This window comes from Labrys sp. KB_33_2, from assembly GCF_052114505.1.
GTDB lineage: Bacteria > Pseudomonadota > Alphaproteobacteria > Rhizobiales > Labraceae > Labrys.
The window spans coordinates 56,344-113,419 of the sequence record NZ_JBFREW010000018.1 but is presented as its reverse complement, the minus strand read 5'-3'; the positions used below and the strand labels follow the sequence as shown (position 1 = coordinate 113,419).

The following is a 57,076-nucleotide window of genomic DNA, read 5'->3' as shown; positions in this document are numbered from 1 at the left end:
GCTCAATGTCAACGATTGCTGGATCGACAAGACGCTGTTCGACGCCCAGTTCGAATTCGCCGTGCGGAGCTGGGCCCTCGAATCGCCGGACATCCTCGCCGAAGTGCAAACTGCCGACCAGATACGCCTCGACGCCCTTGCGCAAATGTTCACGCGTTTTGGCTATACCGCGATCACAGCCGATGTGCGGGCTAGGACGACCTACCTCACCCAGATCGGTTATATCTCGATGCAGACGCAGGAAGACGTTGCCCTTCGCATGAAGCGCATTCCCGAATATGTCGAGATCTTCACCGGCGTAAGGCCGGAACAGCGTGAGCTCGACCGTTTCCATGCAAGGCATGGCTTCAAGTGAGAGCCTTGTTGCAAGGCCTGATCGACCCGGAGAGTCCTCAGGACTCCCTATCGGCCCGGAGCGCCCAGAAGGCGAATAGCGGCGTTGCGAGCGAGCGCATTGCATGCCGGATGCCGGGCCTGTTGTAGAACGAGCCGCCGATACCCGGCGAAAACCAGTCTCCCTCCCCCTGGCGGAACTCGCCGTCGGACAGCACCAGATAGACCTCTTCGGGAGCATGGTCATGGTCGGGATAGCGCACCTTCGGCGCCATCAGCGATACGCCGAGCCAGACATCGCTACGCTCCTCCAGGCCTCCGGGGCCCAGAAGCATCGCATTGGCGTGGCTGTCGTCGAAATTGCCGCTGGCGGTGCTGTCATTGTTCGGACGCCGGCGCCATTGGAGGTTGGGCTCGACCTCCCTGAAACGCTGCAGCAGCTTGTCGAGCGTGGGGTGGCCCGTTTCGACACCAAGGGCAACATCGAGCTGTTCGCAAACCGGCAGACGCCCGCCGGGGCCGGACCGTGCCCTGCCCGGTTCTTCCAGCGCTGCAAAGATATCGCCGATGGACCTGCGCGCATGCGATTCCTGTGCGAATTGGCCGAAAGCTGCCTTGGCCGCCTCGACGAAGTGCTGAAGAGCCGCGCTGCGCTGTGTCATTGAAAGCCTCTCCCAGTCCGGCAAGCATCGAAAGTCGTGGCACCGAGCTCAAAGATCCTTGGCCAGCCTAAGGGCATCATAGATGGCCGCATGGGTATTGCGAGCCGCAACCGCGTCCCCGATGCGGAACAGCTGAAACCTGCCGTTCTCGTTGCGAACCACGGATTGGGGTTCCCCGACGATCAGTTGATCATAAGACATCTCGCCGAGATTGCTCGAGGACGGCTTCAATTCGAAATAGAGATCGTCGAGCGGAATCGTTCCGTGATTGACGACGATCTGATCAAAGCTGCGCTGCCTGACAATGCCGCCATAGTCGCTGCCGATATGGGCAACCAGCAGGTTCCCGGATTTTTCGACGGCATGGAGGCGGTAGGTGACGGTGAAGGCGACATCCAGCTTCTGCAAGCTGCGCATATAGGGCACGAGGTTCATTGCCATGACTTCCGGCGCGAAGGAACGGTCGGGCGTCATGATCTCCACCTTCGCCCCGGCCTGCGCCAGCATCTCCGCCGCCTGCAATCCAGCGTGATCGCCGGCATCGTCGAAGATGAGCACGTTGGAGCCGGGCTTGACGTCGCCGGAGATGATGTCCCAGGCCGAGACGACGAGGTCGTTGCCCTTGGACAGCACCTCGGTGTGCGGCAGCCCGCCCGTGGCGACAACAATCACGTCCGGATTCTCGGCTTCGATCCTGTCGGCGTCCGCCCAGCTATCGAAATGGAAGGTCACGCCCAGCTTCTCGCACTGGCTCATGCGCCATTCGATGATGCTGATCATTTCCTTGCGCCGCGGGCTTTGGGCGGTGAGCCTGACCTGCCCGCCCGGCTTGCCTGCCGCCTCGAAGACAACGACCCGATGCCCCCGCTCGCCGGCGACGCGTGCCGCCTCCAGGCCTGCCGGGCCTGCGCCGATGACGACCACGGTCTTGCGGACCTTGGCTTGTTGCAGGGCATGCGGCATGGTCAGCTCGCGGCCGGTGGCCGGATTGTGGATGCAATAGGCGGCCCCGCCCTGATAGATGCGGTCGAGGCAGTAATTGGCGCCCACGCAGGGCCGGATGTCGTCCTCGCGCTTTTCGATGATCTTGCGCACCAAATGCGGGTCCGTCATGTGGGCGCGCGTCATCCCGATCATGTCGACCTTGCCGGCGGCGATGGCGTGGCGTGCCGTGGCGACATCCGGAATCTTCGCGGCATGGAAGGTCGGGAATTGCGTCGCTGCGCGGATCTCGCCGGCGAAGTCCAGATGGGGCGAATTGGCCATGCCCTGGATCGGGATGACGTCGGTCAGCCCGGCATCGGTGTCGATATGGCCGCGGATGACGTTGAGAAAATCGATCAGGCCGCTCTCCTTGAGGCGGCGTGAAATCTCCAGGCCCTCTTCCTTGGTCGTACCGCCCTCGAGCTGTTCGTCGGCAGTATAGCGCACGCCGACGATGAAGTCGGGGCCGACGCGCTCGCGGATGGCCTTCAGCACGTCGAAGCCGAAGCGCAGGCGATTTTCCAGCGAACCGCCATAGGGGCCTTCCAGCTCGTTGGTGAGCGGCGACCAGAACTGGTCGATGAGATGGCCATAGGCTTCCAGCTCGATGCCGTCCATGCCGCCGGCCTTCATGCGCTCGGCCGCATCGGCAAAGTCCTTGATGATCCGCTCGATGTCCCAGTCTTCCAGCTTCTTGGGAAAGGCGCGATGCGAGGCTTCCCTCTGATGGGAAGGCGCCACGACAGGCAGCCAGTCGCCCTTGTCCCAGCGCGTGCGGCGGCCGAGATGCGTGAGCTGGATCATGACAGCCGCGCCGTGCTCGTGAACCGCGTCGGTCAGGTCCTTGAGCCAGGGCACGATCTCGTCCTTGTAGGCGAGCAGATTGTTGAAGACCGGCGGGCTGTCCTTTGAAATGGCAGCGGACCCCGCCGTCATGGTCATGGCAACCCCGCCCTTCGCCCGCTCCACGTGATAGGCCCGATAGCGTTCCTTCGGCATGCCGTCCTCGGGATAGGCCGGCTCATGAGAGGTCACGATGATGCGGTTGCGCAGCTTGAGATGCTTGAGCTGAAAGGGCTGCAGGAGGGGGTCGTTCGACATGGCTCGGGATCCAGCGTTGCATGTGCCTCAAAAGGCTAGGCAGAATGTACACTGGTGTCAATCGACCTCTAACGGCCTAGTCATGTTTTTTGACAATGGTGTACATTTTTATTGCTTCTAAACGCGTGGCTATGGCAGCATGGGTTTCGTCCATGAGCGGCGACGCTTTCCGATAGGGGAGTTTGTGGTCGTTTCATTGCCAGGCATGGTTTCCGGCTGACCACATGAGCGGTTCACGATGAGCAGGCCCCTGAAAATCGGTGTGATCGGTGCAAATGGCTGGCTCGGCGGCGCCATCGTCCAGGCCCTGCTGGACGCCGGCCTGACATCGCCCGAGCATCTGGTCCTCTCCCTGCGCAGTGGGGAACCCGCGCGCTTTCCCACTGCGCGCTGGACCCGGGACAATCAGGATCTCGCCGACAGCGTCGATCTCATCATCGTCAGCGTGCGCCCGGCGGACTGGCCGGCGCTGAACGTCAAGGCTGCGGGTAAACTTATCATCTCCGTCATGGCCGGTATTTGCCTGGAACAGCTAATCTCGGGCCTCGGTTCTGAGCGCGCGGTGCGTTCGCTGCCCAACGCGGCAGCCGAAGTGCGGGCATCCTTCACGCCCTGGATCGCGTCCCCGGCGGTATCAGCCGAGGAGCGCCGCCTCGTCGGCCGGATTTTCGAGGCGTGCGGCAGGAGCGCCGAACTTGGGAGCGAGCGCGAGTTGGACTACCTGACCGGTCTTGCAGGCTCAGGCCCTGCCTTTCCGGCGCTGCTGGCGACGGCGATGATGCGCCATGCCACCGCCCACGGCATCGAAGCCGCAGTGGCCCGCCAGGCGGTGACCGCTCTTCTCGTCGGCACGGGACGGCTGTTCGAAAAGAACGGCGATGACCCAGAGAGCACCGTCGAGGTCTTTCTCGATTACCGAGGTACGACAGCCGCCGCCATCGAGGCGATGAAGGCGGGCGGCTTCGACCAGGCTGTCGGGGCTGGCCTCGCTGCGGCATTCCAGAAATCCATCAGCATGGGCCTGCCAGCCTAGCTGCAAGGGGCACGGTGACGGCGGCGCACCGACAGCCTGACAAAGCCGCCTGAAGCAGAGGGAAATGACCGTGAAGAAACTATTGTTGACGAGCTGCCTTGCTCTCGGCCTGGTCGGGCCGATGTCGCTGGCTCAGGCGGCCGAATGCGGCTCGGTATCCATTGCCAGCATGAACTGGCAGAGCGCCGAAGTGCTGTCCAACATCGACAAGTTCATCCTCAACAACGGCTATGGCTGCACCGCCGAGATCACGGTGGGTGACACGGTGCCGACGATCACCTCCATGGCCGAGAAGGGCCAGCCCGACATCGCGCCGGAAGCCTGGATCGATCTGCTGCCTGACGTGGTCAAGCGCGGCATGGACGATGGCAAGCTGGTGACGGCAGCGACCTCCCTGCCCGATGGCGGCGTGCAGGGCTGGTGGATTCCCAAATATCTCGCCGATGCCCATCCCGACATCAAGACGATCGGCGACGCCCTCAAGCATCCCGAGCTCTTCCCCGATCCCGAGGACTCCAGCAAGGGCGCCATCTACAACGGTCCGCAAGGCTGGGGCGGCACCGTGGTGACCGCGCAGCTCTACAAGGCCATCAATGCCGAGAAGTCCAATTTCAGGCTGGTCGATACCGGTTCGGCGGCCGGCCTCGATGGCTCGATCGCCAAGGCTTACGAACGCAAGAAGGGCTGGCTTGGCTATTACTGGGCCCCGACCGCCTTGCTCGGCAAATATGAGATGGTGCGCCTCGACCCCGGCTATCCGCGCGACGAGGCGGAGTGGAAGCGCTGCAACACCGTAGCCGATTGTGCCGATCCCAAGCCCAATTCCTGGGTTCCCGACAAGGTCTATACGCTGGTCGCCAAGAAGTTCTCCGAACGTGTCGCTCCCGATGTCATGGACTACCTGAAGAAGCGCGCCTGGCACAACGACACCGTCAACAAGGTGATGGCCTGGATGACCGACAACCAGGCCAATGGCGAGGACGGCGCCAGGCACTTCCTGAAGGAAAATCCCGACATCTGGACCCAGTGGGTGTCGCCGGCCGCCGCGGACAAGATCAAGGCCGCGCTCTGATAGCAAAAAGGCGGCGCGCGTCCGGCGCGCCGCTTTCGTGACGCCCATAGCAAAAACAACAGGGGCGCCGTCGCGGCGAAGAGGGGTTATCGATGGAATGGTTCTACAAGTTTCCCCATATGAACGATGACAGCCTTCGCGACTTGAAGAAGGCGATCGACGAGGGGTTTCGCACGTTCACCCGCACCTATGGCGATGCCATCGAGAGCTTCTTCTCGCCGCTTCAGTATTTCCTGATGCAGGCCGAGCGCTTCATGACGCAGACGCCTTGGCCGATCATCACTTTGATCATCCTGGCCATCGCCTGGTTCGCCAGCCGCAGCTGGAAGGTGGTGGTCGCCTGCCTCCTCACCTTGCTGGCGATCGGCTATTTCGGCATGTGGGATGACACCATGCGCACGATCTCGATGATCTTCGTGGCGACGGTGCTTTCCATCGTGATCGGCATTCCCATCGGAATTCTAATGGCGCTCAATGACCGCCTCCAGAAGACGCTCAATCCGCTGCTCGACGTCATGCAGACCATGCCGAGCTTCGTCTATCTCATCCCCGTGGTCATGCTGCTGGGCATCGGCCGCGTGCCCGGCCTTATCGCCGTGGTCATCTACGCCATTCCACCCATCATCCGCCTAACCAATCTCGGCATCCGCCTGGTCGACAAGGATGTCCTCGAGGCGGCCGATGCCTTCGGATCCTCCGGCTGGCAGAAGCTCAAGAACGTCCAGCTCCCCCTCGCCTTGCCCACTATCATGGCCGGCATCAACCAGACGATCATGATGGCGCTCGCCATGGTCGTCGTCGCCTCGATGATCGGCGTCCAGGGGCTCGGCCAGCCCGTGCTGAAGGCCATCGCCAACCAGTATTTCACCCTCGGCATCTTCAACGGGCTGGCGATCGTCGGCATCGCCGTCATCTTCGACCGGGTCAGCCAGGCCTATGGCCGCCGCCTCCAGAAGCATCGGGAGACGGTCCATGGTTGAGGGTACGAAGCAGTACGGCATCGAAATCCGCAACCTTTCAAAGATCTTCGGCCCGAATGCCAAGGCGATGGTAGAGCTTGTCCGGCAGGGAGCGACCAAGGCCGAGCTCAACGAGCGGCATCGCCACGTCCTCGGCCTGCGCAACATCAACATCAGCATGCCGGTCGGTGGCATCCAGGTGATCATGGGCCTGTCCGGCTCGGGCAAATCGACCCTCATCCGGCACATCAACCGCCTGGTCGATCCGACCGACGGCGAAGTATTGGTGGGCGGCGAGGACGTCGTGAAGATGAACCAGCGCGAGTTGCGCGAGTTCCGCCGCCACAAGACGGCGATGGTCTTCCAGAAATTCGCGCTGCTGCCGCATCGCACCATTCTGGAGAATACTGTCTACGGCCTCGAAATTCAGGGTGTGCCGCGCGCCCGGCAGGTCGAGGAGGCGATGCGCTGGATCGAACGGGTCGGTCTCGGCGGGTTTGAAAGCCGCTACCCGAACCAGCTCTCAGGCGGCATGCAGCAACGCGTCGGCCTCGCCCGCGCGCTCACCAACGACGCCCCGATCCTGCTGATGGACGAAGCCTTTTCCGCGCTCGATCCCCTCATCCGCATGGACATGCAATCCGTGCTTCTCGATCTGCAGCAGGAGATCAAGAAGACGATCGTGTTCATCACGCACGATCTCGACGAGGCGTTGCGGCTGGGTGACCGCATCGCCATCCTGCGCGATGGCGAGGTGATCCAGCAGGGTACCAGCCAGGACATCGTGCTCAATCCCGCCGACGACTACATCGAGAACTTCGTCAAGGAAGTGAACCGCGGACGCGTCATCCAGGTGGATGCGATCATGTCACCCCTCGTCGAGGGCTATGAGACGAAGGGCATGACGGTCTTGTCGGGCTCCACCCTGGAGGGCGCCATCCGGCTGCTCGCCCACCAGCCGCATGACGACGTCGCCGTCCTCGACCCGGCGGGCAAGCCCATCGGCGTGGTAAATCTCAGGCAGCTCGCGGCCGCCGTCGTGCCCTCGCACTGACGACCAGCACCAAAGCTATGCATCCAAGGGACACAGGCAAAAGCCCGTGTCCCTCGATCGCCCCTCCCAATCCATCGGATGGCCATGGTGTCGAAGCAGTTTCCCCGCTTGTTCTCATCTATCGCAATCGGCAAGCACGAGCTCAGGAACAGGATCGTTTTCGGCGCCCACACCGCGAACATGGCGGTGAACGGGCTGCCGACGGAGCGCCATGCTGCCTATTATGCCGAGCGCGCCAAGGGCGGCGCCGGCATGATCGTGGTGGAGCCGATGCCGGTCCACCCCGCCGCCATTCTCACACGCGGCAATTTTCGCGTTTGTGACGACAGCGTCATTCCCGCCTTCCGGAAAGTCGTCAGCGCCATCAAGGACAACGGCGCCGTCGCCATCCAGCAGCTCTATCACATCGGCGCCCATGGCGATTCCGACAATTCATTCCATCCGCACTGGTCTCCCTCCGGGCTGCCGAGCTACCACGACAGCGACGGTTCCCATGCGATGAGCGAGGCCGAGATCCAGGAGACGATAGACGGCTTCGTGGAGGCTGCACGCCGATGCCGGGCCGCCGGTTTCGACGGCGTGGAGGTCTGGGCCGCCTATCTCGGCCTGGTCGACCAGTTCTGGACGCCCTGGACCAATCGCCGCGAGGACCAATGGGGTGGCACGCTGGAGAACCGCACGCGCCTGTCGAAGGAAATCCTTAGCCGCATTCGCAAGTCATGCGGTGAGGACTTCATCATCGGATTGGCCATCAGCGACGAGCCCGACTACAGCGTTGCGCTCAGCCGCGACGAACTGGCCGAAATCGTGAGCCTTCACGACCGGCAGGGCCTGATCGACTATGTCACCTGCGGTTCCGGCGGCTATCTCGACTTTCACAAGCTGATGCCGACCTTTCTCTATCCGGAAAAACTCGGCGCTGATCTGGCTGCCAGGATCAAGGCCGTCACGACGCATGCACTCGTCATTGCCGAAAGCCATATCCGCACGCCCGAAAATGCTGAGACTGTCCTGAGCGAAGGCTCTGCAGATCTTGTTTCCATCGTGCGCGGCCAGATCGCCGACCCGCATCTGGCCAGAAAGGCCAGCGAAGACCGGGCCGACGACATCAGGGGCTGCATTTCCTGCAACCAGATGTGCTGGGGACGCCGCTCGCGCGACTATTGGATCAGCTGTCTGATCAACCCTTCCGTCGGGCGTGAGTTCATGTGGGGCGGCGATCGTTTCGAGCCGGCGGCTGCAGCAAAGCACGTCCTCGTGGTGGGTGGCGGCCCGGCAGGCCTGGAGGCCGCTCGCGTCGCCGCCGAACGCGGGCACAAGGTGACGCTGGCCGAGGCCGCCAGCCGGCTGGGCGGCAATTTCCTGCTGGCCGGCCTGCAGCCCCGCCGTGCCCAGATCCTCGATCTTCTCGCCTGGTATGAGCGCCAGTTGCTTAAGCGCGGCGTCGATGTCCGCTTGAACTGCTACATGGAGGCCGAGGACGTGACGGCGGTGGCTCCGGATGTCGTCATCCTGGCCACAGGCTCCCTTCCGCCCGACACCGGCTTTCAGAAAGCCATTCCGGCGGTCGAAACGCTGCCCGGCATCGACAAGGGCAATGTCTTTTCGATCGAGGCCGTCATGAGCCGCCAGGCCCGTCTCGGCAAGCGCGTGCTGCTGCTCGACGAAGGCGGCGGCTGGCGCGGATGCGGAACGGCCTGGAAGCTGGCGGAAGAAGGCCACGAGGTCACCATCCTCACGCCGGATGCCTTTGTCGGCAAGGAATTGCAGCGCACCACCGCCGATGTTCCCTTGCGCCGGACACTCAAGAAGCTCGGCGTTACCTGGCAGGTCGAGGTCAGCATTGCCGAGTGGCACGGCCGGGGCGCCACGATCATCGACCACAACAGCGGCGAAAGATCGTTCCTTGCAGCCGACAGCCTGGTGCTGGCCATGACCAATATCCCGGCAAACTGGCTCGCCACGGACCTTGCGGCCCAAGGCGTTCCCTATGTCGAGATCGGCGATTGCGCCGCGCCCCGCCAGGCACCCTATGCCTTTTTCGACGGCCGAAAAGTCGCCCTCGGCCTTTGACCGGCTGCTGAAAAGCAAGGCGTAGCGCGCCGGCAGTCTTCTCGCCATCACCCCGCCCTTTCCCGAAGGCACCCGTACCCGGCCTTGCCAAGCCATTCAGACTCGTATATTGGCCTTGTTTAACGATAAACAAGGAGCGTGCTTTGCCCAAAACCCATACCGGCTTTCATGGGGTCTACCCGATGATCTATGCCTATTTCGACGCTGAGGGTGGACTGATCGAAGCCCCCGTGAAGGCTTCGGTCGAAGCGATGATCCGCCATGGTGTCCACGGCCTGGCCGTCCTCGGCCTCGCCTCCGAGGTCAACAAATTGTCTCGTGCCAGTCGGCTGCAGCTTCTCGATTGGGTCAGCGAGGCGAATGCCGGGCGCGTACCGCTCAGCGTTACCGTGGCCGAGAACAATGTCACCGGTCAGGTCGAGTTCGCCAGGCTGGCCAAGGAGCGCGGCGCCAACTGGCTGGTGCTGCAGCCTCCGCCCGTCTCGCCGATCGACGAGTCCGAGCTTCTCGCCTTCTTCAGCGCCGTGATCGACAAGGTCGACCTGCCCGTCGGCATCCAGAATGCGCCGCAATATCTGGGCATCGGCCTCTCCAATGCCGGCCTCAGGGAACTCGCCCGCCGCCACGCCAATTTCCGCCTGGCCAAGACCGAAGGCAGTGCCGTTGCAATCGCCCGACTGGTCGAAGAAACCGAGGGCATGTTCGACGTGTTCAACGGCCGCGGCGGCTTCGAGCTGCCCGATATACTGCGCGCGGGTGCTGCCGGTGTGATCCCGGGGGGCGAGAGCTTCGATGTCTTCGTCAAGGTGTATGACGCCATGCGGGCCGGTCACGCGGAAGAAGCAGAAAGGCTCTATCGCGAAGTTTTGCCGCTCATCGTCTTCCTAGAGGAGAGCATCGACCATCTGGTGACTTACGGCAAACAGGTCGCTGCCTTGCGCCTCAACGCGGACGCCGGCAAACCGGCTTTGCCCTCGACGGTGTGCACGCCCTTCGGCCTGGCGGCAATCCGCCGCTTCGCGGACGCCCTCGGCAAACTCTAAGCGTCTTGCGATTTGGCGGAATCGCCAGGGAGCGTTCCTGCTCCGGAGCATCAAGCCTTCCAGGCCGCGCAGAAGTGCGGCCCGGCCATAACAATCAAGCCATCAGACAGAACCAGAAGGGAAAGAGACATGACCGTTCGGATGACCCGCCGCCATTTTGCCGCCGCTCTCGCGGGCATGGCTGGCGCAGGCCTTATCGCCCCAACCATCGCCCGTGCAGAGACCGAGGATCTGCTCGCCCAGATCAAGAAGCGCGGCTTCCTGCGCGTTGGCACCTTCAGCATTCCGCCCGAGACCTGGATCGACATCGGCAGCGGTGAATGGAAGGGCATCGATGCCGATTTCACCAGGGCGATCGCCAAGTCGATCGGTGTCGAGGTCGATCCGGTCGTTCTCGTCCACGGTGCCCTTGCACCGGCCCTGGAGGCGGGTCGCGTCGACGTCATCGCCGGCCTCTACCGCACCGCCGAGCGCGAGAAGGTGATGGCTTACAACAAGGTGCCTTTCTGGTACGGCATCGACGTGCTCGTCACCCGCAAGGAAGGCGGTATCGATAAGGTGGAGGATCTCAAGGGCAAGGTCATCGGCACGGTACGCGGCTCGGCCCAGGAGCTGGAAGCGGAAGAATTGAAGAAGCGCTTCGGCGCCCAGGACATCCGCAAGTTCGATGCCGCCGACCCCATGCTGCTCGATCTCAAGGCCGGCCGCCTCGATGCAGCGATCTGGTGGGGCTATACCTTCGACTATGCCGTCCAGAAAAACCCATCCTATGACTTCAAAGTGGTGGAATATCTCCCGCCCGAATATCTGGGCAGCGAAAAACTGCCGGCGACGCATTACGTCTTTGCGCGCAAGGGCACGCAAACTCTGGTCGAGGCCTTCGATGCCGAGATCCGCCGCTTGCAATCGGCCGGCGAGGACAAGAAAATCATGGAAAATTACGGCCTGAGCAACCCAGCCTATATCACCGGCGTGCTGAAGTGATGCCCACGGGAACGCGACGCGATCTGCATATGGCGTCGTGTTCCCTGTCCCTGGATCAAAGTGCGGTTTCTTCGGACCGAACCTTGCTCTCCACCTCCTTGTTTCAATGCATTTTCTTGATCAAGAAGTCTGCCGGCTTCTTTGGAAAATGCTTTGGCGACTGACCTTTTGTCCGGAGTCCCCCGCTCATGGCGGATTTTCTCGACCTCGCCCAGCGCTACTTTCCCTATATCCTGCGCGGCGCGGTGGTGACCCTCGAACTGACCGTGTTGTCCCTGGTCGGCAGCATCATTCTCGGCCTGGCTCTCGCTTTGGCGCGTATGAGCCCGATGCGCTGGCTGAAGGTCATTGCAGGCATCTATATCGAACTCGTCCGGGCCACGCCGGCCCTGCTGCAGCTCTTCATCATCTATTTCGGCCTGACCAGCTTCGATATCCGCCTGGGTCCCTTCGCCGCGGCGGCGCTCACCCTCGGCCTGATCGGCGGCGCCTATGCGGCCGAGGTGTTCAGGGCCGGCATCGAAGCGGTCGATCGCGGCCAGTACGAAGCCGCGCGCAGCCTCGGCATGCCCACGCCGCTCGCCATGCGGCGCATCATCCTGCCCCAGGCCGCCGTACTGATCCTGCCGCCGTTCACAAATTTCGTCATCGCCATGATCAAGGATACCTCGCTGGCGCTGACGATCGCCGTGCCTGAGATCATGTACCGCTCCTATGACGCGGCCAGCCAATCCTTCCGCAGCCTGGAAATCTACGTCATGGCCGGCGTCATCTATGTCGCGATCTGCCTGCCGCTGTCGCAGCTGGCCAAAGCGCTCGAACGGCGAAAGGCCCCCCGATGACCGAGATCCTGACGCTTCAGGGCCTGCGCATGGCCTTCGGCAGCCATGAGGTGCTGCGCGGCATCGACCTATCGGTCGCCGAAGGCGAAAGCATCGCCATCATCGGGCCGAGCGGTTCGGGCAAGAGCACGCTGCTGCGCTGCCTCAACCGGCTGGAACAGCCGACTGGTGGACGAATGACCTTCGAGGGCCGAGAATTCACGCCGGCCTCCGACGTCAATGCCTTGCGCATGCGCATGGGCATGGTGTTCCAGCACTTCAATTTGTTTCCGCACATGACAGCGCTCGGCAACGTCATCGAAGCGCCGGTTCATGTCCGCAAATTGCCGCGTGAGACCGCGATCTCGCAGGCAAAGGCGCTGCTGGCCAGGGTGGGTCTCGCCGACAAGGCCGACGCCTATCCCTCGCAACTGTCGGGAGGGCAGAAGCAGCGGGTTGCCATTGCTCGCTGCCTGGCGATGGAACCACGCCTGCTGCTCCTCGACGAGGCAACGTCGGCGCTCGATCCGGAACTGGTCGGCGAGGTGCTGGCGGTGATCCGCGACCTCGCCCGGCAGGGCATGACCATGCTGATCGTCACCCATGAAATGGGCTTTGCCCGCGACGTCGCAGATCGGGTCATCTTCATGGATGGCGGTGTGATCATCGAGCAGGGTCCACCTGCGCAGATCTTCGGCGCACCGCGCAACGAAAGGCTGCGGCGCTTCCTGCACGCGGTGCTCGAACGCGACGCCCCCTGAGCCACCCGGCGACAGTTTGAACATCGTACCGAAAAATCGGCGCCATGTTCAGAAAATTATGCAACAACAATGAGTTAAATAGAAATTCGTTCACAGAGAAACGTTTTATTTCTATAACTCATTGTTTTAGAAGTATTTTTGCGATCCAGCCGTTGCGGTGAAAGCGCTGCACACTTTGGCTATCCCATTTGACAAGGAATGGACATGTCGACCAGCTTCAGGCCCGATTACCACGTCGCAATCACCGGTGCCGCGAGCGGGCTGGGGGCTGCCGCGGCCCGCCATCTCGCCGCGCTCGGTGCGACGGTGGCCTGTCTCGACATCGACGAGGCAGGCGCCGCAAAGCTGGCAGCCGAAATCACCGCCAGCGGCGGCAAGTCACTGGCGGCCCGCCTCGACGTCAACGATCCCGCCGGCGTGGAAGAAATCTTCGCCAGGCTCGACCAGCACCTGCCCACTTTGGAGGCCCTGGTCAATTGCGCCGGCATCACCGGCACCACCAACATCAAGGCGCATGAGGTGGACCTGGCCGATTTCGACCGGGTGCATGCCGTCAATTTGCGCGGTGCCCTGATCATTTCGCAGGCGGCCCTGCGGCGGATGCTGCCAAAGGCCTATGGCCGCATTCTCCACGTCGCATCGATTGCCGGCAAGGACGGCAATGCCGGCATGACCGCCTATTCGGCGACCAAGGCCGGACTGATCGGCCTGGTGAAGTCGATGGGGAAGGACTATGCCACGGCCGGCATCACCGTGAACGCGCTCGCGCCCGCCGTCATCCGCACGCCGCTGGTGGAGGCCCTGCCCCAGGCAACGATCGACTACATGACCGCCAAGATCCCGATGGCGCGCTGCGGCGAACTCTCCGAAGCCGCCGAGATGATCGCCTGGATCGTCTCACCAGCCTGCAGCTTCACCACGGGCTTCACCTTCGACCTCAGCGGCGGTCGCGCGACCTATTGAGATGCGACCTGCCTGCTTCACGCCGCCTGCGCAAATCGCCTCTCGCCCTCCCCGACCAAGTCCCTGTCGAGCTCGAAGCCAAGGCCCGGGCGCTGGAGGGCCTCGATCCAGCCCTGCTTCGGATCGAGGTCGGGCGAGGTCACGATATCCTTTTGCACCAGTTGCCACATGATCTGGTTGCCGTCATCGAGATTGGGGATGGCGAGCGCGATATGATGCTCGGCACAGGTGGTGATGCCGGTGGTGAAGGAACTGTGGATGCAGATCTTCAGACCTGCCGCCTCGGCGACCGCCGCCGCCTTCAGCATCGGCTGGATGCCGCCGATCTCGCGTGGCCCGATACAGATCATGTCGGCGGCGCGCTGGCGGCAGATCTCATAGACATCGTAAAGCGTGAAGGCCGCCTGGTCGGCGACGATCGGAATGCCGACGGCTGCGCGCACATGCGCCATCGCCGGAATGCTCCAGCTTGCCGTCGGCTGCTCGATGAACTCGATCTCGAACCTCTCGAGCTTGCGGCACATGTTGATCGCCTCGTGCACGCCCCAGCCTTCATTGGCATCGAGCCGCAGGCGCGCATCGCCAATCTCCCGGCGCACCGCCGCGGTAATTTCCAGGTCGAGCTTCTCGCCTCGGCCGACCTTCAGATAGAAGACGCGCTCCCCACGTTGGCGGCCCGCGGCAGCGTCCCGCGCCAGCTCCTCGGCAGTCTCTCCCTGCAGGAAATAGAAATAGCCGACGGCCTTGCTATGGGCCCCACCCAGGAGCCGATGCACCGGCAGTCCCGCAAGTTTGCCTTGCAGGTCCCACATCGCCATATCTACACCCGAGAACATCTGGTTGGCGGCGCGCATGATATTGGCGCCGTGACCGAGATATTCCTGGTGGAAGATGCGCGCTATCAAGGGCGCGACGTCATAGGGGAACTGCCCGACCAGATGGCTCGCCAGCCGCCTGAGGATCGCCGCCGTTCCCGCCTGATCCGGCGCCACCGTGCATTCGCCAATGCCGACCATGCCATTGTCGGCCTCGATCTCGATCAGATTGACGGCGAAATTCTCCCTGATGCCGTAGGACCAGTGATAGGGCTGCTTGAGGGGCAGCACCAGCGGCCTGACGCGCACCTGCGAGACCTTGACCATATTGCTCGTTCCTTCCTGATATCGATGCGGGTGGCGTTGCCGATACGGGGCTTATCCTCGTCCTTCGGCAGCAAGCGTCGAGAGAGCCCGGGTTATGCGCTCCATCGCGGCCCTCGCGCGCAATGCCGTGTTGCGGGCTCGCAGGAAACTGTGCGGCAGGCCTTCCTCCTCATGCCAGGAGGCGGGGACGCCCTCGGCACGCAACCGGTTGCAATAGATCTCGCCATCGGAGGAAAGCGGATCACATTGGGCCGTGAAGACGTAGGTCGGGGGCAGATGCCCGAAGCTAGAGCCCGCCAGCGGCGTGAAGCGCGGATCGGCGCTGCAATCGATGCCGCCGGTACGCATGCCGCGATAATAGATGACGTCGCGGGTCGTCAGCAGCGGTGCGTGGGCATGGGTCAGATAGGAACCCTTGTCGAAATCGGCTCCCAGCAGGGGATAGATCAGCACCTGCCCGATCGGCCGCCGCCCCTCTTTCCCCTCATGATCCGCCAGGCAGGCGGCCAGATTGCCACCGGCGGAGTCACCCGCCAGCACAACCGGGTGCCCGAGGCCGGCCGTCACCCAGCCATAGGCGGCAATGGCATCCTCCAGCGCTGCCGTTCCCTTATGTTCCGGAGCCAGGCGATAGTCGACCGAGACGACCGTCAATCCGGTCGTCGCGCAGAACTCGGCGCAGACGTCGTCATGGCTGTCGAGACCGCCGAGGACGAAACCGCCACCGTGAAAATAGAGGATCGTCGCACGACCATTGCCTCCCTCCGCCGAATAGATCCGGATCGGAATGGCATGGCTCGGTGTCTCCACAGCCGTGGTTTCGACGGCGATGCCGGGCGGCCGGCCGGCATGAAAGGCCTGGGCCATCCGGTCGTAGACTTCCCGGTTGCGTTCGATCGACCAGTCGACGGCTTCAGGCGGATAGAAGCTGTTCGTCCGGTTGATGAAATCCCAGGTTTCGGCATCTATGAGGCGGGTGTAGTCAGGCGTCATCATCGGGTACCGCAAGCAGAAAAAATTCGATTTTCAGCAATAATCCGGCTGTCATTGGGAACTCAATCGATCCGCAGGATTGGCATCGCAATGACAGTCATTCATCGTTCAAGTCCAAGAGCCATCAGAATTAAAGCAACCCCGCCTGCTTGAGATAGGCCTTGGCGACATCCTCGATCGCCTTCTTGTGGACGTCGACCTCGCCATTCAGAGCCTGCATGGTGGCGTCGTCCAGCTTGGCCGATAGCGCTTCGAGCGTGTCTTTCAGGTCCGGATGCGCCTCGAGCGTGGCCTGCCTGACGACTGGGGCGAGCGCGTAGTTCGGGAAGAAGCCCTTGTCGTCCTTGAGCAGGGTCAGCTTCATGGCGGCGATGCGCCCATCGGTGGCGCCGACCGTGGCGACGTCGATATCGCCGCTGGCGAGGGCATTGTAGACCAGCCCGATCTCCATCGGCCGAAGATTGGCACGCCCCGCCTTGAAGCCGTATTTTTTCTCCAGGCCGATCAGGCCGTCCTCGCGTTTGGGAAACTCCGCCGTGGCCCCAAGCAGGACCGGCTTGCCATCCTTATAGGCGGCGGCGAGATCAGAGAAGGTGACGAGGCCGTCCGTCTTGGCATTATCAGGCCGGATCGCCAGCGCATAGGTGTTGTTGGCCTTGGACGGCGCCAGCCATACCAGCCCCTTGGCCCCATCGAGCGTCTTCACCCTGGCATAGGTTTCCTGTGGCGACAGCGGCTCCGTCACCTTGTTGAAGGTCACCAGCGAGGTGCCCGTATATTCCCAATAGAGATCGACCTGCCCGTTCTCCAGGGCTGATCGCACGATGTTGGTGCCCATGCCGTCTTTCTTGTTGACGGTATAACCCTTGCTTTCCAAGAGCTGCCTGGTCATTTCGGCGAGCAGGAACTGCTCGGTGAAATCCTTGCCGCCGACGGTGAGCGTGGCGGCAAAGGCGGTCGTGGACAACACGAAGGAGGCCGCGACGCACAAGGCGGCGATCGCGCGCTTGCGCAGAATGCTGATCATGGTCTGGTTCCTTTGGCTCCATCAGCAAGTGACCGTCATCCCCGGCACGGCCGAAGGCCGTGGTATCCTCACGAGCCTTGCTTGTGAGTGAGGACGACAGGGCAGCTCACTTCAAGCCGTTCTGCTTGAGGAAATCGGCTGCGACGACTTCGACCGTCTTCTTGTCGACATCGACCTCGCCGTTCAGCTTCTGCATGGTGGCATCGTCCAGCTTGGCCGAAAGCGCCTCGAGGGTCGGCTTCAGGTCGGGATGGGCGTCGAGCACGGTCTTGCGCACCACCGGCGTGAGGGCATAGTTGGGAAAGAAACCCTTGTCGTCGGCGAGCACGCGCAGCCCCAGCGCCGCGATCTGGCCGTCTGTCGCCTGGGCGGAGATGACGTCGAGATCCTTGTTGGCCAAAGCCCTGTAGGCAAGGCCGAGATCCATCGGCTTGACGTTGGCCCGGCCGGCCTCGAAGTCATAGGTCTTCTGCAGGCCGAGCAAGCCGTCCTGGCGCTTGGGAAACTCGGCCGTGGTGCCCATCATCAGCGCCGTTCCGGCCTTGTAGGCGGCCGCCATGTCGGAGACCGTTTTCAAGGCGTCGGTCTTCGGATTGTCCTTGCGTACCACCATGGCATAGGTGTTGTTGGCCTTGGACGGCGCCAGCCAGACCAGTCCCTTCTCGCCATCGAGTTGCTTGACCCGATCATAGGTCGCCTGCGGCGAGAGCTTGTCCGTCACCTTGTTGAAGGTGACGAGGGAAGTGCCGGTATATTCCCAGTAGAGATCGACTTCGCCATTCTCCAGGGCGGCGCGGACGATCTTGGTGCCCATGCCGTTCTTCTTGTCGATCGTGTAGCCCTTGCTGGTCAAAAGCTGCGTCGTCATCTCGGCGATGATCTGCTGCTCGGTGAAATCCTTCCCGCCGACCGTGAGATTGGCCGCCGGGGCCGCGCTGCCGGTCGTGGCCAGAACGATCGCCGAAAACACCCCCGAAAACACGCACTTGCCCAGTTCCGTAAGCATTGTCATCGTCTTTCCCTCTGTTGCTTGTTGCCGCTGTTCAGCGCAGCGGATTGATGCCTCGCGGGACGAGGTAATATTGCAGCCGGCCCACCAGGAAATCGGTCATGACAGCCAGGATCGCGGTGGGGATGGCGCCGGCGAGCATCATCGGCAGTTCGTCGAGGGCGATGCCGGTGAAGATCAGTTCGCCAAGGCTGCCGGCCCCGATCAGGAAGGCGAGCGGGGCCGAGCCGACGCAGATCGCCAGAGCGGTGCGGATGCCGCCGAAGATGACGAACAGTGCATTGGGCAATTCCACCCGCCACAAGGTCTGCAGCGGTGTCATGCCCATACCGCGCGCGGCTTCCAGGAGATGGGGCTGAACCGCGCGCAGCCCTGCATAGGTATTGCGCACGATCGGCAGCAATGTCGCCGCCCACAGCCCGAACACGGATGGCAGTATGCCGATGCCGAGCCAGGTCATCGACAAGGCGAGGATGGCGAGCGTCGGGATGGTGCTGCCCAGATTGAAGATCTGCATCGCGAATTCGGAAAAACGTCTGAGGGCCGGCCGCGACAGCAGGATACCCACGGGAACGGCGGTGAGGATGGCGAGCCCGCCCGCCCAGGCGACCAGTTCGATATGCTGCAGGCTCAGATAGGTGATGTCGTCCCAGTAGGCGAGGATCTCGCCCGCCATGCCGCTGAGCCACAGCCACAGGCAAACCGCAAGCAGCACCGCCCACATGCCAAGCGGCACCCAAAACTGCGAGCGCCGCCTGTTCTGCCTGGTCGCTATTGCCGCCGCTGGTCCGCTCATCCGGCTCCTCCGGCATGGCTGAGGCTGGCGACGATCGAGCGATAGGTCAAAACGCCCTTGAGCTGCCCCGCCTCGTCCACGCAGGGCAAAACGGGCATGTCCTGCGCAAACATGGAGGCCACCGCATTGCGCAGATCCGAATTGAGCGCGGCCGTGGTCTCGATCGGGCGCGCGTGGTCACCGACCATCCCCGTCGCAGTCCTGGCATGGTCGAGCGCCACCAGGCCCTCCGGTCGGCCATCGGCGGAGACCATGATGATGGCGTGCTGGCCGGAGGCCTGCATTTTCTCAAGGGCCAGAGCGATCGGATCCTGGCGTCCCACCGTATCGAACTGAGCGGTCATCGCCTCCCCGGCCGTCACCAGGCGCAGACGCTTGAGGGCCCGGTCGGAACCGAGGAAATTCTCGATGAAGGCATTGGCCGGCCTGGCCAGCAGCGCGTCGGGGCTGGCATATTGTTCCAGGCGCCCACTGCGGAAAATGGCGATCTTGTCCGCCATCTTCACCGCCTCGTCGAGGTCGTGCGAGACGAAGATGATGGTCTTGCGGATCGCCCGCTGCATCTTCAGGAACTCGTCCTGGATCACCTCGCGGTTGATCGGGTCGATGGCGCCGAAGGGCTCGTCCATCAGCATGACCGGCGGATCGGCGGCGAGTGCGCGCAGCACGCCAACGCGCTGCTGCTGGCCGCCGGACAATTCGCGCGGATATCGGCTGAGGAACAGGTCCGGCTGCATGCCCACCAGTTCGAGCAGTTCGGCCGCCCGCGAGCGCGACTTCCTGCGGTCCCAGCCCAGCAGATCGGGCACCACGCAGATGTTCTCGCAGATAGTCTTGTTGGGAAACAGCCCGATCTGCTGGATGACATAGCCGATCGAGCGGCGCAGCTGGATCGGATCGGTCGCGCTGGTATCCTTGCCGTCGATATAGACCTTGCCGCCGGTCGGCTGGATCAGGCGGTTGATCATCTTCATGGTCGTCGTCTTGCCGCAGCCCGACGGCCCCAGCAGCACGCAGATCTCTCCCGCCGGCAGGTCGAGATTGATGTCGTCGACGGCGACGAAGGGCTTGCCCGCCGTTTCGAAAGTCTTGGTGAGATGTTCGAGACGGATCATCGGCTCGCTCCGCCCTTGATGCCCTTGGAAGTCAGCAGCCACTGCACCAAAGCGAGGAACAGGTCTGCCGCGATCGCCAGGAGGGACACGGCCAGAGCGCCCGTGATCAACTGCCGGGGATCGGATTGGCTGATGCCGCGCGAGATGAAGGTGCCGAGCCCGCCTGCGCCGATATAGGCTGCAATGGCGGTCACCCCGATATTCATCACCACGGCGGTGCGCACCCCCGCCATGATCACAGGCACGGCCAGCGGAATCTCGACCTGGCGCAGCCGCTGGCCCATGCTCATGCCCATGCCTGTAGCCGCCTCACGCAAGGCCGGGTCGACATTGGCGATGGCGGTATAGGTGTTGCGGATGATCGGCAGCTGCGAATAGAGGATCACGGCGATCACCGCGGGCACATAGCCGATGCCGTGACCGAAGGGCGATAGCAGCGGGATCATCAGCCCGAACAGAGCGATCGACGGCACGGTGATCATGATCGAGGCGAGATAAAGCACAGCGTCGGCGGCAGTTTTGGACTGGGTGATCGCAATGCCGATCGGCACTGCCGTGGCAAGGGCAATGCTCACCGCCACGAAGACGATGGAAATGTGTTCGAGTGCCCTGGCACCGATCACATGGAGATTATCGGAGATAAAGGTCAGGATTTCCATCATGCCGCTGTGCCGCAATCCTCGTTTTGTCGCCGTCGTTCGAACCCGCAAACGCTCCTCAAAGTTCTGCATAGAGATCGGAGGCATCCTCATAGGTAAAGCGCAGGGGCACCGAGCCTCGGACCTGCCAGGCCTCGACTGGCTCGCCTGCGATCAGGCGGCATGCCTGGTCGGTGCCTACCACGGCACCGCCATAGAGCCGATTTGCCAGGTTGAGGATGGCAGTCTGATGCATGGCCGTGCTGGCCGTGCCGCAGGCATCCTTGACCAGGAGCACGTGGAAGCCGAGGGCTATCGCGTCCTTGACCGTCGCATCGACGCAGGCCTCGGTCCACACCCCCGCGATGGCCAGCCATTCGATGCCGTTGCGCCGCAATTCCTCCGCCGGCGAGCTGGCGCCGAACAGGCTCGGCTCCGATTTGAAGATGACTGCCTCCTCCGCGGCCGGCGCGACTTCGGCGCAGATGGCGATGCGCGGATCGTCCTTGTCGCTGAAAGCCGAACGTCCGTCGGCCTGCATGGGATGGAAGGGACGGCCGGGCTTCGCCGGATCCACGACATAGGCGGCGTGATAGAGCGGCACGCCGTGTCGGCGTGCCATATCCTGCAGACGGCGTGCCTCCGCCAGCACGCCGGCATAGCCTTCGACCAGATAGCGCGGATCGGCCCGATGCTCCTCCTGGAGATCGATGAAGATGGCGGCCATCCGGTTGCGGTCGATATGCAGCGTCCGTTTCACGTCAGATCTGTCCTTCCAGGAACTCGTCCTCATAAGGGAAGCGCGACAGCAATTCCGTGCCGGTCTCGGTGATGAGGACCTCGTCTTCGAGCTTGACCCCTTCGCGACCGCCCTTCTCGCCGATATAGCTTTCCACCGAAACGACCATGCCCGGCACCAGATGGCCGTCGCGGCCATAGGTTTCGTAATCCATCGAATGGGCGATGAACGGCGTTTCCCCATGCATGCCCACGCCGTGCATCACCGAGGTGTAGCGCTGGTCGACGAAACGCTCGGGGATCTTCCAGGCTTTCTCGGCAATCTCGCGGAAGGCCATGCCCGGCTTCACGATGCCGATATTGTGCTGCACCTGGTCGTAGGACATCCGGTACAGCATCTTCTGATAGGTCGTCGGCTTGCCCGGCCCACAGCGGAATGTGCGGGAGAAATCGGAATAATAGCCGTAGCAGCCAATGGTGTCGGTATCGAGGGCCACCAATTCGCCCGGGCGGATCTTGCGCCCGCTCGCCTCGTTGAACCAGGGATTGGTGCGCTGGCCCGAGCTCAGCAGGCGTGTCTCGATGAATTCGCCGCCCTGCCGGATCACCTCGTGATACATGATGGCGAAGAGCTCGTTTTCCGAAACGCCCGGCTTGATCGCCTCCCGGACCGAGGCAACGGCCGCTTCGGCGCCGGCCATCGAAACCTGAAGGCACTTGACCTCCTCCGGCGTCTTGATGGCGCGCACCGCCAGGATCTCGCCCTGGCAATCCCTGACGTCGCAGCCGCGCTTTTGCAGCGCCACTGCCTGCAGATGGCTGCAGCGGTCGAGGCCGAGCTTCATCGATCCGCCGCCATGGGTCTTGAGGAGTTCGGTGATCTCGTCGGCGAAGGGACCGGCCGTCTCGTCGTCCCGGCCCGACACCGATGACCACACGAGCTTGGAAGGCCGGGCCTCGTCGATCGTGTCGAGCACCATCGAGACATGGTAGCTCTGCGGATATTCGAACAGGACGATCGGCCCCTCGGTGGGGATGAAGAAATAGCGCGTGGAGTTGCGCAGGAAGTAGCCGAACATATTGCGCGAGCCGGTGGCGTAGCGCTGATTATAAGGGTCGAACAGCACGACCGCCCCATAGCCGGCCGCGGCCATCCATTGGCGCAGCCGGGCAAGGCGACCCTTGCGCAGGGCATCGGCATCGATGAAGGAAGGCTCGGTATCGGAAAGCCACATGCCGCCGGCCGGATCCGCAGCCGCCGGATGGCGCATGCGATCCTTGAAGTCGACATCCTCGACACGATCCGGATCGAAAACCACAATGCTCATGAATAGTCTCCTGTCCATGAACAGTGACCAACCGGCGCGCGCATTGTTTGGCTGCTTTCCGCGAAAACTATGCGCGATTCCGCAAGGCCGCCCGCCGTGACCATTCTCGTCATGCCGGGTCTTGTCATATCCTGGGCGCCTCCCCCGAGATCGACTTGCGCTGGCGCACGCCCCTCGGCGCGTAGCCGAAGCTATCGCGGAAGGCCCGGGAGAAATTGGCCGCATTGTTGAAGCCGCAGGCCAGCGCCACCTCGCCGACCCGCAGGCTCGAATGGGTGAGCAGATCGGCTGCCCGCCTCAGGCGCAGGCTACGGTAGTAATGGTTCGGCGTGACGCCGAGCTCGGAGCGGAAGGAACGCTCGAGCTTGTCGGCGGAGACGCCGAGGCGCCGCGCCAGCGCATCCATGCGAAGAAGGTCCTCGACGCAGTCCTCCATGATCGCCACGGCGGCCAGCACGAGTTCGTCGCCGATGCCGGTACGCAGGCGCAGCGGCATCAGCCGCCTGTCCACGCTCGACCGCAGCGGACTGTGCACAAACCATTCGGCGACGCCGGCCGAGAGCTCGCTGCCATAATCACGGCCGATCATGTCCAGCATCATGTCGAGGCTGCCCACCCCGCCTGCCGCCGTGAAGCGTCGCCGGTCGATGACATAGAGGTCTCGCTGCATGTCGAGGCCCGGAAAGGCCTCGCGAAAAGCCGGCTGGCTGGTCCAGTGCAGGGTGCAGGCATAGCCGTCGAGCAGACCGGCGCGGGCCAGCAGGAAAGCCGCATCGGCGACCGAGCCGAGATGTGCGCCAGCCCTGAGGTTGCGGCGGATCCAGGCCATGGCATCCTCGGCAACCAGATGATCGGCGTCGCCGCCCGAACACACCACGATGCGATCAACGGACGGCGCGTCCCGAACGCCGAAATCCGGCTCGATGTCGATGCCGTTGGAGGCCCGGACCTTCGATCCATCAGGGCCGACCGTGATCCAGGCGTAGCAGCGCTTGCCAGACAGCGTGTTGGCGGCACGCAGCGGCTCGATCACCGAACTGAATGCCATCAGGGGAAAGCCCGGGAACATCAGCACGGCAAAGCGGATCGCCTCACTGGCCTGCCTTTCGCTCAGCCTGATCTCCATGGCATCGATCCCTTCAAGGTTCCCCGGCGCCGATCTCCGTGCGCCGGCGCACGACATAGGCCTCGAGCTCCTCGCGAACGGCTTCGTCCAGGGCCGGCTCCTGATATTCCCGCAAAGCGTGCTGCCAGAGGCCCGTCGCCCGGTCGAGTGCGTCATGCGCTCCGGCCTCCTGCCAGCTGCCGTAATTCTGCCAGTTGGAGAGCATGGGCTGATAAAATGCGGTTTCGTAGCGCGACATCGTGTGTTCGCTGCCGAAGAAATGCCCGCCGGCAGGCACGGCCTTGATGGCCTCGAAGCCCAGATCGTCCTCCTCGAAAGGCAGGGGACGCAGGAACTCCATCATGTTCTGGAGGATCTCGACGTCGAGGACGAGCTTTTCATAGGACGCCGTGAGGCCGCCCTCCAGCCAGCCGGCGGCGTGATAGATCAGATTGGCGCCGCCGAGGACGGCGCCCCAGGTCGCCATCTCCGTTTCATAGGCCGCCTGCAGGTCGACCGCATTGGAAGCATTGGCATTGGAGGTGCGATAGGGAAGGCCATAGCGCCGCGCAAGCTGGCCAGCGATGATGTTGGCCTTGGTGTTCTCCGGCGTGCCGAAGGCCGGCGCGCCCGAGCGCATGTCGACATTGGAGGTGAAGGCTCCGTACATCACCGGCGTGCCCGGATTGACGAGCTGCGTCAGCACGACACCGAACAGGGCCTCGGCGTTCTGCTGGCACAGGGCCGCCGCCAGGGTCACCGGCGTCATCGCGCCCATCAGCGTGAAGGGGGTGACCGTTACCGGCTGTCCATGTTCGGCCATGGCCATGAGGCCGTCCGCCATGGCGTCGTCGAAGAGCCGCGGCGAGTTGACGGAAATGATGGTGATGACGCCGGGCGAAGCGCACATCTCCTCCAGGGTGATGCCCCGCGCGATCGCCATCATGGCGATAGCGTCCATGGCGCGGCCGCGCCCGATGGCGCTGCAGTGGAAGCTCAGATCGCTGAGAGACAGATTGGCTTTGTAGGTATCGAGGTGGCGCGAATTGGCCGGCAATTCGATGGGCGCGCACACCTGGTTGCCCAGGATGTGGATGGCGTTGAAATAATGGGCCAGGCGGGTGAAGTTCTCATAGTCGGCAAGATTGCCGGATCGCCGGCCGTTGATGCGGTCATGCACGTTGGGCGGCCCGGCCACCAGGCCGAAGACCAGCGCATTGCCGCCGATCTCGAGCTGCTTGTCGGGATTGCGGCCCGTCAAGGTGAAGCGACGCGGCGCGGTGCGAAGCGCTTCCTTCACCAATGTCTCGTCGATGCGGATGGTCTGGCTCTCCCGGTCGACGAGCGCGCCGGCCTTTTCGAACAGGTCCATCGCCCGCGTGCTCATCACCCGAATGCCGAGTTCGGAGAGAATGCGCATCGAGCTGCGATGCAGCATCTCCATGCGCTCTTCGTCGAGCATCTGCATGGGCGCATAGGGATTTGACACGCGCTGCCAGGGCAGCTGGGGAATGCCCCCGCCCCGCGCGCTTCTCGATCGGCGCCCCCCGCCACGCCTGTCCTGTGTCATGCCCGGTACGCCACCCTTGCTTGAATTCATCTGACAACTCGCCATGATAGGTGTGGTACAAGGCGCCTTTCACGTGATTAGTTTGGCGGCATTGCCCAAAAAAAATGATGTCATGGCGCAAAGCGGCGTTGAACCGGCGGAGGCAGTTGAACTAGCCTCCGGCAAACATCCAGAGCCGCCATGAAACCCCCTCCTCCGCTCAACTACATCCGCTCCTTCGAATGCTCGGCCCGGCATTTGAGCTTTACCGAGGCCGCCAAGGAGCTGGGCTATACCCAGGCCGCCATCAGCACCCATGTGCGGGCCCTGGAGCACTATATCGGCCGTCAGCTGTTCGTACGGTATCCGCGCAGCCTGAAACTGACCGAGATGGGCGAGGCCTTCCTGCCGACGCTCAGGCAGGCGCTCGATCAGATCGACCACGCAACCGAAGCCATCCTCGCCTCGGTCAGGAACCGGACGGTGGTGATTTCCTGCCCGGCGACGCTCGCCACCAACTGGCTCGCGGGCTGCATTGCTGCCTTCCATGCCAGGCATCCTGATATAGAAGTCGTGCTGCACGGCACGATCTGGGAGGATCCCAGCGAACCGGCGGCCGATCTCACCGTCTCCGCCCGGCGCTTCGACAACAAGCCACCAATGGCCATCCCGCTATGGGATGAGAGCCTGGCTCTGCTGTGCGCGCCGCAATTCCTCTCCGGGCCGAACGCGATCAGGTCCCCCGCCGATATCCTGAAGCAGGGCTGGATTTTCGTGCACAGCCGGCAGGAATATTGGCAATGCATGGGCGCGGCTCTCGGCATCGAGACGTCGGAGCACGAGAAATATCTCAGCACCAACTCCTCCAATATCGCCCTGGAGCTGGCGGTCGCCGGTGCGGGCTGCGTCGCCGTACAGCTTTCGCTCGCCCGCCCTTTTCTGAAAAGAGGGCTTCTGGCCGAACCCTTCGCTGTCCGCCCGCCCAGTCCGTGGGGCTATTATCTTTCCGACAATGCTTCATCCAAGGGCAGCGTGGTAAAAATCGTGAAGGAGTGGATTCTGGCCCGCGCCAAGGCCGACATGGTCTGACACGATCCTCCGATAGACTTCCCCGAGCCAATCCTACGTCTCAAGCGTTCGGCAACAAGCGAAGATCGCGAGGCCAATGACATCGTTTTATTTGGTCATTCTTTGCCGAACACCGCTTTTTTGCGCGAAAGGCTGCCTACCCGCCTCGTGCCCTGCTGCCTAGACTTGCCCGGTCACAACAGGCGAAAGCCCTGCCAGGATCTTCCGCGTGGATCTCCCAACGGCATCGGGCCTTCGCCGCATGGATTGTTCATCGGGAAGTTCGTTTCATGCGTAGCCATGCCCAGGCCGTCGTGATCGGCGGCGGTTTGATCGGTTGCTCGATCCTCTATCACCTCGCCAAGCTCGGCTGGACCGAAATCGTCCTGCTGGAACGGGACGAACTCACCTCGGGATCGACCTGGCATGCGGCCGCCAACATCCACGGCCTGCACGACTCGACCAATATCAGCCGCCTGCAGCACTATACGATGGCGCTCTACAAGGAGCTGGAGGCGGAGACCGGCCAGGGCTGCGGCATCTTCCAGCCCGGCTCGCTCTATCTCGCCCAGACCCAGGAGCGCGAGCACCAGTTGCGGCTGCAGGAAGCCAAGGCGCGCCGCTACGCCATGAATTTCTACGAGGTCTCGCACGGTGAAGCCGAAAAGCTGCATCCGCTCGTGGATTTCTCAGGCATACGTTGCATCATGTTCGAGCCCGAGGGCGGCAATGTCGACCCATCGGGGGTGACGGCGGCCTATGCCGCCGGTGCCCGCCAGCGCGGCGCCGAGATCCATCGCTTCACGCCGGTCACGGGCACCGAGGCGCAGCTCGACGGGAGCTGGATCGTGCGCACTCCGAAAGGCGATATCCGCAGCCAGTGGATCGTCAATGCCGCCGGCCTGTGGGCGCGCGAAGTGGCCGCCATGGCCGGGCTGACCCTGCCGCTGATGCCGACCGAGCATCAATATTTCGTCACGCAGACCATCCCCGAGATTGCCGCGCTCGATCGGCGTCTGCCCTCGGTCGCCGATCGCGACGGCGAATACTATCTTCGCCAGGAGGGCCTCGGCCTGCTGGTCGGGGCCTATGAGCGCGACATGCGGTTCTGGGCCGAGGACGAGACACCCGCCAATTTCGGCCATGAACTCTTTCCCGACGATCTCACCCGCATCGAGGACAACATGATGCGGGCGATCGAGCGCGTACCGGTGCTCGGCTCGACCGGCATCCGGCGGGTGATCAACGGCCCGATGATCTGGTCGCCCGACAGCGCCGTGCTGTTCGGCCCCATGCCGGAAATGAAGAACTATTTTTGCTGCAATGGCATCATTCCCGGCTTCTCCCAGTCGGGCGGCATGGGCAAGCTCGCCGCCGAATGGATGATCGAGGGCGAGCCCTCCCTCGATATGTTCGCCTGGGACCTCGCGCGCTTCGGCTCCTGGGCCGACAAGGCCTTCACCAAGGCCCGGGTTCGCGATCAATACGGCCATCGCTTCAAGATCCACTTTCCCAATGAGGAGCGCAGCGCCGGCCGGCCCGTGCGCACCCGCCCCATCCATGCGATGCAGCAGGAAATGGGCGCGGTGTTCGGCTTCAACTTCGGCTGGGAACATCCGCTATGGTTCGCCGTCGCGGGCGAACCCCGGGAGGAGACGGCCGGTTTCGCGCGCCAGAACTGGTGGGAGCCGGTGGGGCGGGAAGCGCGCATGCTGCGCGAGCATGCGGGCATCATCGATATCTCCAACTTCGCCAAATATGAGGTCACCGGCCCGGGTGCGCGGGCCTGGCTCGATGCGCTGTTCGCCAATCGCATGCCGACGCGGACAGGCCAGATCTGCCTCACTCCCCTGATCGGCCGGCGGGGCGGCGTCGCCGGCGACTTTACGGTCACCAGGCTTGCCGATGATCGTTACATGATCTTCGGCTCCGGCATGGCGGAACGCTATCATCAGCGTTTCTTCAACGCCGTGCCCCTGCCGGAAGCAACGCTGTTTCGTTCGATGACGGAGGCCATGTGCGGTTTCAGCGTCGCCGGCCCCAAGGCGCGCGCCCTCCTGCAGAGCCTGACATCCGATGACCTTTCCAACGACTCCTTCCCTTTCATGCGTTCGCGCCTTCTCAATCTGGCCGGCATCGAGGCCGTGGCCCTGCGCGTTTCCTTCACGGGCGATCTCGGCTGGGAGGTTCATTGCCAGGCCGGCGACCAGGAAGCGCTCTATCGCGCCCTCCTCGCGACCGGGAAGGAGCTCGGCGCCGGTCCTGTCGGCGCGAGAGCGATGACGTCGCTTCGCATCGAGAAGGGCTATGGCAGCTGGGGGCGCGAATATTCGCCGGAATATTGGCCTCAGGAATCCGGCTTGGCGCGTCTCGTCAAGCTGGACAAGGGCGATTTCCTCAACCGCGACGCCTATGCGGCCGTCGCCGACCGTCCGGCGCGGGATCGGCTCGTCACGCTGGCCATCGAGGCCGAGGATGCCGATGCGACCGGCGGCGAACCGATCTTCCTGCCGGACGGCACTCCGCTCGGCCAGGTTTCCTCCGGCAGCTATGGCTATTGGGTCGGCCAATCCTTGGCCCTGGGTTACGTCAAAGCCGATCTGGCCGGTTACGGCGATGCCGTGACAGTGGCCATATTAGGGATCCCGCATAAGGCGCGCATCCTCGCCGAGCCTGCCTTCGACCCAGGAGGCGAGCGCCTGAGAGGCTGAAGCCCCGTCCGGCCATGACCGTTTGCATATCGCGCACGCCGGCTGGCGCGACGCCGTGGCGATCATCGAGGATCATGGCCGGTTCGCGGGTCAGATTTGTGTTTCGGAACGGGTGGCCGTCACCTCCCAGTGCCGGTATGAAGGCTCGTCCGTCGGTGCGATCTCCGTCGCCAGCAGCACATAGCAACCGGGACAGAAGACCTGGCGCAGGCCAATCGGCCGATCGGTGAAATGCGACGCCGGGGCTCGCACACCGGGACCCGCATCCTGGGAAGGCCGCTCGCGGCGGATGGCGTTGGCGAAGGGGTTGCCCACACCAGCCCCCAAGGGATGATCGCAATGATCGCAAACGATGGTCCCGTCCGCCTGCTGCCTCACATTGTCATCGATCTTCATGGCTCTCACTCCGCAGCCTGGTTCGGGACGGGTTCGCCGACGCGTTCGCATCGGATCTGCCTGCGGCGCCGGCGGGTCGCCAGTTCGTCCGCGCTGCCATCGCCATTCAGCAGCACACCATAGATGTCGTTGGCCGCCTTGGCGGACACCTTGCGGGCCTCGACGTCGCGGGCAACGAGAACCGCATCGCGCAGGAGCGGATCACCGTAACCGCCGCCGCCCTGCCAATGGGTGTAGTAGACATCCTGCTCGCCCAGATGCGTCTCCAGATGCGCTTCCAGAATGTCGGCGGTGCCGCCAGCCTCCTCCAAGGTCGCGGGAATGCGTCCGGCCGCGAAGAGTTCAGCGACACGGGCATTGCGCTTGAGAACATCATATTGGGTGCCGGCAGGATAGCCGCCGCTGATGCCGGTTGCCTGCGGCAGCGCCTTGCCGGTAGCTGAGACGACCAGATGCACGCCCCCGATCGGGGAATCATGCGGGATGAAGCAGCTCGATCCGCCCATGCCGCCGCGAAAACGGCCCGGTCCGCCGGAATCCGTTTCCTCTCGCCGCCACAGATAGAGCATGGGGAAGCTGAATTCGTTGATCTCGACATCGGCGACGCGGCCCATCGGGATACAGTTGAGACCACCGGTATCGACCCCGTCCTGATCGACACGGGCGCCGAGGCCCCCGGCCATGGAATCGCAGATCATGGTCACGAAGGGGTTCCCGCGCTGGTCGAGCCCGGCGAGCACGGCGAGGTCCCAGGTACCGCAGCACACGCACATCAGCGATTTGCGGTGCTCGGGATGCACATCGAGCATGCCCGCGACGCATTCGGACACCACGTTCTGCGTCGCCCAGGCCGAAGCCACCGAGGCCTTGCCAATGCCGGCCGGGAAGTTGCAATTGTTGATGGTGCCGGGCTCACTGACGATCTCGAGGCAGCGATAGAGGCCGCCCGGCGACCAGGGAATGTCGCCGCACAGCATGGTCAGCACGATGGGCATGATGCCGCCGCGAAGGCCAGCGAAAGTGCAGTTGGCAAAGCCCTCCGTTTCCTTGTCGGTGCCGGTGAAGTCGAACTTGAGGCTATCGCCCTGCTTGGTCATGGTCAGCAGGATCTTGTAGAGATTCCGGTCGCTGTGGCGGAAGGAATCCTGGTGGGCAACGCCGCTCCACGTGCCATCCGGCAGCGCCTGCAGCTTGGCACGCAGCCGCGCCTCGGCATCGTTCATCATGCGCTTCATCACCGCCTTGACGGTGAGCGCGCCATATTTGGCAATCAGGGCGGCGAGGCGCTCCTGGGCGATGTTGTTGGCACCGATCTTGGCCCGCAAATCGAGAGCAATCAGGCGCGGCACCCGGGAACGGCGCAGATACATGTCCTCGATGTCGGAGCGGATACTTCCGCCCTCGACGATCTTCACCGGCGGGATCGGCGTCGATTCCCAGAAGACGTCGCGCCCCTCCACCGACCAGCTTCCCGGCGAGACACCGCCGAGATCGACCTGATGGCAGACGACGGCGGTCCAGGCGAATACCTCGCCGTCATGGACGAGCGGGGCAAAGACGGTGACATCGTTCTGGTGCAGGCCGCCGCCAACCCAGGGATCGTTGCACAGGAACATGTCGCCGGCCTGGAAGCCGGGCTGCCTGGAGCGCTTCTCCAGCGTCCATTTGACCGCCATGTCGACGGAAGCGGCAAGCTGGGTGTTGTAGAGCCCGACGACGACGGAATCGCCGCATTCGTCGAGAATGGTCGCGCCGAAATCGTTGCAGTCCGTCACCACGACGGAGCCCGACATGCGCTTGAGGCCGTCGCCCATCTCTCCGGCGACGGCGGCGAGGCGGTGGCGGATGACCTCATAGGTCAGGGGATCGACGGCCTCGATGTCCTTGTCCGTCACCTGGTGCAGCTTCGCGCCCGATGCGAGCTTTCGGGTCTCGTCGGGTGCCTTCGGCTGATAGGCGAAGCGCTCCGACCCTGCGATTTGAATGAGCGGCATGGTTTTCTCCCCCTCAGCCCGGTTCCGCGACGCGAATGGCGAGATTGCCATAGGCGTCCACCACGCCGGCAAAGCCTTCCGGCAGCGCGACGGTGGTGGTCGGTGTCTCCACTACGGCCGGTCCCGTCAGGTTCGACCCGGCGCCCAGGCTGCGATAATCGTAGATCTTGGTGTCCTGCCAGCCCTTGCGCGTATCGAGGAACACCTTGCGTATCGAGGAAGGAATCGGATCGGCGGTCGCGCTTTCATGCGCGGCGAGATCGGCCCGGATCGGCAGGATGCCGATAGCGCGCACCCGGTAGGTGATGATCTGCAGGCCGGCGTCGCTGAACCCGGCACCCTTGCCGTAGATGCGTTCATAGAGCTGCTCGAAGCTGGTGCCGATGCCGGCGATCTCCGCCTCCCCGAGCGGCCCACCCGGCACCGGAGTGGTTACCTCGGCCATCTGCATGGTGTAGCGCAGCTCGGCTTCCCGCTCATAGACCACATTGGCAAAACGCAGCTTCTGTTGGACCAGGCGTTCGGCGAGCTCAGCTTCGAGCTTGCCGAAATTGCCGTTGAGCGTGGCCGGCTCGATGGGGAAGTTGCCCGGATCCGACATTTCCGCGGTCAGCACGATGTCGGAGGAGGCGAGCCCATAGGCCGAAAACACCGCGGCGGTGGAGCCGAGCGGCACCACCACTTCCGACACGCCGAGATCGGCCGAATAGTTGACTGCATGGACCGGACCTGCGCCGCCAAAGGAATAGAGCACGAAATCGCGCGGATCATGCCCGCCATTGACCACGACGCTGCGCACGAGGTCGGCGGTCTGGGCATTCTGGATGGCGTAGATCGCGGCGGCGCCCTGCTCCACCGTCAGGCCGAGCGGCTCGGCGATCCTGGTACGGATCGCTTCGGCAGCGAGCTCCTTGGACAGTTTCTTGCGGCCACCCAGGAAATTGTCGCCATTGATGATGCCGAGCACGAGATCGGCATCGGTGACGGTCGGTTCCTGCCCGCCCTCGCCGTAGCAGACCGGACCGGGACGGGCACCGGCGCTGCGGGGGCCGACACGCAGATTGCCACCGCCGTCGATCCAGGCGATCGCGCCGCCGCCGGCGCCGATGGTGCGGACATCGACCATCGCCGTGTTGATCTGATGCTGGTGCAGCACCGTGGTCGTCGTCGTGCTCGGCTTGCCGTCGCGCACCAGTCCCACCAGGAAGGTGGTTCCGCCCATGTCGGTGGAAATGATGTTCTTGTGGCCCAGGCGCTCGGCCAGGCGCAGGCAGCCGATCACTCCGCCGGTGAGCACCGAACCCAGCGTACTGACGGCGTGTTTGGGCGCATCGGCCGCCTGCACGCAACCACCTGAGCCCTGCATGACCAAGAGGGAGCCTTCGAATTCCTTGGCGCGCAGTTCTTCCTCGAGCGGGGTGAGATATCCCTTCAGCACTGGGCCGATCTGCGTGTTGATGATGGTGGTGGCGCTACGGGTGTATTCGCGGATGCGCGGGCTGGTCTCATGCGACAGGGCGACATAGAGCTCCGGCGCTTCTTCCTGGATGAGCTCGCGAATGCGCCGCTCGTGCACCGGGTTGCGGAAAGCCCAGAGCAGCGAGACGGCAATCGCCCGCACGCCGTCATCGCGCAGCTTCCTCACCGCAGCACGGACGCCCTGCTCGTCGAGGGGAACGATGACTGCGCCCTTGTGGTCGATGCGCTCGTCGATCTCGATCACGTCGCGATGCGGCACCAGCGGCGCGGGCTTGTTGGTGCGCGAGATGTTCTGGACGGCGCTCGGATCGAGGCCGGCATAGCGCCCTTCCAGATTCATGATGCGGATGGAATCGGCATGGCCTCGAGTGGTCAGGAAGCCGACACGCGCCACGTCGCCGGTGACGACGGCGTTGAGCGTAGAGGTGGTGCCGTGAACGATGTAATCCGTCTTCGATAGAAGGTCCTCCACACTGCTTCCGACCGTGTGTGCCAGTTCTCCAAGGACGTTGATGAAGCCGCGCGAAAAGTCGGGCGGCGTCGAGTGGGCCTTGGCGGAGACCAGCACGCCATCCGTGCTGGCCAAGAAGCCGTCGGTAAAGGTACCGCCGGTATCGACGCCGATTACATATGTCATGGATCCTCCCTTTGTTTTGTTTTTGATTAGACAGCACCGTCACGCGGAAGCGAAACGCGCGTCCCCTGCTTGGTTGTCAGCACACAAAACTGGAATGCGGCCGGGTTTGTCCTGAAGGTTTCGCCTTCACTCTCCGCCTGCCTTGAAGGCCCGCGGATACTCCCTGGCTCATTAAACAGCATACATAAATTCAGTATGCTGTCAATATGGCCGCGACGCTCTACCGGCGCCAGCTCATCCGGGCGGGCCGGCGCCCCCGCCCTTACCCCTTCGGCAGTATGATGTTGATGGTCTTGGTCTCGGTATAGCCCAGCATCTCTTCGATGCCTTCCTCTCGCTCGATCCCGGAGCTTTTCATGCCGCCGAAGGGAACGCCAATGAAATGCGCCGCAGAACCGTTGATCCAGGTGTGGCCGGCGCGGATCTTGCGTACCATCCGCAAGGCGTCGTTGATGTTGTTGGTCCACACCGCCGCCGTCAGGCCGTATTCGGTACTGTTGGCCTTCTCCACCGCCTCGTCGAAGCCCGTCCACTTGCCAACCGACAGGATCGGGCCGAACACTTCCTCCTGCCACAGCCGCATGCCCGGCTCGACATCGGCATAGACGGTCGGCTCGACCCAGTAACCCTTTTCGAACATCGGACCATAGGGACGCTTGCCGCCGGTCATCAGGCGTGCGCCATCCGTCTTGGCGCTCTCGAAGAAGGAAAGCACCTTTTCCAGCTGCACCCGCGAATTGACGGGCCCCATGCCGGTATCGGGCGATTGCGGGTCACCGAGCCGGATCGCCTTGACCTTGTCGACGACACGCTCCAGCACGGCGTCGTAGATGTCGGCATGCACGAGGAGACGGCTGGTTGAACCGCAGGATTGGCCCTGCCACGCGAAGTTCATGCCACGGACCGCTGCATCGGCAATCCGGTCCGGATCGACGTCCGAAAAGGCAATGAAGGGATTCTTGCCGCCCAGCTCCAGGCTGACATGCTTGACGCCGACCTCCGCCGCCGCACGCTGGATCGCCCGCCCCGTCTGCGGCGAGCCGATGAAGGCGATGCGCTTGATCAAGGGATGCTGGACGAGAGCGTTGCCCACGACCCGGCCGTCTCCGGTGACGATGTTGAAGATTCCGGGCGGTAGCGCCTCCCGCGCAATCTCCGACAGGATCATGGCCGAGAGAGGGCTGGTTTCCGGCGGTTTGACTACGACGGCATTGCCGGCGGCCAGCGCCGCCGCAGTCCTCGCCACGGCAAACATCAGCGGGTGATTGAAGGGGGCGATGCGCACCACCACGCCATAGGGCTCGCGCAAAGTGAGGTGCAGATTTTCATGCGTGGAGGGGATCGTCGCGCCCTTCAGCTCATGGGCGAGGCCAGCATAATAGTCGAGGCTGTCGACCGCGAAGCCGACGTCGCCGCGCATGGGCGTGATGGTGTTTCCGGTATCGGCGACCTCGACCTTGAGGATCTCCTCCGAGCGCGCCAGCAGGGCCTTGCCGAAGTCGCGCATCGCGCGGCTGCGTGCCAGCGGCGTGAGCGCGAACCATTCGGGCCAGGCGGCATCCGCCGCCCTGACAGCACGGTCGACATCCCCAACCGTCGCGCGCGGAACGCGGCCGATGACCTCTTCCGTTGCAGGGTTGATGGACAGGTCGAACTCGCCGCTGCTGGCATGAACGAGCTCGCCGCCGATCAGCATGCGATCCGCATGGGTGACGTAGTTCATCGGATAGTGCTCCTCCCGTTCGACGGACCCATCAGCAGGCCTGCCTTTGTTCTTCACCATTCCGCCTGTCGGTCGGCGAAGCCGGGACCCTTGCAGCCCTACCATCGCGCAGGCTGCGCCACAGGCCCCCCATGACGACATGGTATATGGTTCATTCGATAATTGACAGTATACGGATTATCAGTTAACTGTCAATTATCGAATGCCCGACCGAGCACTACCGGGATCGCATCGCCCGAGGCCACCTGCCCAAGGCCGCGCGATCATCCGATGCCGTACGGACCGCACCGGTTCCAGTGAACAAGCCAATGGAGAGGAGACACCGAAAATGCAGCACAAGACCGTCATTGCCGGCGCGGGAATCGGCGGCCTGGCAGCTGCGCTCGGCCTCGCCCGCAAAGGCCATGCCAGCATCGTGCTCGAGCGCGCTCCGGCGCTGGGCGAAATCGGCGCCGGCATCCAGCTCGGCCCGAACGCCTTCCACTCCTTCGACTATCTGGGCGTCGGCGACGCCATGCGCAAACTGGCGGTTTATGTCGACCGCCTGCGTATGATGGACGCGCTGACGGCCGAGGAGATTGCCTCGATCGACCTGACCGAGCCGTTCCAGAAGCGCTTCGGCAATCCCTATGCCGTCATCCACCGCGGCGATATGCACCGGGTTCTGGTCAATGCCTGCCGCACCGATCCGCTCATCGACCTGCGCACCGGCTGCGCCGTGACCGGCTACGAACAGGACGGAACCGGCATCACGGCCCTGCTCCAGACCGGTGAGCGCATCGCCGGCAGCCTGCTGATCGGAGCCGACGGGCTATGGTCGAACATCCGTACCCAGCTCGTCGGCGACGGCGCGCCCCGGGTGACGGGCCATACGACCTATCGAAGCGTCATTCCCACCGAACAGATGCCGGAAGACCTGCGCTGGAATGCGGCAACGCTCTGGGCGGGGCCCAAATGCCACATCGTCCACTATCCGCTATCGGACTGGAAAAGCTTCAACCTCGTCGTCACCTACCACAACGACGCGCCGGAACCGGTTGCCGGCAAGCCGGTCAGCCAGGAGGAGGTGCTCATCGGCTTCCAGCATGTCCATCCGCGGGCGCAGGATATCATCCGTCACGGCAAGGACTGGAGGTTGTGGGTGTTGTGCGACCGCGATCCGACCGACAGGTGGACGGAAGGACGGGTCGCGCTCCTCGGCGATGCCGCCCATCCCACTCTGCAATATATGGCGCAAGGGGCCTGCATGGCGCTGGAAGACGCGGTCTGCCTGTCCGACGAAATCGCCGCCCATCCCGATGATCACGAAGCCGCGCTCACCTCCTATCAACGTCGCCGCGTGACCCGCACCGCCCGCATCCAGTTGATGTCGCGCGAGGTGGGCGATCACATCTACCATCCCGCCGGCGTCCATGCCCGATTGCGCAACGAGATCATGGCCGCCAAATCGCAGGAGCAATGGTACGACGCCCTGCAATGGCTGTATGGCGCCAACGGCCTTGGCGTAGCGTCGGCCCCACAACCTGTCGCGGCGGCCTGACCGCCTCGCACCGATCCAGCTTCACAACAATGCTTCGAGGACCAACCCATGTGTGTCGATAAATCCCACGCTTTCGAGGATGCCGCCGGCGTCATCGTCGCTGACCAGGCAGGCGCCGGAGCAGCCCCGTCACCGACACTGGTCGAGGACCTGGTCAACGCCAACCACATATTGTTCGATCAGGGCGTCGTGGACGCCTTCGGCCATGTCAGCGTGCGCCACGATCGCCGCCCGGACCGCTTCCTGCTCGCGCGCAACATGGCGCCGGGACGGGTGGCGGCCGAGGACATCATCGAATTCACGCTCGACGGCGAAGCCGTCAATGCCGGGGGACGACGGGTCTATCTCGAGCGCTTCATCCATGGCGAGATCTATCGCCGCCGCCCCGACGTGACCGCCGTGGTCCACAGCCACTCACACGCGATCGTGCCCTTGAGCGTGTCGAAATCCACAAGGCTGCGAGCCTTGTTCCACATGGCCGGATTCATCGGCCAGGCTGCCCCCGTCTTCGAGATCCGCGATGCGGGCGGCGACAGCACCGATTTGCTCATCAGCAACAACGCGCTCGGCCGCGCGCTCGCCGAACAATTCGACGCCAGCGACATCGTGCTGATGCGTGGCCATGGCTCGACAGTCGTCGCCCAATCGCTGCCGCAAGCCGTCTACCGGGCTGTTTATGCCGAACTCAATGCCCGCTATCAGCTCGAAGCCAGTCGTCTTGGCGATGTGACCTATCTCAGTGAGGGCGAAGGGCGCACGGCCGCGCAGAATATCGAGGCGCAAGTGCACCGGCCCTGGGACCTATGGGTCGAGCAGGCGAAGGCACGTCGCAAAGGGAGCTGACGAACGTCGAGTTCGGACGATGGATGGATTGGCGAGGCGGCTGGCGTTCGCCCGTTACCAATCTGCGTTCGGGGCCTTGCCTGGTAGGCTGCTTTGATTTGCCTTGGCCGATGATTTAACTATCGTCCGGCGGAAATTGGGTAGCATTTCGATGACAGAACTCTATGGCATGCCGGGACACCTGATCCGGCGCGCGCAGCAGATATCGAGCAGCATCTTCGCCGAGGAGTGCGATGGCTTCAATCTGACGTCGGTGCAGTTCGCGGCGCTGTTCACCATACGCGCCAATCCGGGCCTGGACGCGACCCGGCTCTCGAGCCTGATCGCCTTCGATCGCTCCACCATCGGCGACGTGCTCGAGCGTCTTGAGGCGAAGAAATGGATTCGGCGGCGGGCCAGCCCGAGCGACAAGCGAGCCAAGCTGCTCTACCTCGCGCCGGCTGGCGAGAAACTCCTGAGCGACGTCGAGCCGGCCGTCCGCCGCGTGCAGGAACGCCTTCTCGCTCCCCTGCCGCCGGAGAGCCGCGCGACGATGATGCGCTTGCTGACCGAGCTCGTCAGCCTCCATAACGATAATTCGATCCCCTGAACGCGCTTTCCTAATCCACGTCCGCCGACCATCGTGATGGAGCAAAGCGTTCTCGATTTAATTGACAGTATACATAATATATGTATACGTACTAAAATAACCCAACCGAATTGGGCAGGCTCGCCAAGCCATCACCGGACAGATCGGTCGTGAAGGCGATCTTGCAGGGCGGTGCCACCCGATTTCGGCAATTCTCAAAGAACGATTCCGGTCGGCTCCCTGCCGGATAAAGACCGGCAATTCGGGGAGAAACGAGACCATGGCGAGCCCTTCGCTCAACGTTTCGCGGCTGATCGACGAAAGGCCGATCAGCGGGCTGCAGATCGCGGTGATCGGCCTGTGCGGCCTGATCAACTTCTTCGACGGCATGGACACCCAGTCGATCGGCGTGGCGGCTCCGTTCATCGCCAAATCGCTGGGCCTGACCATCCCCCAGCTCGGCCCCGTCTTCTCGGCCGGTCTGCTCGGCGCAGCTCTTGGCGCCATCGGCTTCGGCGCTATCGCGGACAGGGTCGGCCGCAAACGCCTGTTGCTGATCGCCGCGGTGCTCATCGGCGTCTTTACCCTGCTCACCGCCTTCGCCCAGTCTTTCAGCAGCTTGATGCTCTGCCGTTTCCTCGCTGGCATCGGCCTGGGCGGCGCCACGCCCTGCTTCATTGCGTTGACTGCCGAATATACGCCGGAGCGCCACAGGGCGACCTGCGTGACACTGATGTGGTCCTCCTTCCCGCTCGGGGCGATGGCCGGTGCCTTCATCAATTCGCGGCTGATCGAGCATTTCGGCTGGCAGATGATTTTCTATATCGGCGGCATGCTGCCGCTGGCGATTGCCGTCATCCTGGCGATTTGGCTGCCGGAATCACTGAAATTCCTGATCGCACGCCGCAATGACACGGCCGCGGCGCGACGCATCCTCAGGCGCATGGGTCTTGCCACCGTCACCGACAGCACCGTGCTGACGGCCGACGGCGACAAGACCGAACGGGCCTCCTTCGGCTCGGTTTTCCGCGGAGGACGCGCGCTCGGCACGCTCCTCCTCTGGGGCCCCTTCTTCACAGGGATGGGCGTGCTGACCCTCACCGTGCTGTGGACGCCGTCCCTGATGGGCATGAACGGCATCTCGCCAGCGGACGGTGCCTTCGTCGTTGCCTTCAACGGTCTCGGCGCCTTCTTCGGACAGGCCATTGCCGGCCGCTGCATCCAGCGGTTCGGCATCATCCCGACCATGGTGCCGGCCTTCATCCTCGGTGCAGCCGCCACGGTCGGCCTGGGCTACAGCGTAGCGTCCGTGCCCTCGGCCGCCTTGTGCATCGGCCTCGTCGGCCTGTTCCTCGGCATCGGTACGGCCGGCGCCATCGCCATGGCCGCAGAAGTCTATCCCACCGCCATTCGTGCCACCGGCGTCGGCCTGAGCATGGCGGTCGGGCGGTTCGGGCAGGTCTGCGCCCCCTATTTCGTCGGCCAGATGCTCGCCATCGGAGCTCTGCCCAGCGTGATCATGATTACCGCCGCCGGCGCGGCCATCATCGGCGGCATCTTCGTGCTCTTCTTCAAGCTGTGGCTCTCGCACAGACCTGCCACGGCCGCCTCCGAACTGAAGGCGGCGTCCTGACATGGCCATCGTGACCCCCGTCCAGGATGCCGGCACCTATGACTTCGTCGTCGTGGGAGGCGGCTCTGCCGGATGCGTGCTGGCGCACCGCCTGACCGAGGGCGGCGCCAGCGTATTGCTGCTCGAGGCCGGGCAATGGGACCGCGATCCCCTCATCCATATCCCTGTCGGCATCGGCAAGATCTTCCCGCAACGCTTGCACGACTGGGGCTATTTCATGGAGCCAGATCCCGGCATCGACGGCCGTGGCATCGAATGCGCCCGTGGCCGGGTGATCGGCGGCTCGTCCTCCATCAATGTGATGGCCTATGTGCGCGGCCATCGCAGCGACTATGACCGCTGGGCGCAATCGGGCCTCGACGGCTGGTCCTATGCCGATGTGCTGCCCTATTTCCGCCGTTCCGAAACCTGGGAAGGCGGCGGCGATGCCTATCGCGGCGGCGAGGGTCCGCTGCGTGTGCAAAGGACCCGCTATCGCGACGCCATTCTCGGCGATTTCATCGAAGCCGGCCGCCAGGCAGGCTATCCCGTGACGAAGGACTACAATGGCGCACAGCAGGAAGGCTTCGACTACGTCCAGGAAACCATCCACGCTGGCAGACGCAACAGCGCCGCGACCGCCTATCTACGCCCCGCCCTGGGCCGGAAGAACCTGCGCGTCATCGTCAGCGCCCGTGCCGATCGCATCGAAATGGCGGACGGCCGCGTCACCGGTATTCACTTCAGCCAGGGCGGTCGCCCCCAATTTGCCCAAGCGCGGCGCGAGGTCGTCCTGGCCTGCGGTGTGATCAATTCGCCCAAACTGCTGATGCTCTCGGGTATCGGCGGCCCCACGCATCTGGCCGGGCATGGCATAACGGTGAAGGTTGCCAGCCCCGGCGTCGGCAGCAATCTGCAGGACCATCTTTCGGTGATGGCGACCTACCGCCGCAAGAGCCCGAGCCTGTTCCAGCGCGAAATGCGTTATGACCGCCTCGCCGTGGCTATGCTCAAATCGCTGCTGCGCAAGGACGGCTTTGCTTCAGACGTGCCGATCGGCGTGACCGCCTTCCTCAAGACGCAGCCGGACCTGACAGCCCCCGATGTCCAGTTCCTGTTCCTGGCGGCGCCCTTCCCTGCCCGGCCCTATCTGCCGCCCTTCACCAGACCGGTGCCGGATGGCTTCGGCTGCCGCGTTGCCCTGCTGCGCCCTGAGAGCACCGGCTCGATCACGCTCAGCTCAGCCGATCCCGAGGCCAAGCCGTACATCACGCCGAACTTCCTGACCTCGGAGCGCGACCGCGACACGCTGCGCGAGGGGCTGCGCATCCTGCGCAGGACGATGAACCAGCCGGCGATGGCACCCCATATCGTCCAGGAAAACGCGCCGGGCGCTGCCGCCCAGGACGACAACGCGCTGGATGCGTTCATCCGCGCGACGTCTGTGACCGTGCATCACCCGGCGGGAACCTGCCGGATGGGCGCCGCGCAGGCTTCGCGGCGCGTCGTCGACGGGCAGTTGCGACTGGTCGGCGTGGACGGGCTCAGGATCGCCGATGCCTCGGTCATGCCGGACCTCGTGGGCGGCAACATCAACGCGGTCGTGATGATGATCGCGGAAAAGGCAGCCGACATGATGCTGGGCAGGCCCGCCTTGGCCCGCGCCGCCGATGCGTATGAACAAACCGTCATTGCATGAAGAAAAACCGGCGATGCTACGCAGCGTCGCCGGTTTTTTTGATGATTTAGTCCGTAATTATTTGCCTGCCCCGGGGGCCGTAGAGTTGGGGAAGCCGAAGCGCCATCATGCTTCCCAGTCGGGCTGCTTCCTCGGATGGGCGTCGGCGAAGGCGGGAAGCGCCTCGCAGGCGGCATGAACAGCCAGGAGGCGCGGCATGGCCGATAGATCGGCGCCGAAGCGCTGGGCCGAGAAGACCTGAGGCACCAGGCAGACATCGGCTAGGCCGGGAGCCTCCCCGAAGCAGAAGGTGGAAGGCGCGCGACGGGCAAGTATTGCTTCGCAGGCGGCAAGACCATCGATGATCCAGCGCTGGCACCAGCCATCCAGCGCCGCCTGATCGGCAGCGAAGCCGGTCTTCAGATAATCGAGAACGCGAAGGTTCTGCAGCGGATGGATATCGCAGGCGATGACCTGCGCAAAGGCGCGCACCTCGGCACGCAGGTTCGCATCCTCGGGAACCAGCTTCAGCCCTGGCTGCGTTTCGTCAAGCCATTCGATGATGGCAAGCGACTGGGTGAGGCGGAAGTCGCCCTCCTCCAGTGTCGGCACCAGCGCCTGGGGATTGAGGGCGCGATAGGCCGGCGCCTTCTGCTGTCCGCCATCCCGGCGCAGATGCACCGACGTGAAATCATAGGTCACGCCCTTGAGGTTGAAGGCGATGCGGCAGCGATAGGCCGAGGACGAACGGAAATAGCCGTGAAAGCGGATCATTCCGCTGCCCCGATCGTGAGCTCGATCGGGTCGAGACCGTCGATGCCGCCGGTGATGACATTACCGGTCACCACGGCACCGACGCCGGCCGGCGTTCCGGTCATGATCAGGTCGCCGGGCTGGAGATGGTAGTAGTGCGAGAGATGGCTGACGATCTCTTCCACCTTCCAGATCAGGTCGCTGAGATGGGCCTCCTGCTTGATCTCGCCATTCACCGCCAGATGGATGCGCTGGGGTCCGATGGCGGCGAAATCAGCGACCCCGGTGATGGGGGCGAACACGGCGGATTGCTCGACATCCTTGCCGAGATCCCAGGGGCGCTGCTTGGCACGCGCTTCGAGCTGGAGATCGCGGCGCGTCATGTCCAGGCCGCACGCATAGCCATAGATGGCCTTCTGCGCCGCGGCGACGTCCGCCTTGAAGACCGGCGCGCCGATGGCAATCACCAGCTCCATCTCGTAGTGGAAATTCGACGTGCCGGGCGGATAGGCGACCACCGCACCACTCTGCTCGGCGGTCAGCGCCGATTTGGTGAAATAGAACGGCGCCTCGCGATCCACCTCGACGCCCATCTCCGCGGCATGGGCGGCGTAGTTGCGGCCCACGCAGAAGATGCGGTGAATGGGATAGGCGGCCGCCTCGCCCTTTACCGGCACCGTCGGCCAGGCGGGCGAGGGAAACAGGTTCGCACTCGTCATCGGATTCTTCCCTTGCTGTGATGTCGCCTGCCCTCAGGCTCGGAATTCGAGCGGCAGGTCGCGCAATCGTGCCCCATTGTCCAGTTCAAGGGCTCCGTGCCAAAGTCGGCGTGCCCGTTCCATCGCCGTGCCCCGCAAAGGCCGTGCGTGCCCCTCAACATCGGCCACAAGCGCCTCCCAGGCGGCACCCGGCAGATCGCGCCAGACCACGTTGAGATGCACGGCCGCGTGGTCGAACAGATGACGCAGGGCTCGGGCGGGCAGCGTGGCGCCGAGCTCGATATCCTCGATCCGCCCTGCCTCGTCGTCATAAAGGGGTGGGACCGCCTCGCCTGCTGTCGCCGCCTCCATCTGCCGGCTGATCGCCCGCGCCTGATAGGCGACGTCGCAGATGACATGCGCGCGGGTCCAGCCGGGAACGCGGGATGGCGCGTAGAGCGCGGCGTCCCCGAGCTCGCTAAGCTTGCGGGCGAAATAGGCCGTGCCCAGCCGCGCCAGCCGCAGATCTTCCGCCGGCGCTTCCGGCGCATCGTAGCGCGCGCCGAGCCCCTGCCGCTCCTGCAGGGCTCGGCGGGCGGCGTCGAGGTCGCTCATCGCTCCCCGTCCTCGACCAGCGTGCGATCAAAATTCAGGCGCTCGATGATGGGTGCGTCCGAAAAGCGGAACAGGTCGAACCGGGTTTCGGCCTGCAGTGACCAGGCGATCCAGGAAGGAACCACGAAGATGTCACCCTTTTCGAGCTTGTGCGTCACGCCGCCCATCACCACCGCGCCGCGACCGTCGAAGACCTGGAACACCGAGGAACCGACTTCCCGCCGCACCGCCGTCTCCACGCCTTCGCGCAGGCGATGGAATTCGGCGCGGATGGTCGGCATCACGTCCCCGCCGGTGGTCGGGTTGACATAGCGGATCGCCGCGTGACCCTGCTCCACCGTGGCCGGCTGGCCCTCCTCCTCGAGCAGCAACTGCTCGGTGAGCGCTCGGTCGGTGTAGTCCCAACGATAGGCGCCGATGGGCGAGGAAACGGTGTTTCGCAACCCCGACAGCGGGCGCAGGCCCGGATGGCACCACAGCCGCTCGCTGCGCGAGAACTGCGGCGTGGCGTAGTCGGTCACGCGCTCCGAACCGAATTCGAAGAAGCCGACATCGTTCTGGTAGGAGAAGGGAATGTCGAGGCCGTCGATCCAGGCCATCGGCTGGTCGGTCTCATTGTGATGGCCATGGAAGTTCCAGCCCGGCGTCAGCAGGAAATCGCCCCGGCTCATGCGCACCGGGTCGCCATTCACCACCGTCCAGACGCCCTCGCCCTCGACGACGAAGCGGAAGGCGTTTTGCGAATGGCGATGTTCGGGTGCGGTCTCCTTTGGGCCGAGATACTGGATGGCACACCAGAGCGTGGGCGAGACATAGGCCTCGCCACCGAGGCCGGGATTGGCGAGCCCGATAGCGCGGCGCTCGCCCCCGCGGCCAACCGGAACGAGGGCACCCGAGGCCTGCGCCAGCGGAAACAGATCCGACCATTTCCACACATGCGGCACCGCCTTCGGACGGGGATGGCGCGGCATCAGATCGCCAAGCTGCGTCCAGAGCGGATTGAGGTGCTGGTCCTTGAAGTCGGCATAAAGCTGGCGCAACGCCGGCGTGTCTTCAGGCTGCATCGCATTGGCCATTGTCGTTCCTCCCGATGAAAATAGTACGTATACTTACTATTTGATTTTGTCAATGGTTGTCGCGCATGCGGAGCGCTGCTAAAGCGTTTTGCGATGTGGCGGTCACGCCAAGAATCGCAAAGACGCTCTAGCCAATCCGTTGGATTGGCTTGGAACCAAAGAGCTAGAGCAAGCAAGCGTTGCCGTCTCAACGCGCTTTGCTCGAGGAAGCGGATATGGCGTTCATTCACCACCTTCCCGGGCACCTGATCCGGCGGCTGCATCAGCTTTCCGTCGCGACCTTTACGCAGAAGACACAGGAAGCCGGTTTCGATCTGACCCAGCTTCAATTCGCCGTGCTGTCCGTGCTGGCGGAGAATCCGCAGATCGATCAGGCCACGCTGGCCACGCTTGTCGACATGGACAAGGTAACGATCGGGGATGTCGTCTCGCGGCTGGAGGCGCGCCAATTGATCCGCCGCCTCGTCAAGGCATCGGATCGGCGCGCGCGCATCCTGACGCTGACCCCAAGCGGCAAGGCCCTGCTGGAAGAGGTGCGGCCTCTGGTGGTCGCAATTCAGGCAGAGATCCTGCGCACCTTGACGCCCGAGGAGCAGACTGGCTTCCTGGCTCTGGTCACCAAAATCTGCAGACCGTCGGCCTGAGAGGGCCGCAGCTCAAACGACAATCGGCCGCATCGGACTCGATTGACCGCGCCGAAAAAGGCCGAGTGCCTCCGATCGCGGCGCTCTCAGCGCGCTCGATGGCAAAGCACCCGCCTCATACTGGCGACCCTGCCCTATTTCTTGGCGGGCAGGAGCGCGACGGCTGCCTCCGCGGTCAGCAGGCGGAAGGTCAGGCTTTCCTGGAAGTAGAGCTGGACCGATGTCGCCGAATGGCTGGCATAGCCGATCGAGATGTCCTGGCCCACGGACAATTCGAAATCACCGCCTCGCGTCGTCAGCACCAACCCGCCCTCGATCGCCGGGGCCCAGATGATTCCCCCCTCCACCAGGCGCTCGACATGCTCGAAGACCGGATAGCCGTCGTCGCTGCCGCCGGTGGCAGCCGTATAGGCATCGGCTCCCAGGACGAGCGCATAGGGCCCATCCACCCCCGCCAGCCGCAACTGGCTCACTGCCTGTGCGACGATGTCCGGATAGCTTTTCACCTGGGCCGGAAGCATCAGGGCCGGATTGGAGAGGCCCTGACGGATGCCCTCGATCCCGGCCGCGGCAAAGCCATCGAAGACCGCGCGATCCTCGGCAAAGGCGAGCTTGCGCGCCGCTTCCTTCACCGGCGACCAGTCCGAATCCGCCGCACCACGCTCCACATCGTCGATGGCCTGGCGTGCCAGCTCGAAGGGAACACGCAGTTCCACCAAGGCCTTCACCTCCCGCTGGGCGGCTTGGACCCCCTCGTCCGGCCCTGCAAGCGGAAGGATATGACCGGTTCCCACCGCCGATGTCGCCAAGCCCTGCGGGCCCTCGACGTCCACCACGCGCCGGCCGGCCAGATGGCGCTTGAGGGTGCGCGTCGCCTCCTCCTCGATCTGCGCCCAGGCGCCGTCGGAGATCGGTGCCAGCTCCCGATGAAGATTATTCATGGCCTGCTTCCTTCTTGAGCGATCCAATACCGAGCGAGCCGTCACCGCCAGCCGGCCGCGAACCAGGGCTTTGCGTAGGCTCGATATCTGCGGGGACCGGTTCGGCCGTCGCCGGCGCGGCAGCATCGGCCGCCACATCGTCCAGGAACGTCGCCGACGGCACGAAGAACAAGGAGCCGGTCACCGCCCGACTGAAATCGAGCAGCCGGTCGTAATTGCCCGGCGGCCGGCCGACGAACATGTTCTCCAGCATCTGCTCGATCCGGCTGGGCGAGCGGGCGTAGCCGATGAAATAGGTGCCGAACTCGCCCTTGCCGACGTCGCCAAACGGCATGTTGTCGCGCAGGATCTCCAACGCCTCGCCATTCTCCTCGATCGAGGTCAGGACGTTATGCGCGTACGGCGCCTTGAGCGCATCGTCCTGCTCGATGTCGGACAGCTTGGCGCGCCCGATGATCTTCTCCTGCTGCTCGACGGGCACCTGGTTCCATCCGGTCAGATCATGCAGATATTTCTGCACGATCACATAGCTTCCACCGGCGAAGGCGCCGTCCTCCTCGCCGATGAGGGTGGCATCCACCGCCGCCTGGTCGACCGGGTTCTCGGTACCGTCGACGAAGCCGATCAGGTCGCGGTCGTCGAAATATTTGAAGCCATGAACCTCGTCGCTGCCGGCGACGGCGTGCCCGATCCGCGCCATGATCTGCGTCGCCAGTTCGAAGCAAAGGTCCATGCGCCGGGCGCGGATGTGAAACAGGATGTCCCCCGGGGTCGAGACCGCATGATGGACGCCGCGGATCTCGCGAAAGGGATGCAGATCCTTCGGCCGGGGCGCTCCGAACAGCCGGTCCCATAGATCCGAGCCGAAGCCCATCACACAGGACAGCCGCCCCTCCAGATCCCGGAACCCCACCGCCCGCAAAAGCCCCGACAGATCCGCGCACAACGCCCGGACCGCCGCCTCCGGCTCCCCGCCGGGCTTGACCGTCACCACCAGGAAAATGGCTGAACGCGAGAGGGGAGCAACGACCGGCTGCGAAACGCTAGAGGGCAAACTCGACTCCATCTTCAATTCATTATGCGGCCAGCAAGCACTAAGGCCGTCAAAGACTCAAGACGATGCCTCACCATATCCCGAGCCTCATTCACAGCGGGCTGCCGAATCTCAACCGCCTGCAGCGGATGCCGGAGCGGCTTCTCTTATCTGCACCCTGACGAGATCGATGTGAAGAAGGTTACGGCGCTCTTCTTTGATAATCTGCAACGATGCTCACACCGGCCGGGTCTGGACGATATGTCTGCGCCGAGGCGCCTGGAAAGACAAACCATGCAAACATGGCTTCTACCACCTGTCGGCAACGCGGCGATACTCATGACAGTCCTTGGGGGATGTAGAACCGGTCTGCCATCCAGCGTCGATGCGCGTCCGGTCACGGAAGGAATTGTTGCTCCCTATCGCGGGCGCAGTTTCGTCGCTATCATCATACCAATGCGGCGTCGGCCGGAATTGCGCGGATAGTGTCGACGCAAGGCATGGTGATCTATTTTCGGTAAGACCTTTGGATATGAGCGACGATACAAGACAGCTTTTCAGGCAAAGTATCGACCTTGAGAGCAACGAACTGCCCGACGGCTATGTCGTCTATGACCGGGGGCGCGACAAGGTCCATTTCATCAATATTACGGCGGCTATATTGTTCGAACTGTGCGACGGAAGAAATACCGTCGCGGCGATGGCAGAATTCCTGCAGAAGCATTTCGAATTGCCCTATGTCCCGACGGCGGAAGTGGAAGGCTGCCTGGCGGATTTGCAGTCCCAAGGGCTGATAGAACACGCCCAGGCTGAAGCCGTTTAGGAGAGTTTCAAAGTGGCAGTCCGATCCAAAGGCACGACCTCGGCGCGAAGCGCCTGTCCGTCCGTGCTCGTGCTCACGCCCGTCAAGGATGCCGTTCCGCACCTCGACCGCTATCTCGGCCTGCTCGACAGGCTGGATTGGCCGAAATCGCGCTTGAGCATCGGTCTCCTCGAAGGTGACAGCGTGGACGGTACCTGGGACAAGCTCCAGGAACTCAAGCCAGGCTTGTCGGCGCGCGCAAGACGCCTGTCGCTGTTCAAACGCGACCATGGTTTCAAGATTCCAACGGGCGTGCATCGCTGGGCACCCCAGATTCAGCTCCTGCGCCGCCAGATTCTGGCGCGGGCCCGCAATCAACTTCTGTTCCGGTCCCTGCGCGACGAAGAGTGGGTTCTCTGGCTCGATGTCGATCTCGTCGACTATCCGCCCGACGTCCTGCGCCGCCTGATGGCGACGGGATTCGAGATCGTGCACCCCCACTGCGTGACCAGGCCGGGCGGGCCGACCTTCGACCAGAATGGCTGGCGGGAGCATGGCACCAAGATGCTGTGCGACCTGCGGGAGAGCGAAGCCGTCCGTCTGGACGCGGTCGGTGGAACGATGCTGCTGGTCAAGGCGGACCTGCATCGTGACGGCCTGATCTTTCCGCCTTTTCTCTACGGCCGCAGCAATCCGAGGATCCGTCCCCAGCATCCGATCTGGGGACAGGGAGAGATCGAAACCGAAGGCCTCGGCATCATGGCCCAGGATATGAACGCCCAGTGTTGGGGGCTGCCCAACCTGGAAATCCTGCACGCAAACGGCTGAACGCCTGTTGGCTCAGCCCGTCCCTGTGGTTCTTGCCGGTCATCGCGGCAGATCGGGGGGCAGCTCCCCCGTGAGAGCCAGTAGCCCGGCAAGGGATGACGGCTCCCGGGAGTTGGGCTCATAGACGCAGGAGGCCGCCAGGATCGCCAGGCCCAGAATGCAAATCATGAACCGTTTCATTGGAAGCCTCGCTGGGCGCGGCGATGCCACGCCCTCTCGGTTGGGTGTGGAAGACGCAACGTGACGGTAAGCTCGCTTCCTCAGACGAGGGAGAGCTCCACATCGATGTTGCCACGCGTCGCCTTCGAATAGGGGCAGGTCTGGTGAGCTTCCTCGATGATGGCCTGCGCGAGCTCGCGATCGAGGCCGGGCAGGCTGACCTTCAGGCGCGCCTGCAGGAAATAGGCGCCCTCGGTGGTGCCGAGATCAACCTCAGCATCGACAGCCGTATCGGTCGGGAGCTTCAGCTTGCGCTTGCCAGCCGCAAGGCCCATGGCGCCGATGAAGCAGGCCGACCAGCCCGCCGCGAACAACTGCTCAGGATTGGTGCCCGGCTGGCTGCTGCCGGGAGGCGACAGCTTGATGTCGAGCCGGGCATCCTCGCTGCGTGCAGCCCCGTCACGGCCGCCGGTGGTGTGGGTCCGGCCGGTATAGAGAACCTTGTCGATCTTGGTCATGATACACTCCTGTCCATCTTGGGTTGTCGATACCGCCACCTGCGGCATCGGAAAGACCGGAGTGTCTTGAAGGGGGCGTTTGTCCGCCATGTTTCCGAAAACCCCGGAAGTGTAACAAACGGTAGTTTCCGGGGAGATCGACATGCAGGCATACCGCAAGGTCGGAAAGCCTTGGAGAATGCTCCGGCAGTCAGCGGATGATGACTTCCGCCGCCAGCCCCCCGCCGTCGCGATTATAGAGCCGGACCGCACCGCCGATGGTGCCGGCCAGTTGCTGGGCGATGGCAAGGCCGAGGCCTGTGCCACCGGTCTCGCGATTGCGGGACTGTTCCAGCCGGAAGAAGGGCTGCATGGCAGCCTTCAACATGTCTTCCGGGATGCCGGGCCCGCGATCCATCACCGTGATGACAATGTTGCCCTCGGATCTGCGCTCCACGCCAATCTCGGCGGCACCGGCAAATTTCAGCGCATTGTCGATGAAGTTCGAGAGGATGCGCCGCAGCGCATGCGGCTTGGTCGATGCGACGCCGTCGACACAGCCAACCACCATAACGGCCTTTCCGGTATCTTGATAGTCGTAAGCAATGCTGTCGATGAAGGAGACAAGGTCGATGCGCGCCGCTTTCTCGCCGCTGCTGTGCGAGCTGCGCGCATAGGCGATGCCGTCCTGGACCAGACGTTCGATTTCGCGAAGATCCCGCACCAGCTTGTCCTTTTCCACTGACTCATCGGCCATGTCGGCGCGCAGGCGCATGCGGGTGATCGGGGTTTGCAGGTCATGGGAGATCGCGGCGAGAATCTGGACACGCTCTTCGAGATAGTGAGCGATGCGCTCAAGCATTGCATTGAAGGCTCGGGCCGCATGGGCGACTTCGCTCGGGCCGGCCTCGCTGAGCGGGATGCTTTTCGCATTGGGATCGAGGGCGTCGGCCGCCGCCGCGAGTTCACCGAGCGGGCGGATGGCCTGCCTGACGGCAAACCAGGTACAGAACAGAAGGAGCGCCATCTGCAGCATCAGCACGTAAGGAAGCCAGTCTGCGATCGGCATGACGCCGCGCGGCGTGATCTCGATGGTCAGGGGGCTACCGTCGCTCAAGGTCAGATGGGCCTGCAGGCGGTTGCCCTCACCCGGTATGGCTTCGATGCGCAGGGGGAAACGGGAACCGGCTGCACTCTCCAGTTTGGCCGCGATCTCCTGGCCATGGGTGGAGGTGTTGGGCACACCGGGAAGGCCCGGCCCCAGCGCGAGGTTGTAGTTGCCGCGGCTCAGCCAATCCAGCAACTCAGGCCTTTCGCTCGCCGGCGTCCGGTCGAGAACGGCGATCGAGGTCGCTACATCGTTTTCCAGCGTGCGCAGCATCAGCGCCTTCGCCGACATATAGCGTTCGGCGTAGAGGACACCGAACGACAGGCCATAGGCTATCGCCAGGCCTGCAAGCAGGATCAAAAACAATCGGGCGCGAAGGCTCTTGGGCCACCACAGCGGGCGGAACGCGCCGTCCACCATCATGGTCGGGGCTCCGAGATCTCCACGGGAACGGAGAGAACATAGCCTTCGCTGCGTACGGTCTTGATGTAGGTCGGCTCGCGCGCGTCATCGCCGAGTCGCTGGCGCAGACGACTGACCAGCAGGTCGATCGAGCGGTCGAACAGGTCGGCATCGCGGCCTTGCGTGAGGTTCAGGAGTTGATCGCGGTTGAGGACGCGCTGGGGATGGTCGATGAAGACGCGCAGCAACCGATACTCGGCCCCGCTCAGCGCGATTTCCGTGCCCTGCCTGTCGAGGAGATGGCGGCCGACGGTGTCCAGCCGCCACTCGCCGAAAGTCAGAAGCTGGCCGGCCTCGCTGATCTGCAGATTGGGCGGCAGCATGCGGGTTCGCCGCAGGACGGCGTTGATGCGTGCCAGCAGTTCGCGGGCGGCGAAGGGCTTGGGCAGATAGTCATCGGCACCCATTTCCAAGCCGATGATGCGGTCCATCTCGTCGCTGCGGGCCGTCAGCATCAGGATCGGTATCGCCTTATGCTTTCCGGCCCGCAATTCGCGGCAGAGCACGAGGCCATCCTGGCCCGGCATCATCACGTCGAGCACGATCAGGTCGACCGTATTGGCGTCGAGGAAACTGCGCATCTGGCGTCCATCGGCAGCGGCCGAGGCACGAAGGCCGTTCTTCTTCAGATAGCTCGATACCAGATCGCGAATTTCGCTGTCGTCATCGACAATCAATACGTGGTCGACATGTTCCATGCCTGAACTTCCTGCTTGCGCCAGTCACTCATACCTGCGCTCGAAAATGCCGACGCATTCGAGCCGGGTATTACATCGCAACACCATGTCTTCTAGAGCAACGTCTTCTAGAGCAATGCGCGTTTTGTTGAAAACGCGCATTGCGCCAATTCGTTGTTTCCAAGCCAATCCATCGGATTGGCTGGAGCGTCTCGGCGATTCCTGGTGACGCCATCAAATCGCCAAACGCTTTTGGGTGCTGGAAGTCTCATACGAGAAGCAGAAATCAGGGCCACGGCAATACGAAATTAGGCCAACGCGATGTATCCTGGATGTGTCCCTTGCCGGTGCTCATTGCATATGGATGTAGGATCCGGCGGGCGCGGATACGTTCCGATACAATCGAGGCTCTATCGGTCACTTCTCGGATTTTGTGTCGTCGTGTCGCCATCCAAGCCCCGGCCTACACGCCGGTACAATCGCCCAAGGCCTCGGACACATTCACGATACGCGCGCACGCCACATCAGCCTCCTTGCTCGTCGGCCCTCCCTGCCATCGTGGGTCCGGCACTCCGTTGCACAGGAGACAATGATGGTTCTTCTAGCCATTGCCTATTTCGGCGGCGTGCTGACCATTCTCAGCCCCTGCATCCTGCCTATTCTCCCCTTCGTCTTCGCCGGAACCGGGCTGCCTTTCCTCTGCGGCAGGCTGCCCATGCTTGCCGGCATGGCCGGCAGTTTCGCACTGGTTGCGACACTGGCGGCTGTCGGTGGGAGCTGGGCCATCCAGGCCAATGAGTTCACGCGCCTGGCTGCGATCGCGCTTCTGGCCCTCTTCGGCCTGAGCCTGATCTCGCCGCGCGTCGCCAACGCGATCACCCAACCGATCGTCGAGTTCGGCAACCGGCTGCACAGCGCTTCGGCGGCCTCAGGCAAGCGGACGGCCGCCAGCTCGCTCGTCCTCGGTGTGGCGACAGGCCTGCTCTGGGCGCCCTGCGCCGGCCCGATCCTTGGCCTGGTGCTGACCGGCGCGGCCCTGCAGGGCGCCAATGTCGAAACGACGCTGCTGTTGCTCGCCTATGCGGCCGGTGCCGCCACCTCGCTGGCCGGCGCCCTTCTGGTGGGCGGCAGGCTCCTTGCCGCCATGAAGCATTCGCTCGGCATCGGCGAGCGCATTCGGCAGGGTCTGGGCGTGGCAGTGCTCTTTGGCGTCGGCACCGTTGCCCTAGGCTTGGACACCGGCGTGCTGGCGCGGCTCTCCTATGCCGGCACGGTAACCATCGAGCAGGCCATCCTCGACAGGCTGCATGTGGATCCGCGAACCGCCATGGCGTCCAGCCTCGCCTCCCGCGGCATGCTGATCGCGAGCGCCAAGGCACAGACACCCTTCCGCAGCGATCTTCCCGTCGAGGGTCAGGCTCCCTCGCTCGACGGCGCCGTTGCCTGGCTCAACTCGCCGCCGCTCAGCACGGAGCAATTGCGCGGCAAGGTGGTGCTGGTCGATTTCTGGACCTATTCCTGCATCAACTGCATCCGCACCACGCCCTATATCCGCGCCTGGGCGGACAGGTACAAGGATCAGGGCCTGGTGGTGATCGGCGTTCACGCCCCCGAATTCGCCTTCGAAAAGAAGCTCGACAATGTCAGGCAGGCGGTCCAGGATTTCGGTATTGGCTATCCCGTGGCTGTCGATAACGACTATCGCATCTGGCGCGCCTTCCAGAACAGCTATTGGCCGGCCTTCTACCTGATCGATGCCGGGGGCCAGATCCGCTACCACCAATTCGGCGAGGGCAATTACCGCCAGACCGAACAGGCGATCCAGGACCTGCTGCGGGAAGCCGGCAGGGACGGGCTGGCGAAAGAGGCGGTCGCGCCCGCGGCGAAGGGAGCGGAGGCCAGTCCCGACCTCGGCAATCTCGGTTCGCAGGAGACCTATCTCGGCTACAGCCGCGACGATAATTTCGCCTCGGCCGAGCGCGTGTCGCCTGACGCGTCACGTGACTATTCGGTGGCGGATCCCGGCCTGAACCAATGGGGCCTGTCGGGCACCTGGACCGTCGGTCCGGAAAAAGCGGTTCTCGACAAGGCGGGCGGTGGCATCGCTTATCGCTTCAGCGCCCGCGACCTGCACCTGGTGCTCGGTCCCGGCGCTGCCGGCAAGCCCGTCCGCTTCCAGGTCACCGTCGACGGCAAGGCGCCCGGCCCCGACCACGGAGCCGATATCGATGCGCAAGGAAACGGCCTGGTCAGAGAAACGCGGCTCTACCAGCTCGTGCGCCAGTCCGGCGGGGTGTCGGCGCGGACCTTCGAGGTCCGCTTCCTCGACCCCGGCGTCGAAGCCTATGCCTTCACCTTCGGATGACGGCTTCTGCTCCAACCGCCATCCGGCCGTCCGGAACGCACAGCTCCCTGTATCGAGACGGCCGGGCATCGATATGGCGGTGAAAGAAGTGCATCCCTTCAAAATTTTTCTTGAACATTCGTTCCCGAATATTTAGACCATCGATATGGCAAGACTACGGGAATTCGACACCGACGCCGCGCTCGACGCCGCGATTGGCGTGTTCAGGGAACATGGGTTCGAGGGCAGCTCGGCCCAGATGCTCGTTGACGCCATGGGCATCGGCCGGCAAAGCCTCTATGCCGCCTTCGGCGACAAGTGGCAGCTCTATTGCTCGGCGGTGCGCCGCTATGGGCTGGGAGAATGCTCCGCCCATTTCGATGCCCTGCGGAGTGGCGCGCGCGGCATGGACGGCATCAAGGCGATGCTGCGCCGGGTGGTCGACAGCGCCGACCAGTCCTGCCTCGGCACCGGCTCGGTCTGCGAGTTCGGCGCTTCCCGTGCCGATCTCGCCGAGATCAACGCTTCCTTGGCCAGAAGCCTGGGCGGCGTCCTTGCCGGCCGGGTCCGCGACGCGCAACGCGAAGGCGATGTGGCCGCCGGTCTCGATCCGGAAAGAACGGCCGAGTTTCTGATCGCCAGCATCGCCGGCATTCGTATCGCCGGGCGCAGCGGCGCCGACCATGGGATTCTGGCCAGCCTGGCCGACATGGCCTTGAGGGCTCTGCGCTAAGTCTTTTTTTGCACAATTCAGGAACGGTCATTCAATATAGGAGTCAATCAATGAAAGCCGTCGTCATGAACGGAATCGGCGGAAGCGACAGGCTGAGCCATGTCGAGCGCGCCGAGCCGGCACCGCGTCCCGGCGAAGTCCTGATCGAGGTCGCCTTTGCCGGCGTCAACTTCATGGATATCGGTGTCAGGCAGGGCATGGCCTGGACAGAGGTCCCAGATCCCAAGATTCTGGGCGTGGAAGGCGTCGGCCGCGTCCTGGCATGGGGTGATGGTGTCGCGGACTTCAAGCCGGGCCAGCGCGTCGCCTGGGTCTATGCACCGGGCAGCTATGCGGAGCGGATCGCGATCCCGGCCGGCGCGCTGGTGCCTGTACCAGACGCGATCGATGACCGAACGGCCGCTGCGATCATGATGCAGGGGCTCACGGCCAGTCACTTCGCCACCGACTTCTATCCGGTCCAGCCCGGCGACACTGCTTTCGTCCACGCAGCGGCCGGTGGCGTGGGGTTGCTACTGACACAGATCATCAAGCTGCGGGGTGGCCACGTCATCGGGCGGGTTTCGACACCGGGCAAAGTGGCCATGGCCAAGGCAGCCGGGGCCGACCATGTGATCGTCGACGCCGAAGGGCGGTTTGCCGAGGATGTCCTGCGTCTGACCAAGGGAGAAGGCGTCTCTGTCGTCTATGACGGTTCGGGTCCCACTACTTTCCAGGGCTCGCTCGACATAGTGCGCCGGTCCGGCACGTTCTGCTGGTATGGCCCGGTTCTGGGCGGCCCCGGCCCGCTCGACATCATGAGCCTGCCGAGGAGCATCAAGATCGGCTACGCCGTCTTTTTCGATCATATCCACACGCCCGAACTGCTGCGCAGGCGCTCGACCCAATTGTTCGACTGGCTGGCCGAGGGCAAGCTCGAGGTTCGGGTCGGCGGCGAGTATCCACTGGCGGACGCAGCCAAGGCCCATGCGGACATGGAAAGCCGCAAGACCACCGGCAAGCTGCTGCTCGTCCCGTAAACGCCGGGAGCGCCGTCTTTGCCGAAGCTCCGATCGGACCGGTCCCGAGGACGCCGGCATCTTGGTCTTCCCTTGTCGGGCCGCTCCATGCTTTGCTTGGCCGAATCCGATGAGGAGACCGACGTGGGCGCAGACAGCATTTCCGCATTCGCAACAGCCGCCGAGCTCGGCCGCCTGCTGGCGGAGGGCCGTGTTACCTCCGAGGCGATCACACGTCGCGCGCTGGAGCGCATCGCCGCCCATGACGGCGCGCTTCGTTCATTTGTCGCCGTTTTCGCGGAAGAGGCGCTGCAGGCTGCCATCGCATCCGACCAGCGCCGCCGCCGCGGGGAGGCGCGGGGCTTTCTCGACGGTGTCCCCTATGCCGCCAAGGACCTGTTCCACGTCAAAGGCTGGCCGACGAGGGCCGGCTCCAGGGCGCTGGGTGCCGAACCCCAGGCTGTAACGGCCAACGCCGTGACGCGGCTGGCCGAGGCTGGCATGGTGCTCGTGGGCAAGGTCCAGACCGTCGAATTCGCCTTCGGCGGCTGGGGCACCAACCACGTCACGGGCACGCCACTCAACCCGCGAGATCCGGGCCTGCCCCGGGCGCCCGGCGGTTCCTCCAGCGGATCGGGCGTGGCGGTTGCCGCCGGCCTCGTCCCGGCGGCGCTCGGCACTGATACCGGCGGCTCCATCCGCAACCCGGCCGCGATGTGCGGCATCGTCGGCTTGAAGACCACCGTCGGCCGGATCGGGCGCGGTGGCCTGCTGACCCTCGCCCCCTCGTTCGACAGCGTCGGCCCTCTCACCCGTTCGGTCGAGGATGCTGCCCTCCTCTTCGCCGCCATGGCCGGGCGGGATCCGCTCGATCCGGCGACATTCGGCGCACCGCCGGTCGCCCTGTCGAGCGCATCGGAGCATGATCTAGCCGGGCTTCGCCTGCGCGTCCCCGCGGCGTCCGACCTTGCCGGTGTCGAGCCGCTGGTGCTCGAGCGGTTCCGGGCTGCGCTCGCCGACCTCGCGGCCCTCGGCGCGGACATTCGGGAAAAGGCGATGCCCCGGGCGCCGGAAGCCTATATGACGCTGACCGGCGAGCTGATGTCGGCCGAATCCTGGCATCATCTCGGCCGCTATGCCGGGCCGGACGACGGCCTGGTCCATCCGGACGTGCGA

Annotated in this window: 52 protein-coding genes (2 of these 52 running past the window's edge); 25 read left to right on the top strand and 27 right to left on the bottom strand. The window is 63.8% G+C overall.

Going from position 1 to position 57,076, the window contains the following annotated elements; translation table 11 throughout:
- Positions 1–355 carry the 3' portion of a TetR/AcrR family transcriptional regulator gene (locus tag AB4037_RS27880; RefSeq protein WP_441773691.1) on the top strand. 269 nt of this gene lie to the left of the window's left edge, so the window shows 355 of its 624 coding nt (coding positions 270–624); its start codon lies beyond the left edge, outside the window; the stop codon is at positions 353–355.
- A 37-nt stretch (positions 356–392) separates the two neighbouring features.
- Here AB4037_RS27880 and AB4037_RS27875 read toward each other — a convergent pair whose 3' ends face one another.
- Both AB4037_RS27875 and AB4037_RS27870 read right to left on the bottom strand, forming a co-directional pair.
- Complete coding sequence (locus tag AB4037_RS27875; RefSeq protein WP_441773690.1) at positions 393–995, bottom strand: dimethylsulfoniopropionate lyase; 603 nt, start codon at positions 993–995, stop codon at positions 393–395.
- Between the two features lie 48 nt (positions 996–1,043).
- On the bottom strand, positions 1,044–3,080 hold the full coding sequence (locus AB4037_RS27870; protein WP_441773689.1) for an oxidoreductase: 2,037 nt from the start codon (positions 3,078–3,080) through the stop codon (positions 1,044–1,046).
- Between the two features lie 238 nt (positions 3,081–3,318).
- Between AB4037_RS27870 and AB4037_RS27865 the strand changes: the two genes are divergently transcribed.
- From AB4037_RS27865 to AB4037_RS27820, 10 genes are all read left to right on the top strand, one after another.
- Positions 3,319–4,113, top strand: coding sequence for a pyrroline-5-carboxylate reductase family protein (locus tag AB4037_RS27865; RefSeq protein ID WP_434960945.1), 795 nt, complete (start codon positions 3,319–3,321; stop codon positions 4,111–4,113).
- Between the two features lie 70 nt (positions 4,114–4,183).
- Positions 4,184–5,185, top strand: coding sequence for an ABC transporter substrate-binding protein (locus AB4037_RS27860; RefSeq protein ID WP_441773688.1), 1,002 nt, complete (start codon positions 4,184–4,186; stop codon positions 5,183–5,185).
- A 92-nt stretch (positions 5,186–5,277) separates the two neighbouring features.
- Positions 5,278–6,165, top strand: coding sequence for an ABC transporter permease (locus tag AB4037_RS27855; RefSeq protein ID WP_434960947.1), 888 nt, complete (start codon positions 5,278–5,280; stop codon positions 6,163–6,165).
- Positions 6,158–7,198: a quaternary amine ABC transporter ATP-binding protein gene (locus tag AB4037_RS27850; protein ID WP_441773687.1), complete on the top strand. Its 1,041-nt coding sequence runs from the start codon at positions 6,158–6,160 to the stop codon at positions 7,196–7,198. The genes AB4037_RS27855 and AB4037_RS27850 overlap by 8 nt, the downstream gene beginning before the upstream one ends.
- An 87-nt stretch (positions 7,199–7,285) precedes the next feature.
- Positions 7,286–9,271, top strand: coding sequence for an oxidoreductase (locus AB4037_RS27845; RefSeq protein WP_441773725.1), 1,986 nt, complete (start codon positions 7,286–7,288; stop codon positions 9,269–9,271).
- Between the two features lie 143 nt (positions 9,272–9,414).
- The gene (locus AB4037_RS27840) at positions 9,415–10,314 is read left to right on the top strand and encodes a dihydrodipicolinate synthase family protein (RefSeq protein WP_441773686.1); all 900 of its coding nucleotides are present in this window, start codon (positions 9,415–9,417) and stop codon (positions 10,312–10,314) included.
- A gap of 129 nt (positions 10,315–10,443) precedes the next feature.
- A complete protein-coding gene (locus AB4037_RS27835) occupies positions 10,444–11,298 on the top strand; it encodes a substrate-binding periplasmic protein (RefSeq protein ID WP_434960951.1) in 855 nt (284 codons plus the stop codon).
- A gap of 188 nt (positions 11,299–11,486) precedes the next feature.
- Positions 11,487–12,140, top strand: a complete 654-nt coding sequence (locus AB4037_RS27830; protein WP_434960952.1) for an amino acid ABC transporter permease — start codon at positions 11,487–11,489, stop codon at positions 12,138–12,140.
- Positions 12,137–12,880, top strand: a complete 744-nt coding sequence (locus AB4037_RS27825; RefSeq protein WP_441773685.1) for an amino acid ABC transporter ATP-binding protein — start codon at positions 12,137–12,139, stop codon at positions 12,878–12,880. Before AB4037_RS27830 ends, AB4037_RS27825 begins: the two co-directional genes overlap by 4 nt.
- A gap of 204 nt (positions 12,881–13,084) precedes the next feature.
- Entirely contained in the window at positions 13,085–13,843 is a 759-nt protein-coding gene (locus tag AB4037_RS27820) for an SDR family NAD(P)-dependent oxidoreductase (protein WP_434960954.1), read from the top strand.
- A 17-nt stretch (positions 13,844–13,860) separates the two neighbouring features.
- On the opposite strand, the gene AB4037_RS27815 is transcribed toward AB4037_RS27820, so the two are convergent.
- The 11 genes from AB4037_RS27815 to AB4037_RS27765 form a co-directional block, all read right to left on the bottom strand.
- The gene (locus tag AB4037_RS27815; protein ID WP_441773684.1) at positions 13,861–14,985 is read right to left on the bottom strand and encodes a mandelate racemase/muconate lactonizing enzyme family protein; all 1,125 of its coding nucleotides are present in this window, start codon (positions 14,983–14,985) and stop codon (positions 13,861–13,863) included.
- A gap of 51 nt (positions 14,986–15,036) precedes the next feature.
- Complete coding sequence (locus AB4037_RS27810) at positions 15,037–15,978, bottom strand: alpha/beta hydrolase (RefSeq protein ID WP_434961359.1); 942 nt, start codon at positions 15,976–15,978, stop codon at positions 15,037–15,039.
- Between the two features lie 130 nt (positions 15,979–16,108).
- A complete protein-coding gene (locus tag AB4037_RS27805) occupies positions 16,109–17,005 on the bottom strand; it encodes a glycine betaine ABC transporter substrate-binding protein (RefSeq protein ID WP_441773683.1) in 897 nt (298 codons plus the stop codon).
- A 106-nt stretch (positions 17,006–17,111) separates the two neighbouring features.
- The gene (locus tag AB4037_RS27800) at positions 17,112–18,017 is read right to left on the bottom strand and encodes a glycine betaine ABC transporter substrate-binding protein (protein WP_441773682.1); all 906 of its coding nucleotides are present in this window, start codon (positions 18,015–18,017) and stop codon (positions 17,112–17,114) included.
- Between the two features lie 31 nt (positions 18,018–18,048).
- Positions 18,049–18,810 (bottom strand): ABC transporter permease, encoded by a 762-nt coding sequence (locus AB4037_RS27795; protein WP_441773681.1) that lies wholly within the window; start codon positions 18,808–18,810, stop codon positions 18,049–18,051.
- A complete protein-coding gene (locus AB4037_RS27790) occupies positions 18,807–19,925 on the bottom strand; it encodes an ABC transporter ATP-binding protein (RefSeq protein WP_441773680.1) in 1,119 nt (372 codons plus the stop codon). Before AB4037_RS27790 ends, AB4037_RS27795 begins: the two co-directional genes overlap by 4 nt.
- Positions 19,922–20,584, bottom strand: a complete 663-nt coding sequence (locus AB4037_RS27785; protein WP_434961360.1) for an ABC transporter permease — start codon at positions 20,582–20,584, stop codon at positions 19,922–19,924. The genes AB4037_RS27790 and AB4037_RS27785 overlap by 4 nt, the downstream gene beginning before the upstream one ends.
- Before the next feature lie 58 nt (positions 20,585–20,642).
- Positions 20,643–21,323: an isochorismatase family protein gene (locus AB4037_RS27780; protein WP_441773679.1), complete on the bottom strand. Its 681-nt coding sequence runs from the start codon at positions 21,321–21,323 to the stop codon at positions 20,643–20,645.
- 1 nt (position 21,324) lies between these two features.
- The gene (locus AB4037_RS27775; RefSeq protein ID WP_434960961.1) at positions 21,325–22,629 is read right to left on the bottom strand and encodes a M24 family metallopeptidase; all 1,305 of its coding nucleotides are present in this window, start codon (positions 22,627–22,629) and stop codon (positions 21,325–21,327) included.
- A gap of 124 nt (positions 22,630–22,753) precedes the next feature.
- Complete coding sequence (locus tag AB4037_RS27770; RefSeq protein ID WP_441773678.1) at positions 22,754–23,755, bottom strand: GlxA family transcriptional regulator; 1,002 nt, start codon at positions 23,753–23,755, stop codon at positions 22,754–22,756.
- A 13-nt stretch (positions 23,756–23,768) separates the two neighbouring features.
- Positions 23,769–25,304 carry a trimethylamine methyltransferase family protein gene (locus tag AB4037_RS27765; RefSeq protein ID WP_441773724.1) on the bottom strand — a complete coding sequence of 512 codons (1,536 nt, stop codon included), beginning with the start codon at positions 25,302–25,304 and terminating at the stop codon, positions 23,769–23,771.
- A gap of 180 nt (positions 25,305–25,484) precedes the next feature.
- Between AB4037_RS27765 and AB4037_RS27760 the strand changes: the two genes are divergently transcribed.
- Both AB4037_RS27760 and AB4037_RS27755 read left to right on the top strand, forming a co-directional pair.
- Positions 25,485–26,372, top strand: coding sequence for a LysR substrate-binding domain-containing protein (locus AB4037_RS27760; RefSeq protein WP_322432150.1), 888 nt, complete (start codon positions 25,485–25,487; stop codon positions 26,370–26,372).
- Between the two features lie 269 nt (positions 26,373–26,641).
- Complete coding sequence (locus AB4037_RS27755; RefSeq protein ID WP_441773677.1) at positions 26,642–29,062, top strand: GcvT family protein; 2,421 nt, start codon at positions 26,642–26,644, stop codon at positions 29,060–29,062.
- Positions 29,063–29,152: 90 nt separating this feature from the next.
- Here the strand turns inward: AB4037_RS27755 and AB4037_RS27750 are convergent, their stop codons facing one another.
- The 4 genes from AB4037_RS27750 to AB4037_RS27735 all read right to left on the bottom strand — a co-directional run bounded on the left by AB4037_RS27750 (position 29,153) and on the right by AB4037_RS27735 (position 35,291).
- Positions 29,153–29,458, bottom strand: coding sequence for a hypothetical protein (locus tag AB4037_RS27750; protein WP_441773676.1), 306 nt, complete (start codon positions 29,456–29,458; stop codon positions 29,153–29,155).
- Positions 29,459–29,463: 5 nt separating this feature from the next.
- The gene (locus AB4037_RS27745; protein ID WP_441773675.1) at positions 29,464–31,452 is read right to left on the bottom strand and encodes a hydantoinase B/oxoprolinase family protein; all 1,989 of its coding nucleotides are present in this window, start codon (positions 31,450–31,452) and stop codon (positions 29,464–29,466) included.
- 13 nt (positions 31,453–31,465) lie between these two features.
- A complete protein-coding gene (locus AB4037_RS27740) occupies positions 31,466–33,568 on the bottom strand; it encodes a hydantoinase/oxoprolinase family protein (protein ID WP_441773674.1) in 2,103 nt (700 codons plus the stop codon).
- 262 nt (positions 33,569–33,830) lie between these two features.
- Positions 33,831–35,291 carry an aldehyde dehydrogenase family protein gene (locus tag AB4037_RS27735; protein ID WP_441773673.1) on the bottom strand — a complete coding sequence of 487 codons (1,461 nt, stop codon included), beginning with the start codon at positions 35,289–35,291 and terminating at the stop codon, positions 33,831–33,833.
- Positions 35,292–35,619: 328 nt separating this feature from the next.
- Between AB4037_RS27735 and AB4037_RS27730 the strand changes: the two genes are divergently transcribed.
- The 5 genes from AB4037_RS27730 to AB4037_RS27710 all read left to right on the top strand — a co-directional run bounded on the left by AB4037_RS27730 (position 35,620) and on the right by AB4037_RS27710 (position 41,553).
- Complete coding sequence (locus tag AB4037_RS27730; RefSeq protein WP_441773672.1) at positions 35,620–36,831, top strand: 3-hydroxybenzoate 6-monooxygenase; 1,212 nt, start codon at positions 35,620–35,622, stop codon at positions 36,829–36,831.
- Between the two features lie 48 nt (positions 36,832–36,879).
- Positions 36,880–37,674, top strand: coding sequence for a class II aldolase/adducin family protein (locus AB4037_RS27725; RefSeq protein WP_441773671.1), 795 nt, complete (start codon positions 36,880–36,882; stop codon positions 37,672–37,674).
- 151 nt (positions 37,675–37,825) lie between these two features.
- Positions 37,826–38,263, top strand: a complete 438-nt coding sequence (locus tag AB4037_RS27720; RefSeq protein ID WP_434960970.1) for a MarR family winged helix-turn-helix transcriptional regulator — start codon at positions 37,826–37,828, stop codon at positions 38,261–38,263.
- 259 nt (positions 38,264–38,522) lie between these two features.
- Complete coding sequence (locus tag AB4037_RS27715) at positions 38,523–39,875, top strand: MFS transporter (RefSeq protein WP_441773670.1); 1,353 nt, start codon at positions 38,523–38,525, stop codon at positions 39,873–39,875.
- Between the two features lies 1 nt (position 39,876).
- On the top strand, positions 39,877–41,553 hold the full coding sequence (locus AB4037_RS27710) for a GMC family oxidoreductase (protein ID WP_441773669.1): 1,677 nt from the start codon (positions 39,877–39,879) through the stop codon (positions 41,551–41,553).
- A gap of 105 nt (positions 41,554–41,658) precedes the next feature.
- On the opposite strand, the gene maiA is transcribed toward AB4037_RS27710, so the two are convergent.
- Genes maiA through AB4037_RS27690 form a run of 4 tightly spaced genes read right to left on the bottom strand, consistent with a single transcriptional unit; the run spans position 41,659 to position 44,674 of the window.
- Positions 41,659–42,306, bottom strand: a complete 648-nt coding sequence (gene maiA, locus AB4037_RS27705) for a maleylacetoacetate isomerase (protein ID WP_434960973.1) — start codon at positions 42,304–42,306, stop codon at positions 41,659–41,661.
- Positions 42,303–43,004: a fumarylacetoacetate hydrolase family protein gene (locus AB4037_RS27700; RefSeq protein WP_434960974.1), complete on the bottom strand. Its 702-nt coding sequence runs from the start codon at positions 43,002–43,004 to the stop codon at positions 42,303–42,305. The genes maiA and AB4037_RS27700 overlap by 4 nt, the downstream gene beginning before the upstream one ends.
- 33 nt (positions 43,005–43,037) lie before the next feature.
- On the bottom strand, positions 43,038–43,598 hold the full coding sequence (locus AB4037_RS27695) for a maleylpyruvate isomerase N-terminal domain-containing protein (RefSeq protein WP_434960975.1): 561 nt from the start codon (positions 43,596–43,598) through the stop codon (positions 43,038–43,040).
- Positions 43,595–44,674 carry a cupin domain-containing protein gene (locus tag AB4037_RS27690; RefSeq protein ID WP_434960976.1) on the bottom strand — a complete coding sequence of 360 codons (1,080 nt, stop codon included), beginning with the start codon at positions 44,672–44,674 and terminating at the stop codon, positions 43,595–43,597. The genes AB4037_RS27695 and AB4037_RS27690 overlap by 4 nt, the downstream gene beginning before the upstream one ends.
- A 215-nt stretch (positions 44,675–44,889) precedes the next feature.
- On the opposite strand from AB4037_RS27690, the gene AB4037_RS27685 reads away from it, so the two are divergent.
- Positions 44,890–45,318, top strand: coding sequence for a MarR family winged helix-turn-helix transcriptional regulator (locus AB4037_RS27685; RefSeq protein ID WP_434960977.1), 429 nt, complete (start codon positions 44,890–44,892; stop codon positions 45,316–45,318).
- 134 nt (positions 45,319–45,452) lie between these two features.
- Here the strand turns inward: AB4037_RS27685 and AB4037_RS27680 are convergent, their stop codons facing one another.
- Positions 45,453–46,259, bottom strand: a complete 807-nt coding sequence (locus AB4037_RS27680; RefSeq protein WP_441773668.1) for a family 1 encapsulin nanocompartment shell protein — start codon at positions 46,257–46,259, stop codon at positions 45,453–45,455.
- Positions 46,252–47,325, bottom strand: coding sequence for a Dyp-type peroxidase (locus AB4037_RS27675; protein ID WP_441773667.1), 1,074 nt, complete (start codon positions 47,323–47,325; stop codon positions 46,252–46,254). The genes AB4037_RS27680 and AB4037_RS27675 overlap by 8 nt, the downstream gene beginning before the upstream one ends.
- A 499-nt stretch (positions 47,326–47,824) precedes the next feature.
- Here AB4037_RS27675 and AB4037_RS27670 point away from each other — a divergent pair, with 499 nt between their 5' ends.
- Both AB4037_RS27670 and AB4037_RS27665 read left to right on the top strand, forming a co-directional pair.
- Positions 47,825–48,115, top strand: a complete 291-nt coding sequence (locus AB4037_RS27670; protein ID WP_441773666.1) for a PqqD family protein — start codon at positions 47,825–47,827, stop codon at positions 48,113–48,115.
- 12 nt (positions 48,116–48,127) lie between these two features.
- Complete coding sequence (locus AB4037_RS27665) at positions 48,128–48,922, top strand: hypothetical protein (protein WP_441773665.1); 795 nt, start codon at positions 48,128–48,130, stop codon at positions 48,920–48,922.
- Between the two features lie 39 nt (positions 48,923–48,961).
- Here the strand turns inward: AB4037_RS27665 and AB4037_RS27660 are convergent, their stop codons facing one another.
- The 4 genes from AB4037_RS27660 to AB4037_RS27645 form a co-directional block, all read right to left on the bottom strand.
- Positions 48,962–49,090 (bottom strand): hypothetical protein, encoded by a 129-nt coding sequence (locus AB4037_RS27660; RefSeq protein WP_441773664.1) that lies wholly within the window; start codon positions 49,088–49,090, stop codon positions 48,962–48,964.
- Between the two features lie 92 nt (positions 49,091–49,182).
- Complete coding sequence (locus AB4037_RS27655) at positions 49,183–49,599, bottom strand: organic hydroperoxide resistance protein (protein ID WP_441773663.1); 417 nt, start codon at positions 49,597–49,599, stop codon at positions 49,183–49,185.
- A 190-nt stretch (positions 49,600–49,789) separates the two neighbouring features.
- A complete protein-coding gene (locus AB4037_RS27650; protein WP_441773662.1) occupies positions 49,790–51,109 on the bottom strand; it encodes a sensor histidine kinase in 1,320 nt (439 codons plus the stop codon).
- The gene (locus AB4037_RS27645) at positions 51,106–51,846 is read right to left on the bottom strand and encodes a response regulator (protein ID WP_434960983.1); all 741 of its coding nucleotides are present in this window, start codon (positions 51,844–51,846) and stop codon (positions 51,106–51,108) included. Before AB4037_RS27645 ends, AB4037_RS27650 begins: the two co-directional genes overlap by 4 nt.
- Positions 51,847–52,417: 571 nt before the next feature.
- Between AB4037_RS27645 and AB4037_RS27640 the strand changes: the two genes are divergently transcribed.
- From AB4037_RS27640 to AB4037_RS27625, 4 genes are all read left to right on the top strand, one after another.
- A complete protein-coding gene (locus tag AB4037_RS27640) occupies positions 52,418–54,190 on the top strand; it encodes a cytochrome c biogenesis protein DipZ (protein WP_441773723.1) in 1,773 nt (590 codons plus the stop codon).
- Positions 54,191–54,335: 145 nt separating this feature from the next.
- Positions 54,336–54,902, top strand: coding sequence for a TetR/AcrR family transcriptional regulator (locus tag AB4037_RS27635; protein ID WP_441773661.1), 567 nt, complete (start codon positions 54,336–54,338; stop codon positions 54,900–54,902).
- A 50-nt stretch (positions 54,903–54,952) separates the two neighbouring features.
- On the top strand, positions 54,953–55,921 hold the full coding sequence (locus AB4037_RS27630) for a quinone oxidoreductase family protein (RefSeq protein ID WP_441773660.1): 969 nt from the start codon (positions 54,953–54,955) through the stop codon (positions 55,919–55,921).
- Between the two features lie 123 nt (positions 55,922–56,044).
- Positions 56,045–57,076, top strand: partial view of an amidase gene (locus AB4037_RS27625; protein ID WP_441773659.1) — the 5' portion only. The gene runs 381 nt beyond the window's last position; the window shows 1,032 of its 1,413 coding nt (coding positions 1–1,032); it begins with the start codon at positions 56,045–56,047; its stop codon lies beyond the right edge, outside the window.

Coding starts and splice junctions, on each gene's coding strand:
- AB4037_RS27865 (WP_434960945.1), top strand. CDS start 3,319: ATGAGCAGGCCCCTGAAAATCGGTGTGATCGGTGCAAATGGCTGGCTC.
- AB4037_RS27650 (WP_441773662.1), bottom strand. CDS start 51,109: ATGATGGTGGACGGCGCGTTCCGCCCGCTGTGGTGGCCCAAGAGCCTT.
- AB4037_RS27800 (WP_441773682.1), bottom strand. CDS start 18,017: ATGACAATGCTTACGGAACTGGGCAAGTGCGTGTTTTCGGGGGTGTTT.
- AB4037_RS27875 (WP_441773690.1), bottom strand. CDS start 995: ATGACACAGCGCAGCGCGGCTCTTCAGCACTTCGTCGAGGCGGCCAAG.
- AB4037_RS27640 (WP_441773723.1), top strand. CDS start 52,418: ATGGTTCTTCTAGCCATTGCCTATTTCGGCGGCGTGCTGACCATTCTC.
- AB4037_RS27825 (WP_441773685.1), top strand. CDS start 12,137: ATGACCGAGATCCTGACGCTTCAGGGCCTGCGCATGGCCTTCGGCAGC.
- AB4037_RS27685 (WP_434960977.1), top strand. CDS start 44,890: ATGGCGTTCATTCACCACCTTCCCGGGCACCTGATCCGGCGGCTGCAT.
- AB4037_RS27850 (WP_441773687.1), top strand. CDS start 6,158: ATGGTTGAGGGTACGAAGCAGTACGGCATCGAAATCCGCAACCTTTCA.
- AB4037_RS27740 (WP_441773674.1), bottom strand. CDS start 33,568: ATGACATATGTAATCGGCGTCGATACCGGCGGTACCTTTACCGACGGC.
- AB4037_RS27695 (WP_434960975.1), bottom strand. CDS start 43,598: ATGAGCGACCTCGACGCCGCCCGCCGAGCCCTGCAGGAGCGGCAGGGG.
- AB4037_RS27635 (WP_441773661.1), top strand. CDS start 54,336: ATGGCAAGACTACGGGAATTCGACACCGACGCCGCGCTCGACGCCGCG.
- AB4037_RS27690 (WP_434960976.1), bottom strand. CDS start 44,674: ATGGCCAATGCGATGCAGCCTGAAGACACGCCGGCGTTGCGCCAGCTT.
- AB4037_RS27725 (WP_441773671.1), top strand. CDS start 36,880: ATGTGTGTCGATAAATCCCACGCTTTCGAGGATGCCGCCGGCGTCATC.
- AB4037_RS27700 (WP_434960974.1), bottom strand. CDS start 43,004: ATGACGAGTGCGAACCTGTTTCCCTCGCCCGCCTGGCCGACGGTGCCG.
- AB4037_RS27835 (WP_434960951.1), top strand. CDS start 10,444: ATGACCGTTCGGATGACCCGCCGCCATTTTGCCGCCGCTCTCGCGGGC.
- AB4037_RS27855 (WP_434960947.1), top strand. CDS start 5,278: ATGGAATGGTTCTACAAGTTTCCCCATATGAACGATGACAGCCTTCGC.
- AB4037_RS27765 (WP_441773724.1), bottom strand. CDS start 25,304: ATGACACAGGACAGGCGTGGCGGGGGGCGCCGATCGAGAAGCGCGCGG.
- AB4037_RS27735 (WP_441773673.1), bottom strand. CDS start 35,291: ATGAACTACGTCACCCATGCGGATCGCATGCTGATCGGCGGCGAGCTC.
- AB4037_RS27745 (WP_441773675.1), bottom strand. CDS start 31,452: ATGCCGCTCATTCAAATCGCAGGGTCGGAGCGCTTCGCCTATCAGCCG.
- AB4037_RS27750 (WP_441773676.1), bottom strand. CDS start 29,458: ATGAAGATCGATGACAATGTGAGGCAGCAGGCGGACGGGACCATCGTT.
- AB4037_RS27790 (WP_441773680.1), bottom strand. CDS start 19,925: ATGATCCGTCTCGAACATCTCACCAAGACTTTCGAAACGGCGGGCAAG.
- AB4037_RS27795 (WP_441773681.1), bottom strand. CDS start 18,810: ATGAGCGGACCAGCGGCGGCAATAGCGACCAGGCAGAACAGGCGGCGC.
- AB4037_RS27660 (WP_441773664.1), bottom strand. CDS start 49,090: ATGATTTGCATTCTGGGCCTGGCGATCCTGGCGGCCTCCTGCGTCTAT.
- AB4037_RS27720 (WP_434960970.1), top strand. CDS start 37,826: ATGACAGAACTCTATGGCATGCCGGGACACCTGATCCGGCGCGCGCAG.
- AB4037_RS27715 (WP_441773670.1), top strand. CDS start 38,523: ATGGCGAGCCCTTCGCTCAACGTTTCGCGGCTGATCGACGAAAGGCCG.
- AB4037_RS27675 (WP_441773667.1), bottom strand. CDS start 47,325: ATGGAGTCGAGTTTGCCCTCTAGCGTTTCGCAGCCGGTCGTTGCTCCC.
- AB4037_RS27680 (WP_441773668.1), bottom strand. CDS start 46,259: ATGAATAATCTTCATCGGGAGCTGGCACCGATCTCCGACGGCGCCTGG.
- AB4037_RS27830 (WP_434960952.1), top strand. CDS start 11,487: ATGGCGGATTTTCTCGACCTCGCCCAGCGCTACTTTCCCTATATCCTG.
- AB4037_RS27775 (WP_434960961.1), bottom strand. CDS start 22,629: ATGAGCATTGTGGTTTTCGATCCGGATCGTGTCGAGGATGTCGACTTC.
- AB4037_RS27645 (WP_434960983.1), bottom strand. CDS start 51,846: ATGGAACATGTCGACCACGTATTGATTGTCGATGACGACAGCGAAATT.
- AB4037_RS27760 (WP_322432150.1), top strand. CDS start 25,485: ATGAAACCCCCTCCTCCGCTCAACTACATCCGCTCCTTCGAATGCTCG.
- AB4037_RS27810 (WP_434961359.1), bottom strand. CDS start 15,978: ATGACGCCTGACTACACCCGCCTCATAGATGCCGAAACCTGGGATTTC.
- maiA (WP_434960973.1), bottom strand. CDS start 42,306: ATGATCCGCTTTCACGGCTATTTCCGTTCGTCCTCGGCCTATCGCTGC.
- AB4037_RS27670 (WP_441773666.1), top strand. CDS start 47,825: ATGAGCGACGATACAAGACAGCTTTTCAGGCAAAGTATCGACCTTGAG.
- AB4037_RS27730 (WP_441773672.1), top strand. CDS start 35,620: ATGCAGCACAAGACCGTCATTGCCGGCGCGGGAATCGGCGGCCTGGCA.
- AB4037_RS27710 (WP_441773669.1), top strand. CDS start 39,877: ATGGCCATCGTGACCCCCGTCCAGGATGCCGGCACCTATGACTTCGTC.
- AB4037_RS27805 (WP_441773683.1), bottom strand. CDS start 17,005: ATGATCAGCATTCTGCGCAAGCGCGCGATCGCCGCCTTGTGCGTCGCG.
- AB4037_RS27655 (WP_441773663.1), bottom strand. CDS start 49,599: ATGACCAAGATCGACAAGGTTCTCTATACCGGCCGGACCCACACCACC.
- AB4037_RS27815 (WP_441773684.1), bottom strand. CDS start 14,985: ATGGTCAAGGTCTCGCAGGTGCGCGTCAGGCCGCTGGTGCTGCCCCTC.
- AB4037_RS27785 (WP_434961360.1), bottom strand. CDS start 20,584: ATGGAAATCCTGACCTTTATCTCCGATAATCTCCATGTGATCGGTGCC.
- AB4037_RS27755 (WP_441773677.1), top strand. CDS start 26,642: ATGCGTAGCCATGCCCAGGCCGTCGTGATCGGCGGCGGTTTGATCGGT.
- AB4037_RS27630 (WP_441773660.1), top strand. CDS start 54,953: ATGAAAGCCGTCGTCATGAACGGAATCGGCGGAAGCGACAGGCTGAGC.
- AB4037_RS27820 (WP_434960954.1), top strand. CDS start 13,085: ATGTCGACCAGCTTCAGGCCCGATTACCACGTCGCAATCACCGGTGCC.
- AB4037_RS27770 (WP_441773678.1), bottom strand. CDS start 23,755: ATGGAGATCAGGCTGAGCGAAAGGCAGGCCAGTGAGGCGATCCGCTTT.
- AB4037_RS27870 (WP_441773689.1), bottom strand. CDS start 3,080: ATGTCGAACGACCCCCTCCTGCAGCCCTTTCAGCTCAAGCATCTCAAG.